This window comes from Desulfitibacter sp. BRH_c19, assembly GCA_001515945.1.
Classification (GTDB): domain Bacteria; phylum Bacillota; class DSM-16504; order Desulfitibacterales; family Desulfitibacteraceae; genus Desulfitibacter.
This window is the reverse complement of sequence record LOER01000016.1, coordinates 288,357-346,027: the sequence shown is the minus strand read 5'-3', so window position 1 is coordinate 346,027 and position 57,671 is coordinate 288,357. Positions and strand designations below refer to the sequence as shown.

At 35.2% G+C, this 57,671-nt stretch carries 61 protein-coding genes and 1 other annotated feature (2 of these 62 cut by a window edge); of the genes, 57 read left to right on the top strand and 4 right to left on the bottom strand.

Annotated features, from left to right (window positions below):
* The 22 genes from APF76_05420 to APF76_05315 all read left to right on the top strand — a co-directional run.
* Window positions 1-211: the final stretch of a sporulation sigma factor SigE gene (locus tag APF76_05420; protein ID KUO52474.1), read on the top strand. The gene continues 515 nt to the left of window position 1, outside the view; 211 of the gene's 726 nt are visible here — the last part of the coding sequence; the start codon falls outside the window, past its left edge; the stop codon is at window positions 209-211.
* 236 nt (window positions 212-447) lie between these two features.
* On the top strand, window positions 448-1,242 hold the full coding sequence (locus APF76_05415) for an RNA polymerase sigma-G factor (GenBank protein ID KUO52473.1): 795 nt from the start codon (window positions 448-450) through the stop codon (window positions 1,240-1,242).
* Window positions 1,243-1,282: 40 nt separating this feature from the next.
* Window positions 1,283-1,858, top strand: a complete 576-nt coding sequence (locus APF76_05410; GenBank protein KUO52472.1) for a hypothetical protein — start codon at window positions 1,283-1,285, stop codon at window positions 1,856-1,858.
* 161 nt (window positions 1,859-2,019) lie between these two features.
* Window positions 2,020-2,295 carry a hypothetical protein gene (locus tag APF76_05405; GenBank protein KUO52471.1) on the top strand — a complete coding sequence of 92 codons (276 nt, stop codon included), beginning with the start codon at window positions 2,020-2,022 and terminating at the stop codon, window positions 2,293-2,295.
* Between the two features lie 147 nt (window positions 2,296-2,442).
* Window positions 2,443-3,207 carry a hypothetical protein gene (locus tag APF76_05400; protein KUO52470.1) on the top strand — a complete coding sequence of 255 codons (765 nt, stop codon included), beginning with the start codon at window positions 2,443-2,445 and terminating at the stop codon, window positions 3,205-3,207.
* Between the two features lie 4 nt (window positions 3,208-3,211).
* Window positions 3,212-4,162 (top strand): hypothetical protein, encoded by a 951-nt coding sequence (locus APF76_05395; GenBank protein KUO52469.1) that lies wholly within the window; start codon window positions 3,212-3,214, stop codon window positions 4,160-4,162.
* A 70-nt stretch (window positions 4,163-4,232) separates the two neighbouring features.
* Window positions 4,233-4,919: an alanine racemase gene (locus APF76_05390; protein ID KUO52468.1), complete on the top strand. Its 687-nt coding sequence runs from the start codon at window positions 4,233-4,235 to the stop codon at window positions 4,917-4,919.
* 9 nt (window positions 4,920-4,928) lie between these two features.
* Entirely contained in the window at window positions 4,929-5,390 is a 462-nt protein-coding gene (locus APF76_05385) for a hypothetical protein (protein KUO52467.1), read from the top strand.
* Between the two features lie 14 nt (window positions 5,391-5,404).
* On the top strand, window positions 5,405-5,656 hold the full coding sequence (locus tag APF76_05380; GenBank protein ID KUO52466.1) for a hypothetical protein: 252 nt from the start codon (window positions 5,405-5,407) through the stop codon (window positions 5,654-5,656).
* 46 nt (window positions 5,657-5,702) lie between these two features.
* Window positions 5,703-6,434 carry a hypothetical protein gene (locus APF76_05375; GenBank protein KUO52465.1) on the top strand — a complete coding sequence of 244 codons (732 nt, stop codon included), beginning with the start codon at window positions 5,703-5,705 and terminating at the stop codon, window positions 6,432-6,434.
* Between the two features lie 13 nt (window positions 6,435-6,447).
* Complete coding sequence (locus APF76_05370) at window positions 6,448-6,957, top strand: hypothetical protein (protein KUO52464.1); 510 nt, start codon at window positions 6,448-6,450, stop codon at window positions 6,955-6,957.
* Window positions 6,958-7,289: 332 nt separating this feature from the next.
* Window positions 7,290-10,064 (top strand): isoleucine--tRNA ligase, encoded by a 2,775-nt coding sequence (gene ileS, locus APF76_05365; GenBank protein KUO52463.1) that lies wholly within the window; start codon window positions 7,290-7,292, stop codon window positions 10,062-10,064.
* Window positions 10,065-10,259: 195 nt separating this feature from the next.
* Window positions 10,260-10,538, top strand: coding sequence for a hypothetical protein (locus tag APF76_05360; GenBank protein KUO52462.1), 279 nt, complete (start codon window positions 10,260-10,262; stop codon window positions 10,536-10,538).
* 17 nt (window positions 10,539-10,555) lie between these two features.
* Window positions 10,556-11,923: a hypothetical protein gene (locus tag APF76_05355; GenBank protein ID KUO52461.1), complete on the top strand. Its 1,368-nt coding sequence runs from the start codon at window positions 10,556-10,558 to the stop codon at window positions 11,921-11,923.
* A gap of 102 nt (window positions 11,924-12,025) precedes the next feature.
* Complete coding sequence (locus tag APF76_05350) at window positions 12,026-12,313, top strand: hypothetical protein (GenBank protein KUO52460.1); 288 nt, start codon at window positions 12,026-12,028, stop codon at window positions 12,311-12,313.
* A gap of 244 nt (window positions 12,314-12,557) precedes the next feature.
* Window positions 12,558-13,232, top strand: coding sequence for a hypothetical protein (locus tag APF76_05345; GenBank protein KUO52459.1), 675 nt, complete (start codon window positions 12,558-12,560; stop codon window positions 13,230-13,232).
* 133 nt (window positions 13,233-13,365) lie between these two features.
* Entirely contained in the window at window positions 13,366-13,806 is a 441-nt protein-coding gene (locus APF76_05340) for a lipoprotein signal peptidase (protein ID KUO52554.1), read from the top strand.
* A 4-nt stretch (window positions 13,807-13,810) separates the two neighbouring features.
* Window positions 13,811-14,719, top strand: coding sequence for an RNA pseudouridine synthase (locus tag APF76_05335; GenBank protein ID KUO52458.1), 909 nt, complete (start codon window positions 13,811-13,813; stop codon window positions 14,717-14,719).
* A 20-nt stretch (window positions 14,720-14,739) separates the two neighbouring features.
* Window positions 14,740-15,627: a hypothetical protein gene (locus APF76_05330; GenBank protein ID KUO52457.1), complete on the top strand. Its 888-nt coding sequence runs from the start codon at window positions 14,740-14,742 to the stop codon at window positions 15,625-15,627.
* Window positions 15,627-16,451, top strand: a complete 825-nt coding sequence (locus APF76_05325) for an endonuclease IV (GenBank protein ID KUO52456.1) — start codon at window positions 15,627-15,629, stop codon at window positions 16,449-16,451. Before APF76_05330 ends, APF76_05325 begins: the two co-directional genes overlap by 1 nt.
* A gap of 7 nt (window positions 16,452-16,458) precedes the next feature.
* Window positions 16,459-17,607 (top strand): hypothetical protein, encoded by a 1,149-nt coding sequence (locus tag APF76_05320; GenBank protein ID KUO52455.1) that lies wholly within the window; start codon window positions 16,459-16,461, stop codon window positions 17,605-17,607.
* 156 nt (window positions 17,608-17,763) lie between these two features.
* Window positions 17,764-18,315: a transcriptional regulator gene (locus tag APF76_05315; GenBank protein KUO52454.1), complete on the top strand. Its 552-nt coding sequence runs from the start codon at window positions 17,764-17,766 to the stop codon at window positions 18,313-18,315.
* Between the two features lie 113 nt (window positions 18,316-18,428).
* Here the strand turns inward: APF76_05315 and APF76_05310 are convergent, their stop codons facing one another.
* Window positions 18,429-20,186 (bottom strand): hypothetical protein, encoded by a 1,758-nt coding sequence (locus APF76_05310; protein ID KUO52453.1) that lies wholly within the window; start codon window positions 20,184-20,186, stop codon window positions 18,429-18,431.
* 161 nt (window positions 20,187-20,347) lie between these two features.
* Between APF76_05310 and APF76_05305 the strand changes: the two genes are divergently transcribed.
* The 28 genes from APF76_05305 to ribH all read left to right on the top strand — a co-directional run bounded on the left by APF76_05305 (window position 20,348) and on the right by ribH (window position 49,637).
* Window positions 20,348-23,110, top strand: coding sequence for an ATPase (locus APF76_05305; protein KUO52452.1), 2,763 nt, complete (start codon window positions 20,348-20,350; stop codon window positions 23,108-23,110).
* Between the two features lie 138 nt (window positions 23,111-23,248).
* The gene (locus tag APF76_05300) at window positions 23,249-24,127 is read left to right on the top strand and encodes a hypothetical protein (GenBank protein ID KUO52451.1); all 879 of its coding nucleotides are present in this window, start codon (window positions 23,249-23,251) and stop codon (window positions 24,125-24,127) included.
* A 27-nt stretch (window positions 24,128-24,154) separates the two neighbouring features.
* Window positions 24,155-24,433, top strand: coding sequence for a hypothetical protein (locus tag APF76_05295; GenBank protein ID KUO52450.1), 279 nt, complete (start codon window positions 24,155-24,157; stop codon window positions 24,431-24,433).
* A gap of 2 nt (window positions 24,434-24,435) precedes the next feature.
* Window positions 24,436-25,029 (top strand): guanylate kinase, encoded by a 594-nt coding sequence (locus APF76_05290; protein ID KUO52449.1) that lies wholly within the window; start codon window positions 24,436-24,438, stop codon window positions 25,027-25,029.
* 15 nt (window positions 25,030-25,044) lie between these two features.
* Complete coding sequence (locus APF76_05285) at window positions 25,045-25,287, top strand: hypothetical protein (GenBank protein ID KUO52448.1); 243 nt, start codon at window positions 25,045-25,047, stop codon at window positions 25,285-25,287.
* The gene (locus APF76_05280; protein ID KUO52447.1) at window positions 25,271-26,500 is read left to right on the top strand and encodes a hypothetical protein; all 1,230 of its coding nucleotides are present in this window, start codon (window positions 25,271-25,273) and stop codon (window positions 26,498-26,500) included. The genes APF76_05285 and APF76_05280 overlap by 17 nt, the downstream gene beginning before the upstream one ends.
* Window positions 26,493-27,683: an S-adenosylmethionine synthetase gene (locus tag APF76_05275; protein KUO52446.1), complete on the top strand. Its 1,191-nt coding sequence runs from the start codon at window positions 26,493-26,495 to the stop codon at window positions 27,681-27,683. Before APF76_05280 ends, APF76_05275 begins: the two co-directional genes overlap by 8 nt.
* Before the next feature lie 322 nt (window positions 27,684-28,005).
* On the top strand, window positions 28,006-28,905 hold the full coding sequence (locus APF76_05270; GenBank protein KUO52445.1) for a nitrate reductase gamma subunit: 900 nt from the start codon (window positions 28,006-28,008) through the stop codon (window positions 28,903-28,905).
* A 20-nt stretch (window positions 28,906-28,925) separates the two neighbouring features.
* Window positions 28,926-30,542 (top strand): 4Fe-4S ferredoxin, encoded by a 1,617-nt coding sequence (locus tag APF76_05265; GenBank protein KUO52444.1) that lies wholly within the window; start codon window positions 28,926-28,928, stop codon window positions 30,540-30,542.
* Between the two features lie 128 nt (window positions 30,543-30,670).
* Window positions 30,671-31,219, top strand: coding sequence for a hypothetical protein (locus APF76_05260; GenBank protein KUO52443.1), 549 nt, complete (start codon window positions 30,671-30,673; stop codon window positions 31,217-31,219).
* Between the two features lie 108 nt (window positions 31,220-31,327).
* Complete coding sequence (locus APF76_05255; GenBank protein ID KUO52442.1) at window positions 31,328-32,041, top strand: hypothetical protein; 714 nt, start codon at window positions 31,328-31,330, stop codon at window positions 32,039-32,041.
* Between the two features lie 26 nt (window positions 32,042-32,067).
* Window positions 32,068-33,429 (top strand): hypothetical protein, encoded by a 1,362-nt coding sequence (locus tag APF76_05250; GenBank protein KUO52441.1) that lies wholly within the window; start codon window positions 32,068-32,070, stop codon window positions 33,427-33,429.
* Window positions 33,430-33,442: 13 nt separating this feature from the next.
* A complete protein-coding gene (locus tag APF76_05245) occupies window positions 33,443-35,950 on the top strand; it encodes a hypothetical protein (protein KUO52440.1) in 2,508 nt (835 codons plus the stop codon).
* 12 nt (window positions 35,951-35,962) lie between these two features.
* Window positions 35,963-36,418, top strand: a complete 456-nt coding sequence (locus tag APF76_05240; protein KUO52439.1) for a peptide deformylase — start codon at window positions 35,963-35,965, stop codon at window positions 36,416-36,418.
* Window positions 36,419-36,427: 9 nt separating this feature from the next.
* Window positions 36,428-37,363, top strand: a complete 936-nt coding sequence (locus APF76_05235; GenBank protein ID KUO52553.1) for a hypothetical protein — start codon at window positions 36,428-36,430, stop codon at window positions 37,361-37,363.
* Window positions 37,364-37,373: 10 nt separating this feature from the next.
* On the top strand, window positions 37,374-38,177 hold the full coding sequence (locus APF76_05230; GenBank protein KUO52438.1) for a hypothetical protein: 804 nt from the start codon (window positions 37,374-37,376) through the stop codon (window positions 38,175-38,177).
* Between the two features lie 129 nt (window positions 38,178-38,306).
* Window positions 38,307-38,990: a peptidase gene (locus APF76_05225; GenBank protein KUO52437.1), complete on the top strand. Its 684-nt coding sequence runs from the start codon at window positions 38,307-38,309 to the stop codon at window positions 38,988-38,990.
* 28 nt (window positions 38,991-39,018) lie between these two features.
* Window positions 39,019-40,374, top strand: coding sequence for a hypothetical protein (locus APF76_05220; protein ID KUO52436.1), 1,356 nt, complete (start codon window positions 39,019-39,021; stop codon window positions 40,372-40,374).
* Window positions 40,375-40,438: 64 nt separating this feature from the next.
* On the top strand, window positions 40,439-41,479 hold the full coding sequence (locus APF76_05215) for a hypothetical protein (GenBank protein KUO52435.1): 1,041 nt from the start codon (window positions 40,439-40,441) through the stop codon (window positions 41,477-41,479).
* 93 nt (window positions 41,480-41,572) lie between these two features.
* Window positions 41,573-42,286 carry a hypothetical protein gene (locus tag APF76_05210; GenBank protein ID KUO52434.1) on the top strand — a complete coding sequence of 238 codons (714 nt, stop codon included), beginning with the start codon at window positions 41,573-41,575 and terminating at the stop codon, window positions 42,284-42,286.
* 156 nt (window positions 42,287-42,442) lie between these two features.
* Window positions 42,443-44,254: a hypothetical protein gene (locus APF76_05205; GenBank protein ID KUO52433.1), complete on the top strand. Its 1,812-nt coding sequence runs from the start codon at window positions 42,443-42,445 to the stop codon at window positions 44,252-44,254.
* 25 nt (window positions 44,255-44,279) lie between these two features.
* Window positions 44,280-45,140, top strand: coding sequence for a hypothetical protein (locus APF76_05200; GenBank protein KUO52432.1), 861 nt, complete (start codon window positions 44,280-44,282; stop codon window positions 45,138-45,140).
* Window positions 45,140-45,802, top strand: a complete 663-nt coding sequence (locus APF76_05195; GenBank protein KUO52431.1) for a ribulose phosphate epimerase — start codon at window positions 45,140-45,142, stop codon at window positions 45,800-45,802. Before APF76_05200 ends, APF76_05195 begins: the two co-directional genes overlap by 1 nt.
* A gap of 36 nt (window positions 45,803-45,838) precedes the next feature.
* Window positions 45,839-45,959, top strand: a binding site (FMN riboswitch).
* Window positions 45,960-46,051: 92 nt separating this feature from the next.
* Window positions 46,052-47,125, top strand: a complete 1,074-nt coding sequence (locus tag APF76_05190; GenBank protein ID KUO52552.1) for a bifunctional diaminohydroxyphosphoribosylaminopyrimidine deaminase/5-amino-6-(5-phosphoribosylamino)uracil reductase — start codon at window positions 46,052-46,054, stop codon at window positions 47,123-47,125.
* Window positions 47,126-47,770: a riboflavin synthase subunit alpha gene (locus APF76_05185; GenBank protein KUO52430.1), complete on the top strand. Its 645-nt coding sequence runs from the start codon at window positions 47,126-47,128 to the stop codon at window positions 47,768-47,770.
* A gap of 12 nt (window positions 47,771-47,782) precedes the next feature.
* On the top strand, window positions 47,783-48,994 hold the full coding sequence (locus APF76_05180; protein ID KUO52429.1) for a 3,4-dihydroxy-2-butanone 4-phosphate synthase: 1,212 nt from the start codon (window positions 47,783-47,785) through the stop codon (window positions 48,992-48,994).
* Window positions 48,978-49,172, top strand: a complete 195-nt coding sequence (locus APF76_05175; GenBank protein ID KUO52428.1) for a hypothetical protein — start codon at window positions 48,978-48,980, stop codon at window positions 49,170-49,172. Before APF76_05180 ends, APF76_05175 begins: the two co-directional genes overlap by 17 nt.
* Window positions 49,173-49,637, top strand: a complete 465-nt coding sequence (gene ribH, locus APF76_05170; GenBank protein ID KUO52427.1) for a 6,7-dimethyl-8-ribityllumazine synthase — start codon at window positions 49,173-49,175, stop codon at window positions 49,635-49,637. It abuts the gene before it with no gap.
* A 90-nt stretch (window positions 49,638-49,727) separates the two neighbouring features.
* Here the strand turns inward: ribH and APF76_05165 are convergent, their stop codons facing one another.
* Window positions 49,728-49,916 carry a 50S ribosomal protein L28 gene (locus APF76_05165; protein ID KUO52426.1) on the bottom strand — a complete coding sequence of 63 codons (189 nt, stop codon included), beginning with the start codon at window positions 49,914-49,916 and terminating at the stop codon, window positions 49,728-49,730.
* A 350-nt stretch (window positions 49,917-50,266) separates the two neighbouring features.
* Here APF76_05165 and APF76_05160 point away from each other — a divergent pair, with 350 nt between their 5' ends.
* The 5 genes from APF76_05160 to APF76_05140 all read left to right on the top strand — a co-directional run bounded on the left by APF76_05160 (window position 50,267) and on the right by APF76_05140 (window position 54,934).
* Window positions 50,267-50,623 carry a hypothetical protein gene (locus APF76_05160; protein KUO52425.1) on the top strand — a complete coding sequence of 119 codons (357 nt, stop codon included), beginning with the start codon at window positions 50,267-50,269 and terminating at the stop codon, window positions 50,621-50,623.
* A 12-nt stretch (window positions 50,624-50,635) separates the two neighbouring features.
* The gene (locus APF76_05155) at window positions 50,636-52,246 is read left to right on the top strand and encodes a hypothetical protein (protein KUO52424.1); all 1,611 of its coding nucleotides are present in this window, start codon (window positions 50,636-50,638) and stop codon (window positions 52,244-52,246) included.
* A 6-nt stretch (window positions 52,247-52,252) separates the two neighbouring features.
* Window positions 52,253-54,298: a hypothetical protein gene (locus APF76_05150; GenBank protein ID KUO52423.1), complete on the top strand. Its 2,046-nt coding sequence runs from the start codon at window positions 52,253-52,255 to the stop codon at window positions 54,296-54,298.
* Between the two features lie 155 nt (window positions 54,299-54,453).
* Window positions 54,454-54,666, top strand: a complete 213-nt coding sequence (locus APF76_05145) for a spore protein (GenBank protein KUO52422.1) — start codon at window positions 54,454-54,456, stop codon at window positions 54,664-54,666.
* 46 nt (window positions 54,667-54,712) lie between these two features.
* Window positions 54,713-54,934: a spore protein gene (locus tag APF76_05140; protein ID KUO52421.1), complete on the top strand. Its 222-nt coding sequence runs from the start codon at window positions 54,713-54,715 to the stop codon at window positions 54,932-54,934.
* A gap of 96 nt (window positions 54,935-55,030) precedes the next feature.
* Here the strand turns inward: APF76_05140 and APF76_05135 are convergent, their stop codons facing one another.
* Complete coding sequence (locus APF76_05135; protein ID KUO52420.1) at window positions 55,031-56,011, bottom strand: hypothetical protein; 981 nt, start codon at window positions 56,009-56,011, stop codon at window positions 55,031-55,033.
* A 538-nt stretch (window positions 56,012-56,549) separates the two neighbouring features.
* On the opposite strand from APF76_05135, the gene APF76_05130 reads away from it, so the two are divergent.
* Window positions 56,550-57,083, top strand: a complete 534-nt coding sequence (locus tag APF76_05130) for a hypothetical protein (GenBank protein KUO52419.1) — start codon at window positions 56,550-56,552, stop codon at window positions 57,081-57,083.
* 45 nt (window positions 57,084-57,128) lie between these two features.
* Window positions 57,129-57,611: a hypothetical protein gene (locus APF76_05125; GenBank protein ID KUO52418.1), complete on the top strand. Its 483-nt coding sequence runs from the start codon at window positions 57,129-57,131 to the stop codon at window positions 57,609-57,611.
* On the opposite strand, the gene APF76_05120 is transcribed toward APF76_05125, so the two are convergent.
* Window positions 57,586-57,671 carry the final stretch of a hypothetical protein gene (locus APF76_05120; GenBank protein ID KUO52417.1) on the bottom strand. 1,129 nt of this gene lie beyond the right edge of the window, so 86 of the gene's 1,215 nt are visible here — the last part of the coding sequence; the start codon falls outside the window, past its right edge; the stop codon is at window positions 57,586-57,588. The two genes, APF76_05125 and APF76_05120, sit on opposite strands and share 26 nt — an antisense overlap.

Genomic DNA, 57,671 nt, shown 5'->3' with positions numbered 1-57,671 from the left:
AGAGGTTGATAGAAAACTACTCTATGCCGCTATGAAAAAACTAAACCCCAGGGAAAAAAAGATAATGGAATTTAGATTTGGATTGATGGATGGGACAGAAAAGACGCAAAAGGAAGTGGCAGACATTCTGGGTATATCTCAGTCATATATATCTAGACTCGAAAAAAGAATAATTAAACGTTTGCGAAAAGAGTTTCGGAAACTAGAATAAGAGTATTATTTTATATAATGTTGTCTCTATATTTCAAACAGTCACTTAGGTGGCTGTTTTTTTATTTTGCCCGTGTCAGTATAAAACTTAATACCCATGGCAATAATTTTAAAGGAAAGAAAGTACATTGTTCAAGAGGCATGAAGCAGGAGACAAGGGTATGAAGTAGGGTTTTTAAGGTGTTATTCTGACTTCTGACTTCTGAATTCCGACTTCTGAAAAGGGAGGTAAATATATTGATCGCAAATAAGGTTGAGATTTGTGGTGTAAATACTTCCAAATTACCTGTATTAAAAAACAAAGTAATGAGAGAACTATTTATAGAAATCCAAAACGGTAATGAAGAAGCTAGAGAAAAACTTGTTAATGGAAACCTACGATTAGTGCTAAGTGTTATCCAAAGGTTTACCAACAGAGGAGAATATGTAGACGATCTATTTCAGGTTGGATGCATTGGTCTAATGAAGGCAATAGACAATTTTGATTTAAGTCAAAATGTTAAGTTTTCTACATATGCAGTACCAATGATAATTGGGGAAATCAGGAGATATCTTCGTGACAATAATCCAATAAGGGTAAGCAGATCATTAAGAGACATTGCTTATAAAGCATTACAGGTAAGAGATTCCCTTGTAAGTAGGAATTCAAGGGAGCCTTCCATTAATGAAATTTCACAGGCTCTTGAAGTACCCAGAGAGCAGATTATATTTGCTTTAGACGCTATACAAGAACCCATCTCGTTATTTGAACCTATCTATCATGATGGTGGGGATCCCATATTTGTGATGGATCAAATAGGAGATGAAAAGAATAATGATAATAGTTGGTTGGAAAGAATTGCTGTTAAAGAAGCTCTTAATAAGCTTAATAACAGGGAGAAACATATTCTGACTCTTAGATTTTTTGATGGTAAGACTCAGATGGAAGTAGCTGATGAGGTTGGAATTTCTCAAGCACAGGTATCTAGGCTTGAAAAGGCAGCACTACATCATATGCGGAAATACGTGCAAGTGAATAACAAAGAAGTTTAGTGGGGTGTTTTATTTGAGGAGAATCATATATTTATTACTAATGGTTTTGATTGTGGGGGCAGCACTCAATATCTCATGGAATTTCCATGAGGATAAAAAACAAGCTAAAAAGTATTCAGAATTAATCAGGTTTCATGTTATTGCAAATAGTGATAGTGATGAAGATCAGGAATTAAAATTAAAGGTACGAAATATTCTTTTAGAAAAAATAGAACCTGAGCTTGGAAGGGCTACGACATTAGAAGAGGCTAAGGATTTCATAGCTAATAATTTAGACTATTTAGAGGAAATAGCAGAAAAAGAGATTGAAAAACGGGGGTATGATTATTCAACTTTAGCAGTAATGGGTAGTGCGGATTACCCAACAAGATCATATGGTGATCTTATTCTGCCTGCTGGTACATATCAATCTCTAAGAATAACAATTGGGGATGGCAAAGGCTCTAATTGGTGGTGCGTTTTATTTCCACCACTATGTTTTGTTGATATAACAAGCAGTATTGTGGAACCCAAGACATTGGCTGTATCAGAAGTTGATGAAGTAAATAAAAAAGCAAATAAAACATTTAAAATCAAATTTAAGCTTTTAGAGATAATAAAAGATAGACTTAAATAAGGGGAGATAGATGCCCTATTTTTTTTTGCTTACATACACATTTTCAGCTACTAGAAGCATATATATGTATAGAAACATATTTCACTTTGCCACTATTTCTACATTTAGAATACTGTTGGTTTAAAGTGGACAAATAGTCAGCTAGTATGGGGGTGTGAGTTTTGTTGAGAATTTCTGACCTGAGAATGCGAGAAGTAATCAATATAGTAGATGGTAGACGACTTGGAGAAATAAAGGACGTAGAACTTGATTTGGAGAGAGGAAGGATAAGGTCAATCATTTTACCTGGAACAGGTGGCTTTTTTAGATTTTTTGGTAGAAACGAAGATATAGTAGTACCATGGGACAGGATAAAAAAACTTGGAATTGATGTAATACTAGTAGAAGTGCACAATTTCACAGACCCAAGACATGAAGAAAATGGAGTAGTTGATTAGGTACGGCACTATAATTTTCGAATGAGAAATATAAGAAATTGACGTAAGCATCTGTGACATATATAATTTCATTATAAAGCCTAGGAGGTGTCACTTATTAATCATCTAATACAGAGAGGCGACCTTGCTTACTATACATTTGAACCTTTGAATAGATTTGATCAACTAGCACATGGGTTTTCTACTAGAAAAGGTGGGACAAGCCTTCATCCATATGATACATTAAACCTAGGGCTTCATGTAGGCGATGATAAAGATTATGTAATTGAAAATCGCAATAAATATATTAATTCTCTAGGTTTTTCGTTAGAAGAAGCAGTTGCTTTAGATCAAATCCATGGGAACAATGTGGTTTTAGTCAATGAGCTTGATAAAGGCAGGGGAATGACGTCCTATGAAGATTGTTTATCTTCAACCGACGGAATGATTACTAATAAGCCAGGGATTTTGTTGACTACATATTATGCGGACTGTGTACCAATCTATATCTATGACCCCCAAACCAATTCTATAGGTATGGCCCATGCTGGATGGAAAGGTACATTGTTGAAAATAGGGATAAATATAGTTAGTAGCCTGAAAAAAAGTTTTCGAGTTAATCCAAAAGATTGTGTTGCTGTTATAGGTCCATCTATTGGGCCTTGTTGTTATGAAGTAGATGAAAGAGTTCTCCTTCCAATCAAAAAAGCATATTCAGATTACAATTCCATTATAAGTAAAGAGAAATCCAAAAAGGGATTCTTAAATTTGTGGGAAGCAAATAGGTTATCCTTACTAGAAGCTGGAATAATAGATCAAAATATTCATATAAGCAAATTATGCACTCATTGCAGTAAAGACTACTTTTTCTCCCATAGAAGGGATAATGGTCGAACAGGTAGAATGGCTGCGGTGATGGGCCTTAGAAGGTGATTAATTGTCAAAAGTATTGCATATGCCTCATCAACCAAGGAAACCAAAGAAAAAAATGGGATGGATTTACTTGTTCATTTTGGGTCTTACAGTATGTATAATTACTAGTATTTCGGCAATCTCTAACAAAACTGTGAAGACAATAAATCCTGAGTTAGAGGCCATTACAACAGAGTTGTTAGCTGAAGCTGTTTTTATCCGTGATGAAAGAACTATCAAATCTCCTAACAAAGGTCAGATTTCATATGAAGATTTACAGGAAGGAGAAAGGGTTAGGGTGAGTCATCAGATAGCGACAATCACAGCACAAACATTGGAAGGAAAGCAAAACTACATACCAGTTACTACCAATAGTGCAGGAGTTTTAAGTTTTTATCCAGATGGTTTTGAAGAGGTATTAAGTGGAAAACCTATGGGTGAGCTCAATCTTCTAGAGGTTAAAAAAATAAATTCTGGGCAGTATAGTGATCAGGAAAAAGATAGGCAAATAGTGGAAGAAGGTACACCAATATTTAAGATTATTAATCCTTTTTCTGATGTAAACTTTATTCTATATTTTCCACAAAGCGAGATATTAGATATTGGAAGGGATCCTTTAGAATTAAAAGACGCACCATTAACGTTAAGTAATGGGGATAGTGAGTACAGGATTAATATATCAGACATCGGCTTTGCTGGAAAAGATGTATTTTGTTTTGGTGTTATATTGAATAACAAAGAAGATTTTTATAGTATCAGAAAGGCTGATTTTAGGCTAATTATAGATACTAAAGAGGGCTACTTAATTGATAAGGAAGCTATAGTAATTATAGATGAAGAACCGGGTATTTATATCCATAAAGGTGATTCATATAATTGGGTTCCTGTGGAAGTTTTAAAAACACTTCCTGACAAAAGCTTGATTATGTTCGATGATTATCTGTATCCAATAGTAATAAATCCGCAAGTGTTGTAAAATAAGCAGGAATTTAGCTATTGTTGACGAAATTTTTTAATAATCTTTCAATATTTGGGGAGAGATTCTTTTGAACAATTTACTAGAGAGATTAGAACATGTTAAGGAAATAATAAAAAAAAGTGCAGTTAAAGGGGGAAATTCACCAGAGCATATTAAATTAATAGTAGTTACAAAAACTGTTGATGCAGATATTATAAGACAGGTAATTGCTTGTGGAGCAGAGGATATCGGTGAAAATAGAGTTCAAAATCTGTTAGAAAAATATGAGTCTATTTCTGAAAAAGTAAACTGGCACTTTATTGGGCATCTACAATCCAATAAAGTAAAATACTTAATAAATAAGGTATCAATGATCCATTCTTTAGATAGAGAAAGCTTAGCAAATGAGTTAGAGAAACAGGGAAAATTCTTTAATTATACATTTAATTGCCTTGTGCAGGTAAATATTTCTGGGGAAAATAGTAAATTTGGAGTTTCGCCCAAAAATGTAGAGGGCCTCTTGTTGAAATTATCAAAATTGGAGCGGATTAATATTCAGGGTTTGATGACGATGGCACCTTTTGAGGCTAACCCTGATAATACTCGTTTTGTTTTTGAAGGATTAAGAGATCTTAAACATAAGCTTGAGGCACTTCATATACCTAGAATTGAATTGAAGTATCTTTCAATGGGAATGAGTAATGACTATGAAATTGCTTTAGAAGAAGGGGCAAATATGATTCGCATTGGTTCCGAAATATTTGGAAATATGTAGGGGGATAATATGAAAAAGTACTGGTATAAATTATTGAGTTGGATAGGTTTTGAAATAGAAGAGATACCCGAGGATAAACCAGTTAAATCTTCTACAGGTGACCCTATGGTAGACATGCTAGATAACAGTAAAAAAAATAACAATATTATAAGTATTCATCAAAACAAACCTGTTAAAATAGTCTATATTAGTCCAGTCGATTATGAGCAGGTTCAGGGTATAGCAGATCATTTAAGAAATTATAGACCTGTTATTGTAAATATGGAATCAATTGATAAAGAGCTTGCGAAAAGAATTGTAGACTTTTTGAGTGGTACTACATATGCTATTTCTGGATCCATGCAAAAGATAAACCCAAATATATTTATGATATTACCTCAAAACTTCAGTATGTTAAACTTAACTGATGAAGTTAAAGACGCATCCATAAAAAATGAATATCTAGCCTGGAACAAAACAATTGAAAGTTAGGAGTGTTTTATAATATGGTGGAATTTGTACTAATAGCTTTTCGTGTCTTATACTTTCTTGTTATTGCTAGGGTGATTCTATCATGGATTCCCATAGGAAACCCGAACAATACCCTTATGAATTTTATTTATGAAATTACCGAACCAGTATTAGCACCCATAAGAAGATTAATTCCCAGAGGATCATTGCCTATTGATTTTTCACCTATTATAGCTCTTTTGTTAATAAGAATGATTGAAGGTTTTGTAATTCAACTACTTAGATAGAAAACGTATTTTATCTCATATTAGAAATGATGAGCAAATAAGGGCAATGCATCATGTTTTAGATAAGGCCGAAGTTTGTTTGAAAAAAGGACAACTACAACCTACGAACTTTTTAGACCCTTATACGGTCAAAGTAGCTTTTGATATTTTAAAAGGAATTCAAGAGGTAGCATTTCTTTCATGGGGTGGTTATCAAGAAGCGGAAAGGAAGAAAATAGGTATTTATCCAGCAGATCTCCGCTTTGATAAAAAAGAGTTTTCTATTGCTCTTATTTCCTTTCAAGGAAACTTCAAATTTTTTGAAAATAATCATAGGCATGTTTTAGGGGCTTTACTGGCATCCGGAATTAAAAGGGACAAGTTTGGAGATATTTTTATTGGCGATAATCAAGTACAGGTTATAGTGGATAGTAAAACAACCAGTTATGTAGTAGCTAATGTTGTTTCAATTGGCCCCATTCCTGTAGTTGGGGAAGAAAAAAAGATTGAGGACTTATTATTACCAAAATCATTATTTAAGGAAATTAGAGCTACTGTTATTTCAATGCGGTTAGATGCAGTATTGAGTGCTGGTTTCTTTGTTGCACGGGGCAAATCTGCTGAGTTAATTAAGAAGGAGAAAGTTAAAGTGAACTGGCAGCATATTACTCGAATTGATTATCAGATTGAGGAAGGAGACATTTTGTCAGTACAAGGAAAAGGACGAATTAAAGTATTAGAAGTCCTAGGTACAACTAGAAAAGATAGAATAGCTTTAAAAATTGGTATTTATGTTTGATGGGGGGATGGAAATGGCGATTACACCTTTGGATATTCAAAATGCTGAGTTTAAAGTTGCTTTTAGAGGGTACGGACAGAGTGAAGTAGATAGTTTTTTGAATAAAGTTCTTATTGATTATGAAAAGATTTACAAGGAAAACCAGGTAATAAAGGAAGAGCTTAAAAAGATTGAAGATGATATTGGTAAATATAAGTCGATTGAGAATAATTTATCTGCTACTCTTGTAATTGCACAAAAGACAGCCAATGATTTAAAGGAAAATGCAACAAAAGAGGCAGGTTTAATTATTCAAGAAGCAGAACTCAAATCACAGAAAATTATTGAAGAAACTCAAAAAAAGGTTCACATTAAAGAAGAAGAGTTACAGGAACTAATTAACCAATTCAAGAGTTATAAACTAAAAATTTTGACCTTTCTAGAGACTCAATATAGGATGGTAAAAGGGGATTATTCCATACCACAAGATAATGATGAAGCTAAGGCTACAGATGTTCTGACAAATCAAGAGAAAGTTGACTAAAAATGAAGATATGGTATAATTTATTCCAAATATTAAATTATTGTCTATAAAAATAAATATAGTTACATGTAATGATCAGGAGAGTAGATAGTGATAGTTTTTCCAGCGATTCTGGGCAGGTGGGAGCCAGATAAGAACACTATTGAAGATCACCTGTGAACAACTCTTTTGAAATTAGTAAAAAGGGACGGTAGTCTTGCCGTTATTCAAAGAATAAGAAAGAGGGTATTCTAAAATACTTTCAATCCTAATAAGGTGGTACCGCGGGAATCTCTCGTCCTTAAAGATGAGGGGTTTTTCTTTATTAAATAAACAGAGGTGATTGGTGAAATATGGCTAAATATGATGAATCTTTAAATTTACCTAAAACAGATTTTCCTATGCGTGCTAATTTGCCAAAGAGGGAAGCTGAATTTTTACAGTTTTGGGACGAGCAAAAAATATATGAACAAGTTCAGAAAAAAAATCAAAATAAGCCCAAGTTCATATTACATGATGGACCTCCCTATGCAAACGGCAGCATACATTTAGGAACTACATTAAACAAAATTCTTAAAGACTTTATTGTTAAGTATTATTCAATGTCAGGGTATGATGCTCCATATGTGCCTGGCTGGGACACTCATGGTCTGCCAATTGAGCAACAAGCTATTAAGAATTTAGGACTTGACAGAAGTAAGATAGATGTAGTTGAGTTTCGTAATCATTGTAGAGATTACGCCTTAAAATATGTTGATGTTCAAAGAGAACAATTTAAAAGGCTAGGCGTACGAGGTGATTGGGATAACCCATATCTAACTCTAGCCCCTGAATATGAGGCAGCTCAAATAAAAGTCTTTGGTGAAATGGCAAAAAAAGGATACATCTATAAAGGCTTAAAACCAGTTTACTGGTGTACTGATTGTCAAACGGCCTTAGCTGAAGCAGAAGTAGAATATGGAGAAAAGAAATCTCCTTCTATCTTTGTAAACTTCCCTGTAAAGGATGGTAAAGGCATATTACCAGAGGATAATACCTATGTGATGATTTGGACGACCACACCTTGGACTCTAGCTGCCAATGTGGCGATAGCGTTGCATCCACAATTCAAGTATGTACTCGTTGAAACCGAGAAAGGTAAATTCCTCCTAGCTAGAGAACTGGTGAAAAGTGTTATGGAAAAGGTGGAACTGGAATATACAGTTCTTCAAGAGTTTGATGGTAATGATCTTGAATTGATTGTCTGCTCCAATCCTTTACTGGAAAGGGATTCATTAGTTATTTTAGGAGATCATGTTACCTTAGAACAAGGAACAGGGTGCGTACATACTGCCCCTGGCCATGGATTAGAGGATTACCAAGTAGGACAAAAATATGATTTGCCTATAATATCTCCTGTAAATGATAAAGGAGTATTTACTGATGAGGCTAGGCAGTTTTCAGGAATGTATTATGATAAGGCAAACAAAGAAGTGACTAAGGAACTTGAGGAGAAAGGTTACTTATTCTTTCTTGAATTCACTAAACATCAGTATCCTCATTGCTGGAGATGTAAACGTCCAGTTATATATAGAGCTACTGAACAATGGTTTGCATCAATTGATGGTTTTAGGGAAGCTGCACTAAACGCTATTAGAGAAGTTGAGTGGATTCCAGCTTGGGGTGAAGAAAGAATATATAATATGGTGGCTGATAGAAGTGACTGGTGTATCTCCAGACAGAGAACATGGGGCGTGCCAATTCCCATATTATTCTGCTTAGATTGCAACAAGGAAATTATTAATGACGAAACAATTTCTCATATAGAAAATCTTTTTAGAGAACATGGTTCTAATGTTTGGTTTGAAAGAACTCCAAAGGAGTTATTACCTGAAGGCTTTAAGTGCCCACATTGTGAATCTAAAGCATTTAAGAAAGAAACAGATATCATGGATGTATGGTTCGATTCAGGCTCAAGTCATGAAGCTGTGTGTGCAAATCACCCTGACCTAAGATGGCCTGCTGATATATACTTGGAAGGTAGTGATCAGCATAGAGGTTGGTTTAATTCTTCTCTTTCCACAGCGGTGGCAACTAGAGGGACAGCACCTTATAAGCAAGTCTTAACCCATGGATATGTAGTAGATGAAAAAGGAAGAAAAATGTCTAAATCCTTGGGTAATGGAGTTGACCCACTAAAAGTTATAGAACAAATGGGAGCAGATATTCTTAGGTTGTGGGTATCATCTGCGGATTATAGACGGGATGTTGCTGCCTCACCTGGTATTATGAAACAAATAACTGAGTCTTATAGAAAGATTAGAAATACATTCCGTTTCTTATTGAGTAATTTATATGATTATGATCCAGAACAGCATAAGGTTGATTATGATAACCTTTCAGAGGTTGATAAATGGGCATTACTTAAAACCCATAAGTTAATTGATAGAGTTACAAAGGCCTATAACAAGTATGAGTTCCATGTTGTTCATCATAGTGTTCACAATTTTTGTGTGGTCGACATGAGTTCTTTTTACCTAGATGTATGTAAAGATAGACTTTATACAATGCCAGCAGACCATATTTTAAGAAGGTCAAGCCAGACGGTTATTTATGAAGTCCTCACGTCACTTGTCAAGATTTTGATGCCAGTACTTGCATTTACAACTGAAGAAATATGGAGCTATCTGCCTAAACGGAAAGATGACCCAATAAGTGTGCAACTAGCCCAATATCCAGAAGTAAATGAGAGTTATATGGATGTAGACTTAGAAACCAAGTGGGAAAAAATATTGGACTTACGTGAAGAGGTTTCAAAAGCTTTGGAGTTGGCTAGGCAGAAAAAAATAATTGGCCATTCGCTTGATGCTAGTATTCAAATCTATACAGATAAAGATATGGTTCAAATTCTTAAGGGCATTACAGAACCGTTAGATCAAATATTTATTGTTTCTAGTGTAGAAGTTAAAAACATGACAGATGACATTCCTGAGGATGCATACAAATCCGATGAAGTAGAAGCTGTTATCGTTGTGGATAAAGCATTAGGAGAAAAATGTGAAAGATGTTGGAAATATAGTGAAGGATCACAAGAAGTTGAGGAGACTCTATTGTGTCCAAGATGTCTTGATGTGACGAAAACTATCTAGGCAACAGAATAACTCATCTGGACTAATGATATTCCATGATGGGTTATTTTATTTTATACAAAACAGATAAGTAATTTCTTGCAAAAGGGGTTACTATATATTATTATTACTTGATAATATGACTATCACGTTATTAAGAGTACACATAGTCATTAGTGTATTAAAAAAGAATCATAACTTCATGGAGGTATAGCAATGGAAAGCTCAAAAATTGTTATAACAGTTGTTGGAAAAGATAGAGTAGGTATTATAGCCGCAGTAACAGGGGTTTTGGCAGATACTCATGTAAATATTCTTGATATAAGCCAAACAATTATGCAGAACTTTTTTACAATGATTCTAGTGGCAGATACAAATAGTACTAAGATTGATTATAGTGATTTATTAATACGACTAGAAGATACGGGTAATGAACTTGGAGTTAAAATTACTGTACAAAGGGAAGATGTTTTTAATTATATGCACCGTATATAATAGATGGAGGAATGAAAATGCCTTTATATTTTAGCCGAGAAGAAATTTTGGAAACTATCCATATGGTAGAAAATGAACATCTTGACATAAGAACAGTTACAATGGGAATAAACCTTATGGATTGCCGGACAGATTTACCACGGAAAACCAGCCAAAACATTTATGAAAAGATCGTAGGACGAGCCAGAGATCTAGTAAGAGTCGGAGAAGAAATTGAAAAAGAATATGGAATACCTATTATTAATAAAAGGATCTCTGTAACTCCCATTTCACTTGTTATGAAGGGTGAAAACTTGCAGGACTATATCGAAGCTGCCCAAGCTATGGATAGGGCAGCAGGTGAGGTTGGAGTGAACTTTATAGGTGGCTTTTCTGCGTTGGTACATAAAGGTTTTACTACAGCTGACAGAATGTTAATCAATAGTATACCGGAGGCTTTAAGTGTAACTGAAAGGGTTTGTTCATCTGTAAATATTGGTTCTACCAAAGCTGGAATAAATATGGATGCTGTCAAATTAATGGGAGAAATAATCAAAAAAACAGCTGAATATACAGCAGATCAAGGTGGATTAGGATGTGCAAAATTGGTTGTTTTTTGCAATGTACCTGAAGATAATCCATTTATGGCAGGGGCATTTCATGGCATTGGGGAACCAGAGACAGTTATCAATGTTGGCGTAAGTGGACCTGGTGTTGTCTTGAATGCTGTTAGAAAATACCCAAACCATGATCTTGGTAGCATTGCAGAGGTTATTAAGAAAACGGCTTTTAAAGTTACACGAATGGGAGAATTAGTGGGTAGGACTGCTTCAACAAAATTGGGAGTGCCTTTTGGAATAGTTGATTTGTCTCTTGCACCAACACCAGCATTAGGAGATAGTGTTGCTGAAATAATAGAGAGTCTAGGTGTGGGACGATGTGGTGCTCCAGGAACAACAGCTGCTTTGGCCATGCTTAACGATGCTGTAAAAAAAGGTGGATCAATGGCATCATCCTATGTGGGAGGCTTAAGTGGTGCATTTATTCCCGTAAGTGAGGATGCAGGAATGATAAGAGCAGTAGAAGAAGGAGCTTTAACCATAGAAAAGCTTGAGGCAATGACATGTGTATGTTCTGTCGGATTAGACATGATTGCAGTTCCAGGGGATACTACTGCAGCTACTATTTCTGCCGTAATTGCTGATGAAGCTGCCATTGGAATGATTAATAACAAAACAACAGCTGTGAGAATAATTCCTGTACCTGGAAAGACTGTTGGAGAGAGGGTAGAGTTTGGTGGCTTATTGGGTACTGCTCCTGTGATGCCTATAAACAAATGGTCAAGTGATTGTTTTATAAGTAGAGGGGGTAGAATTCCTGCTCCTATTCAAGCTCTTACGAATTAGCCTAAATTAATATCTAATTAATTACAGGTATTTTTTAATGTTAAATGCATATTACTTTAATTAGTATTATACTGTTGCCAATATGTCATTGGGGGTAACAAATTGGAGAAAAATGAAAATAAATCTCTAGAAGAGAAATTATCTAACCTGGCATATATTCTAGAAAAAGCACAAATACGTGAATACGTCAGTCTCTTGGAGAATCCAAAAAAGCTTTTATATATGAACTTTTTAGCAGGTGTTGCTAGAGGGCTGGGTATGGCAGTTGGTTTTACTTTGCTTGGTGCCTTGGTAATATACTTTCTTCAAAAAATGGTTTTGTTAAACTTACCATTCATTGGTGATTTAATTGCTGATATTGTCCAGATGGTTAGGGAACAATCTTATTAGGAAGCTTATTAACTGACTAATTTTGGAGTAAGTCTTCACATTCAATAATTGGGAGTACAACGCCAACTAAGTCATTCATTAGTAGCTCTAGCTTTGCATTAGCATTTCTAAAGCTTCGCAAATAAATGCACTTTGCTAAGCTAAGAACTGCGTCAAATTTAGTGGGAGCAGAATCTCAATCTGAATTAAGATCTTACTTCAACTTCATAATGGAGGTGCGTTAACCCTGCTTAATCAATCTTTATTGCAAAAATATCGTGATAGGTTGCTAAAGATGAAGGAGGATATAACAAAAAGGATTCAAGTGCTTCAAGATACAGGTTTAGAGTCTTCTATGCGGGATTCTATTGGTGAGTTATCTCTTTATGATAACCATCCGGGAGATGTAGCTAGTGAACTTTTTGAAAGATCTAAAGACCTTAGCTTGGTGGATAATGCTAGAATACAGCTTGAAAAGGTTGAAGATGCTTTAAGTCAAATCAAACAGGGAACTTATGGATACTGCGATGAATGTGGTCATGTGATTGATAAAGAAAGACTTGAAGTTTTACCTGAAACAACAAAATGTGTTCATTGCAGAGAAAAGCTAGTAGAAACAGGTGACAACAACATAAGACCTATAGAAGAGAAGGTTATACCAGTATATATGAGAGAAAAGCAGGAAATGGACCCCGAGGATACTTGGCAGGATATGGCAAGGTGGAATGAACATGCATACGGGGCAGGTGCAGGATCCTATTACGGGGGTACTGACCTTGATGAGGATAGGGGAATAGTAGAAATGGTTGAAGGTATACCCTATTTCAAAGGAAAAGATGGGGTTTTTTATGAAGATGTGTATGGGCATGATGATGAGAGTAGCCCAATAGAAAAGGTAGTAGGCGAAACAGAAGGTGAAAAGTTTAAGGATAAAGAATAAAGCTGTGGTTTATCCATAGCTTTTTTTTAATTATAAGGTTACTTGATAGAAATGGTAACTAATGTTACAATTTTCACGACGATTAAAGATACTTGTTAGAAAGTATGAACTGGACTAGGAGTGATAATCTGTGATATTTGCTTTAACTGCATTTCTTATTGTTATAATAGATCAGCTTACAAAATATTTCATTATAATTACAATGTATCCTAATGAAACAGTACCTGTAATAGAAAACATTTTTCATATTACTTTCGTAAGAAACCCAGGAGCCGCCTTTGGTATATTACAAAATAGAATGGCCTTTTTTATTCTTGTGACTTCTTTAGTTATTTTGCTTCTTGTGGGGGTATACTGGAAACTAGCACAAAAAAATGTTATTTTAACTATTGCATTATCTTTACAACTAGGTGGTGCCGTTGGAAATCTTATAGATAGAATTAGATTTTCCTATGTGGTAGATTTTTTGGATTTTAGAATTTGGCCTGTGTTTAATGTAGCAGATATGGCAATTGTTATCGGAGTAATTTTATTAGCTTGGCAATTATTAACTTGGCAAGAACAGGTTGGGTGATTGAATGAAGAAGATCTTTATTCCAGAACAAGATAATTTTGATAAGAGGATAGATCTTTTTTTATCAAGTATGCTACCTGAAATGAGCAGGAGTCAAATACAGAAATTAATAAATGAAGGTTCTGTAAAGGTAAACAATGATAATACTAAGGCCAACTATAAACTGAAAGATATGGATGAAATTATTTTATCCTTGCCTGAACCTAAACCCTTAGACGTTGAACCAGAAAAAATTGATATAGAAATATTATATGAAGATAGTCATTTGGTGGTAGTAAATAAACCCCAAGGAATGGTGGTACATCCTGCCCCAGGAAATTATTCAGGTACATTAGTTAATGCACTTTTAGATCATTGTAAAGATTTATCAGGTATTAATGGTGTCTTGAGACCTGGTATTGTCCATAGAATTGATAAAGATACTTCTGGGGTACTAGTGGTTGCAAAAAGTGATAAGGCCCATCTGAATCTTGCTGCCCAAATAAAGGAGCATAGCGTGAATAGGGTTTACAAAGCATTAGTATATGGAAATATAAATAGGCCAGCGGGTATCATAAAGACAACTATTGGACGTCATCCAGTAGATAGAAAAAGAATGGCAGTTGGAGTAAAGAATGCCAAGGTAGCGGAAACTCATTTTAGGGTTCTAGAGAATTTTAAAGATTATACTTTCATTGAAGCAAAGTTAAGGACTGGTAGAACTCATCAAATAAGAGTACATATGAGCTATATTAAACATCCTGTTGTTGGTGACCCTAAGTATTCAAAGGCAAAAAATAATTTAGGTTTTAAAGGACAGGCTCTTCATGCTGAAACATTAGGTTTTTTGCATCCGGATCATAATAATTATATGGAGTTTAAGGCTCCATTGCCTGATTATTTCCAAAAGGCACTAAATATTTTACGTACTTAATTATTGAAGGGAGAATAAACATGCAGGACAAGCTGGTTAGAGCTACTGCGGCTGATGGTAATATTAGGATAGTTGCAGCAAACACTACTAAACTTGTAGAAAAAGCAAGACTTATACATGGTACTTATCCTACTGCAACAGCTGCCCTTGGAAGGATTTTAACTGGTGCTCTTTTAATAGGAGCGGGTCTGAAAAACCAGGAGACAGTTACTATCAAAATTGAAGGTGACGGACCATTGGGAGTCCTTTTGGCTGTGGCTGGTAACAAGGGTAAAGTAAAAGGGTATGTCAGTAATCCTCACGTATATATTGAACCTGAACAATCTGGAAAAATGGATGTGGGAAAAGCTGTAGGTCAAGGAATGCTTTATGTTATCAAAGACCTTAAATTAAAAGGAGTCTATACAGGTAGTTCTCCGCTAATTAGCGGAGAGATTGGCGATGACATATCACATTACTTTCATTCTTCCGAACAAATACCAACTGCTGTGGGCATGGGTGTACTGGTAGATAAAGACACTACTGTTAAAGGCGCTGGTGGTTATTTAATACAATTATTGCCTGACGCTCCAGAAGAGATTGTTGCCCATTTAGAAAAAAAAGTTATGGAGTTGGGTGCAGTAAGCAGTTTTGTTGAAAAGGGCAAGGAAAGCATGGATATCGTGGAATACTTATGTAATCCTTGGAATGTGGTAGTTCATGAGGAAAAAGAAGTAGATTTTGAATGCGGATGTAGTATCGATAAAATAGAAAAAATTGTGATCAGTTTAGGGGAAGCGGAAATAAAAGATATTATTAATACTGAAAAGAAGGCCGAACTTGTGTGTCACTTTTGCAATGAAACCTACGAGCTAGATGAAAAAGCACTTTTAGATATTTTGGCCAAAGCTAAAGGAGACGAGAGTTAATGTACATAGGAGCCCATGTATCCATTGCTAAGGGATTTGCAAAAGCGGTTCAAACTGCAGAAAGCATTGGCGCAAATACTTTACAGTTTTTTACACGAAACCCTAGAGGAGCAAAGGCAAAGAAATTTGATGATCAAGATCTGAAAAAGTATAAAGACTTACTAAAGAAACATAAATTTGGGCCAGTAATGGCCCATTCCCCATATACTATAAACTTAGCGTCGCCTGTAGAGGATTCCTGGAATTTTTCTATTGAGACAACTGCAGATGATTTATTAAGAATCGAAAGATTAGACGTACCATATCTTTGTATTCATCCGGGTAGACATGTTGGTAAAGGATTGCCTTTTGCAATAGGGAGAATTATTCAAGGTTTGAACCAGGTGTTTGAAAAGGTAAACAATAATACCATGATTCTTCTTGAAACAATGGCTGGTTCAGGTACTGAGATTGGAAGTACCTTTGAAGAGCTTCAGGATATAATAGAGCATTGTAAATACAAGGAAAGATTAGGTATATGCTTTGATACATGTCACGTTTATTCTGCAGGTTACGATATAAAAAATGAGTTACAAAGCGTTTTAGATCACTTTGATAAGCTCATTGGGATATCAAGGCTTAAGGCATTTCATCTAAATGATTCTTTAAAGCCAATTGGTAGTAAAGGAGATAGACATGCTTCTTTAGGAGAAGGGGAGCTAGGAATTGGTTTCTTTAAAGAACTTGTAAAGATAGATTATTTCAAGAACATACCTTTTATTCTTGAGACACCTGGAGGTATTGAAGTATATCCTAAAGAGATAGATATACTACGGCAGGAGTGAGTTATAGGTGGAAAAAATAGTTCATACATATAAATGTAATGATTATGAAGATACAAGGATAAAGGAATATATTAATAGGATAATCAATGACTCATTTCTAAATCAAGTTTTTAAAAGTAAAACAGTCTTTATAAAACCTAACTTACTTACCAGAAGAACTCCAGAACAGGCAGTAACAACTCATCCCATCTTGGTTAAAGAGGTTTGCAGTTACTTTATTACTAAGGGAGCCCGAGTTATTATTGGTGACAGTCCTGGGGGACCTAATTCAATATCAAGATTAAGGTCTGTTTATAAAGCTACAGGAATGGATTGGGCGGCAGAAGAATCCGGGGCTGAATTGAATTTTGATCTTACTCCATACAAGGTGAATATTAAACTAAAAAACATAGATAGAGAACTACAGCTCCTTAAAGCTGTTGTGGATAGTGATTATCTAATAAACATGCCAAAACTAAAAACACATGGGTTAACTGTAGTTACCGGTGGACCCAAAAACCTTTACGGATGCATCCCTGGACTAATCAAGGCAAAATATCATTTAGAACTTTCAGATATAGAAAACTTTTGTGATTTGATTATTAAAATCAATGAATTTTTGAGCCCCAGTATTACTATAATGGATGCTATTGTTGGTATGGAAGGAGAAGGCCCATCTAGTGGATCACCAAAATTTGCAGGTTATATAATTGCTAGTACAGAGAGTTATCAAGTTGACATTGCTGCAGCCCAAATTATTGGAATAAAACCTTCAGAAATACCACTCCTTAAGCTTGCCCATGAAAGAGGTATTATTTCTTTAACAGATGATATAGTTACTCATCTTGGTGATACTAATAAAGAGGTTGTACCTTTTGAGATACCTGTTGCAACTAAGTATGCCGATTTTTCTGATCGGTTTGCCAAAAGAGTTCCTAAAAGACTATTAGGTAGTATTTATAAATGGTTAAAACCTGTTGTAAAATTTTCAAATGAAAAGTGTACAGCATGTAAAATGTGTATTGAAAGCTGCCCTGCTGAAGCATTAGTGATGGAAAAGAAAATTCCAAAAGTTGATTTGAATGAATGTATTTATTGTTATTGCTGTCAGGAACTTTGCCCAAGTAGTGCAGTAACTGTTAAAAAGCCAGTCCTAGCAAAATGGTTGTTTAATTAGCAATACAATCTTGACGCTTAGTTATTAATTAAGTTATACTTCTTTTACCAGATAAGTCAGATACATAAATACAGAAGTCAGAAGTCAGAATAAGGGCTTAAATTTTGTTCTGAATTCTGTGTTCTGAGCTAATTAAATATTTAGGGGGTTTTATTAATGGATATCAACTTAAAAACTAAAACTGTCATAATGGATGCAGATAAAATTCGCAGAAGTTTAACAAGAGTTGCACACGAAATCATTGAAAAAAATAAGGGAACTGAAGATCTAGTTCTAATAGGAATTAGGAGCCGAGGAGTTCCCCTGGCATATCGTTTAAATGAGATTATAGAGCAGATTGAAGGCCATAAAGTGGTTACAGGTATAATTGATATTACATTATATAGGGATGATCTTAGTACTTTGGCAGAACAACCTGTATTAAATAAAACCGAGATTGCTTTTGATTTAAAAGGGAAAAATGTGGTATTAGTGGATGATGTATTATATACAGGAAGGACAGTTCGAGCAGCTCTTGATGCGATGGCTGATTTAGGTAGAGCGAAAACTGTTCAATTAGCAGTACTAATTGATAGGGGGCATAAAGAACTACCAATTAGAGCAGATTTCATTGGGAAAAATGTTCCAACATCAAAAACTGAGGTTATAGCTGTTCTGTTAAAGGAAACAGATGGTGTTGATGAAGTCGTTATTCAAGAAAGAGCATAAGGGAAGTATACTTTACTAATGAAGTGTACTTTATGATAAACATCAAAAGGATATAGCGTATATTAGCTATATCCTTTTTTGAATTTACAATGACGATATCTGTTATTTTTCTTTTAGGATACGAACAGTTTATCAATCAAATCTTTATCTGGAGTTACATAAACTGTTTTGTAGTTCTCATAAGTTACGAGACCAGGTTTTGCACCCTTGATTTTTTTCACATTCTTAATTTGAGTGTAGGCTACTGGTAAATTAGCTGAATACTTTCCTTTACTGTGATATGCAGCCAATAGAGCTGCCTTTTTTATTATATCATCAGTAATTCCCCCCCCCTCTAGCTTTAAAATTACGTGGGATCCAGGTATATCCTTAGCGTGAAACCAGAGGTCACCATCTTTTGCCACTTTAAAAGTAAGCCAATCATTTTGCTTATTGTTTTTACCTACAAGTATTTTATAGCCTTCAGTAGTAATAAATGTATTTGGTATAGGCTTAGCTTTATCTTTTTTATCAAGCTTGTTCTTCAATTTCAAATAACCACTTTCATTCAATTCTTGTTCTATCTGAGCAAAATCTCCGTGAGAGTTGGTTTCTGAAAGCCAAAAGTCTAAAGACTCTAGGTAGTCTAATTCCTCTCTTGAATGTTGGGCCTGTACTGCTGCCTTTTTTGCAGCATTTTTTGCTTTATTATACCTTTTGAAATATCTTTGAGAGTTTTCAGCGGGTGACAGTTCAGACCGCAACTTTATGGTAACAGGTGTATTATCATGGTAATAATCTGCAACCTGTATTTCATCCATACCCCTTTTTACTAGGTGCATATTAGCTGTAAGCAATTCACCAAAAATTTTATCTTGCTGGGAATTCTTACTTTCTTGAACCGTTAGTAATTGTATTCCTAGCTTTTTTTCACATCTTTTTATCTCTTTTGAGATACTGTTCTGTAAGTTGCTTTTCTTTGAAACAAAATGACTATTCTTTAACAACCAGTCATAGTATTCATCTACCGTTTCATTAATAGACTTTAAGTGCAATACCTGTTCATTATGATACTCAGGTACATTTATTGGTGAAAAACCTCTGTATTGCTCATTTTTATCAAGAAGTATTATAGGCATATAGCTATTGGTTTGAATAGTATCTTTTAGATATATTACTGACTGCCAGATTAGATTTAACTCATAATCACCACAGTATTCAAGAATTGTGCCCTTTAAATTAACTTTTGCAGCTAATTGGGTAGCTAGTATGGGGCTAAGTCCCATTATGGTATTTAGAAGTGCTTTTTCCATAGGAAGGGTCATTTCTTGTGCAAGCAATTTAGTAGAGAACTGTTCCTGGCTAATTTCTAAAATATTAAGCTTATCTTGATAGGGTGGTGAGATGTATTCAACTCCAGGTAAAACTTGACGGTATTGACTAGTGCCATAGGACACCTTCTTTATACTATCAATAATCTTATTTTCATGTTCATTAAGAAGAATAAGATTGCTATGCTTGCCCATAATCTCAATGATTAATGTTTTCTGTGCTATCTCACCTATTTCAGTATGATTTTCGATAGATATTTTTAATACCCTGTCAAAAGATAGTTGCTCAATTGATAAGATTTTTCCTCCTTCAAGATGTTTTCTCAGGACCATACAAAATAATGGAGGAGATTTTGGATTATCAAATGTTTTCTTAGTTATACATATCCTTGCGTAGACCGGATGAGCAGATACAAGTAGCTTAAAGCTTTCCCTGTATTTTCTTAAATGTAGTACTATTTCACCAGGATTTGGTTGGTAAATTTTATCAATACGTGCTTCTGAAATTTTTTGCTGTAATTCCTGATTTATTGCATTCATTGTAATACCGTCAAAAGCCATGGGTATCCTCCTTGAGCGGGTGACTATACTTGTTATTTTTTGAGCAATTGCTTTTCAATAAGTATAGCATTGGTATTATACTTAAGCAATTTGCGTTCATTTTTTTTGTAGGACATGAATAAAGATTTATATGTACATGTTCAAGAGGAAGATACAAGGAGATGAATATTGTGAGGAATGATAAATGGTATCAGCTTAGCAGTCAAGAGGTTCTAGAAGCATTACAAACAAATCAGGAACAGGGCTTAGAAAACATTATTGCTGAAAAAAGATTATCTATATATGGATCAAACACACTAGAAGAAAAGGAGCAAATTAATCCATGGAAATTGTTCTTCAGTCAATTTACTGATTTTATGGTTTTAGTTCTTTTAGGTGCTACAATGATTTCGGGTATACTAAAAGAATATGCAGATGCTATAACAATACTTTTAATAGTTTTCGTAAATGCTATCTTAGGTTTTTTTCAGGAATATAAAGCAGAAAAATCATTAGAAGCTCTAAAGAGTATGACTGCACCTGAAGCATCTGTTATCAGAAATAGTACCAGAAAAAAGATAAAAGCTGCAGAATTGGTTCCAGGTGATATAATTTTCCTTGAGTCTGGCGATAAAGTCCCTGGGGATGCTAGGGTTATAGAATTATCTAATCTAGAAGTAGAAGAAGCAGCCATTACTGGTGAATCCCACCCTGTTAAAAAGAAGGTTGATCCCCTCAATAAAAGTGAAATTGGGTTAGGCGATAGATATAATATGGTTCATATGGGAACGGTAATTACACGAGGCAGGGCAGTAGCAGTAGTGGTTGCTACTGGTATGAAAACAGAGATGGGGCAGATTGCTGGTCTTATACAGTCTGTTAAAACTGAAGAGACTCCATTGCAGAAAAGGCTTGATGGACTTGGTAAGTGGTTAGTAGCTCTTTGCCTTATTATTTGTGCCGTTGTATCTATTACTGGAATTGTTAGGGGAGAGCCTGTATATAAAATGTTTTTGGCAGGTGTAAGCCTTGCTGTTGCCGCAATACCAGAGGGATTGCCTGCAATAGTTACGGTTGCTTTGGCAATTGGGGTTCAAAGAATGATTAAAAGAAATGCTATTATTAGAAAATTGCCTGCTGTTGAGACATTAGGATGTGCCACTATCATCTGTTCAGACAAGACAGGGACATTAACACAAAACCAAATGACAGTAAGAGAAATTGTGACTACTAGTAAGTCTTTTACAGTAACTGGTGAAGGATATGATCCCAAAGGAGATATTCTAGAAAATAACCTTAAAGTAGATTTCCAAAAGAATAAAGAGCTGATAAAGCTTCTAAAAATAGGCGTTCTGTGCAATAATTCTCGATTAGAGAAGGATAATCTTCATATCGACGGATTAATGCGAAATAATAAAGAAAAGGGAAATTGGGGTATTAATGGTGACCCAACTGAAGGTTCATTAACTGTCTTAGGAGCTAAAGTAGGAATATGGAAAGAAACTATAGAAAGAAAAGAAAAAAAAATCTGTGAAATTCCTTTTGATTCCGAAAGAAAAAGAATGACAACTATATATGAAACATCAGATGGTGCTAAGAAATCCTATGTCAAGGGTGCACCTGAAATCGTATTGCAAAATTGCTCCCATATCCTAGTACAAGATAACATCGTCCCCCTAACTTCTACTTTACGCAAACACATTTTGGATCAAAATATAAGGTTAGCCAGCAAAGCATTACGTGTTCTTGGTTTAGCCTATAAAGAATTAGCTTATGGGGAAGATTTCAATGAAGATGTAGCCGAAGTTGACCTGATTTTCGTCGGACTTGCTGGTATGATTGACCCTCCAAGAACTAGCGCAATTAAGGCCATTGCTGCATGTAAACAGGCAGGGATAAAGCCTGTAATGATTACTGGAGATTATAAGGCTACTGCAGAAGCCGTTGCAAAAGAATTAAACATCTGTAGTAGTCCTGATAGTGTAATAGATGGCAGTCAGTTAGATAAATTAAATGATAACCAATTGGAAAAAAGGGTGGAAGGAATAAATGTATATGCCAGGGTCAGCCCCAAACATAAACTCAGAATAGTAAGAGCTTTAAAGAATAATGGTCATATTGTGGCTATGACAGGAGATGGAGTAAACGACGCACCAGCTGTTAAAGAAGCAGATATTGGAGTGGCTATGGGAATAACAGGAACAGATGTTACAAAAGAAGCCTCTGCAATGGTTTTAGCGGATGATAATTTCGCTACTATAGTAGCAGCAATAGAAGAAGGCCGTGGTATTTATGATAATATTCGTAAATTTATTAGATACCTCTTGTCCTGTAATGTAGGAGAAGTTATGGTTATGTTTTTGGCTGCTTTAATGGGGATGCCCTTGCCACTAATACCTATCCAAATATTATGGGTAAATCTAGTTACTGATGGCCTTCCAGCAATGGCATTAGGTGTTGATAATAATGCCAAGGATCTTATGTTTAGAAAACCAAGACATCCTAAAGAAAGTGTATTTAGTGGTGGATTAGGTAAAAAGATTCTTGTGAGAGGTTTTCAAATTGGGTTAGCGACATTATTTGTATTTTGGTTAGCGCTACAGCTTGGTGGTGGAGATTTGGTATTAGCTAGAACAATGGCATTTTCTACATTAGTTTTCTCACAGCTTTTTCATGTCTTTCATTGTAAATCTGAAAGATATTCTCCTTTTGAAGTTGGTGTATTATCTAATCCTGCATTAATTGTAGCGGTATGCTGTTCGATTGCAATGCAGTTGACTGTTATATATCTTCCATTTCTTCAACCAGTTTTCCAGACAACGAGTTTGAATTGGCTTCATTGGTCAGTTATATTATTAGTTGCTGGATGGAAGACTTATTTAACTGCTATTTATCATTATATAGCCAAACCAATTAGAAGGAAATTAGTATACCTTAATAACTAAAAAATTCAGAAGTAGTAGTTTTTTAAGGTTTTATTCTGGCTACTGAATCTGTATTTTCTGTATTTTATTAAAAAGATTTGGTATAGAGAATATTGAATGTTATAATAGTTTAAAGATGTTGTCCATGGAGGAATTATTGTGATAAAAAGTATGACAGGGTATGGTAGAGGGGAAACTACCGGAGAAGGTAGAAAATGGATAGTTGAAGCAAAATCAGTTAATCACAGGTTTTTGGATATATCTATAAAGCTACCCAGAGGTATAACCCTTCTTGAAGAAAGAATAAGGGGAGAAATAAAGAAAAAAATAGCTAGAGGCAGAATAGATGTTTATGTTAAGATACAAGATGAAGGAGAACAAAAAAGACAGGTGAAACTTGACAAAGAGCTCTCTAAAGCATATTATTCAGCTTTAGAGGAGATTTCTGATATTTTACCAGTTATGAAAGAGATTAAGACTATGGATATTGCAAATATGCCTGAAGTATTAGGAATTGAGGAACCTGAAGAGGATCTTGACTTATACTGGTCTCTTTTACAAAAGTCTTTAGTTAATGCCATTCAACAGATGGTTAACATGCGAGAAAAAGAAGGTCAGGAACTATATAAGGATTTGAGCCTAAAAGCTGATTTTATCCATGGGTCTTGTAAGCATTTAAAGGAGCAAGCTCCTTCCGTAGTGAATGAATATCAAGACAAGCTTTCAAAAAAATTGAAGGATGCACTTTCTGGTTGGGAAGTGGATGATAATAGATTATTAACTGAAGTAGCAATCATGTCTGACAGGATGAGTATCGATGAGGAGATAGTAAGACTCGAAAGTCATCTTAAACAGCTAAAAAAGGAACTTTTGTCTGGTGAGTCTGTAGGAAGAAAGTTAGACTTTTTAATCCAGGAATTGAATAGGGAAGCAAACACCATAGGATCAAAAAGCAGTAATTATGATATTAGCAGCTTAGTTGTAAATATTAAGACAGATATAGAAAAGATGCGCGAGCAGGTTCAAAATGTGGAGTAAAAACTTTCGAAAATGGAGGGGAAATCTGTGTCTATTAAATTAATTAATATTGGGTTTGGAAATATTGTATCTGCAAATAGGATAATTGCCATTGTAAGCCCGGAGTCAGCTCCCATTAAGAGAATTATTCAAGAATCAAGAGAAAAGGGAATGCTTGTGGATGCTACATATGGGAGAAGGACAAGAGCAGTAATTATTACAGATAGTGACCATGTTGTCTTATCAGCTGTACAGCCAGAAACAGTTGCACATCGATTAAATGTCAAAAATACAAATAATGCTGGGGATGAAGGAGTAGACGGCTAAAAGTGAGTATATCAGGTTTATTAATTGTTATTTCTGGTCCATCAGGTGCTGGCAAAGGGACATTATGTAATTTAATAAAGAAGGAATTTCCTAGTATTTATTATTCAACATCGGCCACCACGAGAAGTCCGAGACAAGGGGAGAGGCATGGGGTTGATTACTTGTTTATGCCTAAAGAAGAGTTTTTAAATTTGAAAGAAAATAATGGTCTTCTTGAATGGGCTGAGGTCTATGGGAATTTTTATGGAACCCCTAGGAGTCTGGTGGAAGAGAATATTGCAGCTGGAAAAGATGTTATATTAGAAATCGATATTCAAGGGGCATTACACATTAAAAAACAATATCCTGAAGGAGTCTTTATTTTTATTGTGCCTCCATCCATTGGAGAATTGAAAAGAAGAATTGAAAGTAGGGGACAGAACTCGCCTGAGGATATTTCAAGACGATTGAAAAGTGTTCATACTGAATTGGCTTACGTATCAGAATATGATTACGTAATTGTTAATGACAAAATAGAAACCGCTATCGCAAAACTAAAATCAATAATAAATGCAGAAAAGTGTAGACCACAAAGACGTAAAATTAATTTTGATTAAAGGAGATTTTGCTAAATGAATCAACCACCTTTAGATTTACTTTTACAAAAGGTTGACAATAAGTATTCTTTAGTAGTTAAAGCTTCCAAAAGAGCCCGTAGAATCACAGCAGGGGAGATTATGGATTTAAATGGTCTAGCTATAAAAGGAAAACCTGTGACCTTGGCACTATTTGAGCTGGCAAATAAAGATACTTACAAGACAGTAGAAGAAATTCTGATAGAAAACGGTGATAAATGGAATGAAGTTAAAGAATAAAAAATTATTGGTTGGAGTAACAGGAGGGATTGCTGCTTATAAGTCATGTGAGCTTGTAAGCCTATTAGTAAAGAATGGAGCTGACGTTCGGGTAATAATGACTGAAGCAGCTCAAAAATTTGTTTCTCCTGTAACCTTTTCTGCATTAACAAATAACCCCACATCTGTACATTTGTTTGGAAACAAAGAAAATATACCTCATATTGAATTGGTACAAAATGCCGACATGTTGGCAGTAGTTCCTGCAACGGCTAATATTATTGGTAAATTAGCCAATGGGATAGCAGATGATCTTTTATCATCCTTGCTTTTGGCAGCTAACTGTCCTGTTTTTATTGCTCCTGCAATGAATATAAATATGTACCAAAACATGGCTGTTCAAAGTAATATTAGTAAACTCAAAAATAGGGGTATTTTCATAATGGATCCTGATGAAGGACATTTAGCTTGCGGTACCATTGGCAAAGGAAGATTACCCGATCCTTCTAGAATATTTAAAGAGTTATGCAGCATTCTTGAACCCCAAAGGTTGTTTAGCGGTTTAAATGTTTTAGTTACTGCGGGTGGAACCAGAGAGCCCATTGATCCAGTCAGATACATAGGTAATAGAAGTTCCGGTAAGATGGGGTATGCTTTAGCAGAGGTTGCAAAAGATCTAGGAGCTAATGTTACTATTATTTCTACAGTTGAAAATAGGAAGTGTAAGTTGGACAGGCATATTAGTGTAGAAACAGCCCAGGAGATGTACCAACAAGTTCTACAGAATTATCAAGTACAAGACATTATTATCATGGCAGCAGCAGTAGCTGATTATATGCCAACCTTCATACACGACGACAAGATAAAAAAGACAGCAGATGAGTTGATTGTGAAGTTAACAAAAACCCCTGATATTTTATCAATCCTTGGATCACAAAAGAATGATAAGATTTTAGTTGGATTTGCGGCAGAAACAGAGGAATTAGAGAAGTCTGCAATGAACAAATTGGTGAGAAAGAATGTTGATTTAATAGTTGCCAATGATGTCTCTAATGCAGCCATAGGTTTCTCATCTGAAAATAATCAGGTATCGATTTTTGACAGGAATGGGATCATTGTTAAAAGTAAGCTTCTGCCTAAAACGGAAATCGCAAAACTCATTTTAAATACAATTGCTAAGTTAGATTTATTTAAGAAAACAATCATACGAAAAGGAGTGGATAACAATGATTAGAAAATTATTTACTTCGGAATCAGTAACTGAGGGCCATCCTGATAAAATAGCCGATCAGGTCTCTGACAGTATATTAGATGCAATACTATCAGAAGATGAAAATGCAAGGGTTGCCTGTGAAACTACTGTTACCACGGGCTTAGTTTTGGTATCCGGTGAGATAACAACAAGGTGCTACGTTGATATTCCCAAAATTGTTAGACAAACAATCAGAGAAATAGGTTATACACGTGCTAAATTTGGTTTTGATGCTGACACTTGTGCAGTTTTAACAGCAATTGATGAACAGTCACCAGACATAGCGTTAGGCGTAAACAAGGCTCTAGAAGCAAAAAAAGGAGAAATGTCAGAAGAAGAAATAGAGGCAACAGGAGCTGGAGATCAGGGAATGATGTTTGGATATGCTTGTGATGAAACTCCAGAACTTATGCCATTGCCTATAGCATTGGCACATAAGCTTACTAAAAGATTATCAGAGGTAAGAAAACAGAGAATTTTACCCTATCTTCGTCCAGATGGGAAATCGCAGGTTACAGTAGAGTATGAAGATGATAAGCCAGTTAGAGTAGATACAGTTGTCATTGTAAGTCAGCATAGACCTGATATAGAACAAGAAGTTATTCATAAGGATATTCTCAAATGCGTCATAAAAGAAGTTATTCCATCAGAATTATTAGATGATAAGACAAAATACTTTATCAATCCAACTGGTAGGTTTGTTGTTGGTGGACCTCAGGGTGATGCTGGTCTTACAGGAAGAAAAATAATTGTAGATACTTACGGCGGAATGTCTAGGCATGGAGGCGGAGCTTTTTCAGGCAAGGATTCCACAAAGGTTGACAGATCAGCTGCCTATGCAGCCCGTTATGTAGCTAAAAATATTGTAGCAGCAGGGTTGGCTAGTCGCTGTGAGCTTCAACTTGCATATGCCATTGGTGTTGCTCACCCAGTATCCATTATGGTAGAAACCTTTGGTACCGGGAAAATTCCAGATGCAAAGATTGTTGAATTAGTAAATAATAACTTTGATTTAAGACCAGCCGCTATAATCCGTGATTTGGATTTGAGGAAACCCATATTCCGAAACTTAGCAGCTTTTGGCCATATGGGTAGAGTAGATTTGGACGTAAATTGGGAAAGAACAGATAAGGCTGATATATTAAAAAAGGAAGCCGGAATATAAGAGAGAAGAAGATAAAGAGCTGTTTTAACGGCTCTTTATTATTTTATACTATCAGAAGTATAAGTTCAAACAAGGTAGATAGTATTCACAAAGACTAAGGCTTGCGCCTGCGTCTAAGGACTTGGCGCAAGCCAAGTTTTGTTTTAAGCCTACTATATGTTTTTCTTATAGTAGCATTGGATATTCAAATAATGCTTTTATAGGTTATCAAGCTTTCTTGTAGAAGTTATAGTGGATATATTTCCTTGTGAATTTTATAATATGAAGTGTGGTGCTAAAAGTAACATGTAAAGTTGACTTAAATTAAAGGAGGTCGTGTGTTTTGTTACTAGTAATATTTATTTACATTTCCTTATTTGCTTTTGTATTTATTTCTATTTCTAAAGCATTAAAGTTTTCTAAGATGCCTATGCATGGCAGATGGGAGTTGTACCCTGTACCAAAGGAAAAGGGTAGAGGAGAATACGGTGGGTCATATTATGAAGATGTAAAATGGTTTGAAAAACCACGTGAGATTTCCCACATGGGAGAACTGAAGGAAATGTTAAAAGAGATGCTGTTTATAAAGAATCTTTATGTTAATCAAAAACCATTATGGTGGCTTTCATATGCTTTGCATTTAGGTATTTACCTACTACTATTATGGACAGCAATGTTATTTGTAGGTGCAATAACAGAGTTATCAGGTAATGCAGTTACAAGTGTTGCACAAGGATGGGCTGGTTTTGTTTATTTTATGACATTAGTATCAGGTAATGCAGGTGCAGTTTTATTAGCTTTAGGATCGGGTGGGTTATTTTTAAGAAGACTTTTAATGGATTCCATGAAAAAATATACAACTCCCCAAGATTACTTTAATTTAGTTTTTATTTTTGTAGTAGTATTAACAGGAATTTTTGTTTCTGTTGCCGATCCGGGTTTTCAATATGGTAGAGATGTTTTTAAAGGACTTTTAACCTTTAGTGCCATTGAAGCTGGAGGTATGTTAACTCTCCACATTATATTGCTAGGACTCTTGTTGATATATATACCTCAAACTAAAATGAGTCATTATGTTGCAAAGTATTTTACTTTCCATAAAGTATTGTGGGAAAATGATCCCAATTTACCAGGTAGTGAAATTGAGAAGAAAGTTAAGGAAGCTTCAGCTTTTAAGCCTACTAAAGAAGGTTGGTCTGCTCCACACATACAACCGGGAAAGTCAGTAAGTAAAGAACAATAGCTAGGATAGGAGGGGATTAAATGATTAATGGAAAAGACTTGAAACCGCAGGATATGGGGAAACCTTCAAAACAGTTAACAAGGCTTGACAAGCTAATGGATTTACCTGCTCCCTATAATAAACCAGGAATGGAACCAGATTTTAAAGAACCCAAGGCTGAGTGGGCAGAAAAATATTGTACATCACTAGATGGGTACATTGGAATAGATACATTAACAAGACCTGAGACAAAGGAACAGGAAGACGAATTTGTTAAGAAATTTCTATCTGGTTTAGAAAAAATGTTATCTAATGAGACTAATAGGAACTTTATACAACCATTGTTATTATCCTTTGAGTATTGTGCTAAGTGTAATACATGTTCAGAGGCTTGCCATATTTTTCAGTCAACTGGAAGAAATGAGTTATACAGGCCAATATTTAGGTCCGAAGTTTTAAGAAAAATTGCCAAAAAGCATTTTAAAGGAGATAGCATTTTAAGTTCCTTTACAGGTGGAGATATTGATATTAACTGGGAGACTATAGCTAGACTTGGGGAGCTAGCTTATAGGTGTAATCTTTGTAGAAGATGTGCACAAGCTTGTCCTCTTGGGCTTGATAATGCATTATTAGCTCGAGAAATACGCAAAATCTTTAGCATGGAGATGGGGATAGCTCCAAAACCATTACATGAAAAAGGTAGCGTTTTGCAGTTGAAAACTGGTTCCTCAACTGGTATTACTAAACCAGCATTTTTAGATACTATAGAATTCATTGAAGATGATATTGAGGATATGATTGGTAGAAGAATAAAGATGCCTATTGATAAGAAGGGTGCAGATATTCTTTTGACCCATAATGCAGGAGAATTCATGGCCTGGCCTGAAAACCCTGCAGCCTTTGCAATTCTATTTGAAGAAGCAGGGCTAAATTGGACACTAAGTAGTGACTTAATAGGGTATGATAATGTTAACTACGGCATTTGGTATGACGATGCCCAATCTAAAAAAGTAGCTCTACAGCAATTTAAGGCTGCAAGAGATCTTGGTGTTAAAAGAATAGTACTTGCAGAGTGTGGTCATGCTCATAAAGCTGCAGCAATAAGTGCGGATAGAATGGTTACAGGTGAAGATTATGTTCCTAGAGAAAGTTTTCTGCCATTACTATGGGAATTGATAGAGAATAAAGTTCTTAAGGTAGATCCAAGCAAAAACAATTTTCCTGTGACAATGCATGACCCTTGTAACGTCGTTAGGATGATGGGTATTGTCAAACCCCAAAGAGACATAATTAATGCAGTATGTACACAATTTAGAGAGATGACACCACATGGTGTTAACAATTATTGCTGTGGAGGAGGAAGTGGTTTTGCTATAATGAAATCACAGAATTTCTCGGAATTTAGAGATAAAGTTAGTGCTAGAATGAAGTTTAAACAAATCCTTAATGCTTTTCAGGATACTATTGAGGATGCAAATATTCCAAAGTATGTTTGTGCACCATGTTCTAACTGTAAGGGTGCTATCAGGGATATTCTAAGCTACTATAAGGCCACAGATAAGTATAATGTGCAATATGGTGGATTAGTTGAACTGGTTGTGAATGCTCTTGTAAGTGTTGAAGAACCTTTCTTGGAGTTTTTAAGAGAAGAAGAATAAGATTAATATAAGGTCCATCCCTAGATGCAGGGATGGACCTTAATAATATAGAATAGTAAAGGGAAAAATAAGTTGTATATATCTTATGGAGGTGAGCTGCAGTTTTGATTAATAACTGGAGAGATTATATGTATCTTGTTGCAATTCCTTCAGGAGATTTATATGAGGAAGCTTTTCGGATACAAAGACTATTATCTAATAGCTGGGAAGTCTATCAAAATTTGCCACCTACCATTCATATAACAATTACTACTGTAAAGAGAATTCATCAAGAACAAATAGAGGTTTTTAGTAAGTGTGTTCAGCAGGTTTTAGATGGTTTTGATTCTATAAAAATTCAATCTAGTGGTTTTGATTGCTTTACTGAGCCGCATAAGAGTCTCATATTAAAAATTGAGGATAGTCAGAAATTGCAACAAGTACAATACCTGCTTAGGCAAGCTATAGATAAGAGTGGATTTTTAGTTGCCCCTTTAGTGGATAAGTGGATTTTTCACATAACTATTCTAAGTGAAATATTTGCTAAATCACCACTTGAGAATCATGAGTTTTTGAAGGTGTGTCAGAGAGTATCCTTGCGAGAGGCACCAATACGTGGTGTCATAGAGAGATTTGAACTTTGGAGACCTGTAATAGAAGAGAAAGAAAGAGTTGTGAGAAGGTTCTACTTAAAGTAGGTGTCCTTTTATTCTACCACCTCAACAAAAGGGGTGGTTTTTCTTTGCATAATAATAAAGGCTACGTAAAAAATAGTATTATTAGTAATTAGCTTAGGAGGGTAAAAAATGAAAGTGAAATATTATAATGGATTAATTCTATTTATAATAATAATAGTCTTAGTATTGGTGGGGGTGACAGCAGGGAATCCACTATCCCATGTTAGTGCTATTGCTCTGGGTGAGAGAGAATTAAACTGGGGTAGTAGAGGAGAAGATGTTGCAGAACTACAAAGAATGCTTGATGAAAAAGGTTTTGATGCAGGAAGAATTGATGGTATCTATGGGCCTAGGACAGCTTCTGCAGTCAGAAAATTTCAACTAAGTAGAGGCTTGACTGGTACAGGAATTGCTAATATAGCTACTATCGATCGTTTAGATAATCCAACTAAACGTGTTGCAGCAGCTGTTGAAAACGCCCCAGCATTATCTAGTGATGAAATGTTATTATTGGCAAGAACTATTCATAGTGAGGCAAGGGGTGAACCTTATGAAGGGCAGGTAGCTGTTGCTGCTGTTGTGGTAAATAGAGTTAAGCATCCATCCTTTCCAAATTCTATTCCTGATGTAATATTTCAACCTGGAGCATTTACTGCAGTAAGTGATGGTCAGATATGGCTAGAACCTAATGCTTCAGCATTTAGGGCTGCTACAGATGCGTTAAGTGGTTGGGATCCAAGTAATGGAGCAATTTATTACTGGAATCCAGCTGTGGCAACTTCAAGGTGGATTTGGAGCAGACCGATACATAGAAGGATTGGCAAACATGTTTTTGGTACATAGTCTGGTGTAAAGGAGTTGGGCAAATAGTGAAAAGTTGGTGGTATTCATTTACTGTGGGGTTATTAACAGTAGCTTTAATCTGGACAGGATACTGGGGATATACGCAAAATGAGCAGAAGAATAACCTTAGAATTTTACAGGAAACTCATTATCAGAGAGCCTTTTATGACCTGACAGGTAGTATGCAGATGGTTGAGAATGTACTCTCAAAGGTACTTGCATCAGGTACCCCCGAATATGAGAAATCACAATTAACTTTAGCGTGGCAACAAGCACATATGGCTCAAAAGGATTTAGCCCAGCTTCCATTAGGGAGAAATGTCTTGGTGCAGACGCAAATGTTTCTAAATCAACTGGGGGATTACTGCTTTACAATGGCCAATGGCTATAGACAAGAGATAATGGCTGAAAATGATAGAGAACAAATGCAGCTTCTTCATAAACAAGCTCTTGAAATAAGTCAACATCTTCAAAACCTACATATTGACATAAGTAGAGACAGATTTCCTTGGAGTAATATTGCTTTGTCAAAGCATAAGGATTGGTCTGACGCAACACGTACTCTTCCAGAGGAAACATTTTCAAATTTAGAGGACCAAATACAAACATTTCCCCAATTGATATATGATGGTCCATTCTCTGAACAGATTATTAATAGAAGCGTTGAGCTAACTGGAGATATAATTACGGAAGATGATGCTAAGAATATTGCTAGAAGTTTTCTTGGTGTTGAAGAGGGTAGGGTTAATTATAAAATAACAGAAAGTGATGAGGATGCTCCTATCCAGGTGTATTCTGTAAGAGTTATACCTACTTATGGAAATATTGGAGATCAAATTGTACTCGATATAACAAAAACAGGGGGTTATATTGCTTGGATGTTGGATAATAGGGGAGTAGGTGGAAGCGACCTTTCTCTTCAGGAGGCACAAGAGCAAGCCGAAAAATTTTTACTGGAAAAAGGGTATGATACCTTTAATGCAACTGGTGTAATCCAAAACTTTAATCAGGCTGTTGTTTCCTTTGGGGAAGTAAAAGAAGGCATCTTGGTATACCCCCATTTATTAAAGGTAAAAGTTGCATTAGATAGCGGAGAGGTTACTGGATTTGAAGCTATTAATTATTTACTAGCCAGGGAAGAGGAAAGAAATTGGCCAGAAGATGCATTATCTGAGACAGAAGCTCAAATAAAACTTCATCCTGATTTTCAAGTTCAAAGACAGCAGAAGGTGGTTATACCCCTACCAACGGGAAAGGAGGCATTCTGTTGGGAATTTAAAGGAAGTTTAGACCAAATGCCTTTTTTGGTGTATATAGATGCAAAAAGTGGTATGGAAGTTAATATTCTACGTTTTATTGAGTCAGAATATGGGTTATTGACAATGTAAGGAGCATCTTTTGATGCTCTTTTTCTCACCCTATGTGGACAAGTTTGGTATAATGAGTATAAGAAAAGGGTGGGATGCAAACGTGAAAGAATCATACGCAAATGTTATAATAAATAATAATCATAGATCATTAGATAAAACATTCCAATATCTAATTCCTGCACACCTAGCAAACAATGTGCTAGAGGGGAGTTTAGTTCTTGTCCCATTTGGTAATACATTAAAATATGGATATGTTGTTGAGTTGTCCCACAAGAAACAACATCCAAAGCTTAAAGAAATTAAAGATGTTCTAAGCCGATCCTTGAGTTTAAATGAGGAAGAAATTAGTCTAGCTAATTGGATGAGTGACTACTACTTAACAACTAGGATAAAAACACTAAAAATGTTTATTCCTGTGGGTGCGTTACCAAACATAATCAAGCAGTTTAAGTTGTTAGAAAAAGCATACATGGATGATTTAAATACTTCTGCTAAAAAATTATATGATATAGTGTATAAAGCCGGTGACAAATGGATCGATAATAATTTGTTCGAGAATGATCGTAAGTCTTATAAAAAAGCATATAAGGAACTATTAGATAAAGGTTATATTATAGAACAGCATATTGTACTGGAAACGCAAAGAAGAAACAACTGGAGAGATCAAAAGGCAATTCTAAATGTGGAGAAGTTGAGGTTAGAGAATCATTGTAGTTTAAGGAAAAGGGCACCAAAACAGTGGGCAATTGTAAAGGCCTTGCAGGAGGGTTTTGATTCATCCATTCAGTCCTTACTTGACATTACAAATGTGGATATAGGTGTTTTAAAAAGATTAATTGAGAAAGATATTATATCAATAGAGAGCTACAAGAATAAAGAAAATTATATGGATAACTCCATTTGTCTTAATAGTGACCAAAAAAAAGCCTATGAGATAGTTGCCAATGACATTGAAAACAAAAGCTACAATCCATATCTTCTCTATGGGATAACAGGAAGTGGAAAAACTGAAGTTTATATGGAAATTATGGAGCATTGTTTAAAAAAAGAACTACAAACCATATTGGTGCTACCAGAAATATTTCTGACACTACAAATAGTAAGTAGACTTCAATCTAGGTTCTCAGATCATATTGTAATCTTACATAGTAAATTAACTCCAAAAGAAAGGTACGAGGCATGGAAGTCTATAAAATTTGGTCAGAAAAAAATAATTGTTGGAGCTCGCTCAGTAGTATTTGCCCCTGTAAAAAAACTAGGAGCTATAATTATAGATGAAGAACATGATACTAGTTATAAACAAGACAATGATCCTAAATATAATGCTAGGGAGGTAGCTTTAAAAAGGGCCATGTGGCATAACTGTCCAGTTGTTTTAGGAAGTGCAACTCCATCCTTGGAAACCTTTCTAGGCACACAAACTGGAAAAATCAAATTGCTTTCTCTTCCAAAGAGGGTAAAAGATTATCAACTCCCAACCGTCCAAGTTATTGACATGAGGGATGAGCTAAGGCAAGGGAATTTAAGCATTTTTAGTAAAAGCCTACAAGAAGAGATCAGCAAAACTCTTGCTAATAAAAAACAAATTATCTTATATTTAAATAGGCGTGGTTTTGCATCTTTTGTACTATGTCGAGATTGCGGGTTTATTTTAAATTGTGTTAACTGTGAAGTTTCACTTACGTATCATCAAACAACACAAAAAATGCTATGTCATTATTGTGGCTTCAGTCAAAGTATTCCCCAGAAATGCCCAGAATGCAACTCTCTTCACTGGAAGCCTTTTGGTCTTGGGACTCAAAAAATAGAGCATGAGTTTAAAACTCTTTATCCACATGTTGATGTGATGAGAATCGATGGTGATATTTCTGATAAAAAGGAAGTTGTGCAGAATTATCTTGATGAATTTGCTAAAGGTAAGACAAATGTATTAATAGGCACACAAATGGTGGCAAAGGGGCTTGATTTTCCTAATGTTACTCTTGTAGGAGTTATTGCTGCAGATACTACACTCAATTTACCGGATTTTAGAAGTAGGGAAAAATCTTTCCAACTATTAACACAAGTCGCAGGTAGAGCAGGTAGGGGTAAATGGGAAGGAAAAGTGGTTATTCAAACATTTAATCCCCACGACATTAGTATAGTACATGCAAAAAATCAAGACTTTACTTCATTTTATAAGGATGAAATCACTTTTAGAAAAGAATATAATTACCCTCCATTTAGTCAAATTATAAGAATAGTTTTTACAGGCAGGACTGAGGATCTGGTTAATGAAGGAGCGAATTTTTTTTATAAATATTTTACCAGAAGCCTACAGCTTAAAAAAAATACTAATTTCCTGCAAATTCTTGGTCCAAATCCTTGTGGTTTGGTTAAAATTAAGGGAGAATATAGATATCAGCTCCTTGTTAAGTATGAAAAGGGAGTTAACCTAAGACCTATAGTTAAGGTTTGTCTTGATGAATTTTACCAGGCTAGCCCCTTCGCTAATAAAGTAAATGTTAGTTTAGACATTAGCCCTAATAATTTCGCATAGGAGGTTGTTTTATTGGCTATATATCAGATTGTAAAAGTGGGAGATAATATTCTTAGAGAAAAAGCTAAGCCAGTTCCGAAAATCAATTCAAGTATTATAAAACTATTGGATAACATGAAAGACACAATGGATGATGCCTTGGGAGTAGGTTTAGCAGCACCTCAGGTTGGTGTGTCGAAACGTGTGATAGTAATTGATATAGGAGAAGGTCTCATAGAATTTATTAATCCAGAAATAACCAGCTCAGAGGGGATTAAAAAAGAAGTAGAAGGTTGTTTAAGTGTTCCAGGAGTAAAAGGAGAGGTCTCTAGAGCTGAAAGAGTTATAGTTACTGGACTCAATAGAAATGGTGATCAGATCGAAATAAAGGCTGAGGGTCTTTTGGCAAGGGCACTTCAGCATGAAATTGATCATTTAGAAGGTGTTCTGTTCATTGATATTGCAAATAATATTGAAGAGATAGATTAGGTGATAAAAATGAAAGTAGTGTTTATGGGTACTCCAGACTTTGCTGTCCCCACACTAAAAAAAATATATAGTTCTGCTTTTAAAATACCCCTTGTTATTACTCAACCAGATAGAAAAAAGGGCAGGGGTAAAAAATTTCAAGAACCTTCTGTAAAAATAGCTGCGCGGGAGCTAGGCTTAACTGTCATGCAACCACATAACATTAGCGAGCAGTCAATAATTGAATTACTTAGGAATATAAATCCCGATGTAATTGTTGTAGCAGCATATGGACAGATTATTCCAAAAGAAATATTGGAGCTACCAAAATATGGTTGTTTAAATGTTCATGCAAGCCTTTTGCCAAAGTACCGAGGTGCAGCCCCAATACACTGGGCTATCATTAATGGAGAAGAAGAAACAGGTGTTACCATAATGCAAATGGATGAAGGTCTCGATACCGGGGATATCTTAGCACGGAAATCTATTAAAATAAATGTTGATGAAACATTAGGAGATATACATGATAAGCTCGCAAACCAAGGAGCAGAATTAATGATACGAGTATTAGATAAATTGCCAGAAGGTATAAACAATCTTCCCCAGGAAAAATCTTTAGCAGTTTATGCCCCGAAAATCGAAAGAAAGATAGAACAAATTAATTGGAAAAAATCTGCTTTTGATATTCATAATCTTATCCGTGGACTAAATCCATGGCCTGGTGCATATACAAAATTATCTAATGAGACTATAAAGGTATGGATGAGTGAAATTGTTAGTTTAAATGATGGTGAAGATAAACCAGGAACCATTTTAAAAATTGATTTAGTTAATGGTATAGAGGTACAAGCTGGCCAAGGAATAGTAAGGCTTCTTGAGTTACAATTACCAGGCAAAAAGAGGTTAAAGGTTAGTGAATTTCTAAAAGGAAAATCCATACAAGAAGGATCAACTTTTACTTATTGAGGTGTTTATAGTGAAATCAAGGAAAAGGGTGTTCATAGGGTTAATATGCTTTAGCTTATTACTGCTGTTTGGAGTATTGATTTTTAGTTGGCATCTATTTTTTAAGAGTACTGATATATATCAGCAAATTGTAGTATTTGCAATTATAGCTATTTTCTGTACCATCCTTATCTTTTTGGGATTTGGTATAGTTGGATTAATTATTGCTCTTTGGAAAGAACAAAACATGCCTCCGCTTTTGCAAAATATAATGCTATTAGCAGTAAATACCCTATTCCCTGTAGCGTTATATATTGGGCGAATTCTTGGTATAGACCAGCAAATCATAAAGAGCTCTTTTATTGAAGTTAATAATCAACTTGTAAAATCTAAAAGATTAACCATAGCACCGGAGAAAATCATGATATTGGCCCCACATTGCATTCAGAATAGTGATTGTCAACATAAAATCACAATTGATTCTACAACTTGCGTTCGTTGTGGAAAATGTCCTGTGGATGATTTACATACAATAGCTGAAAATTATGGAGTAAAATTGGTAGTCGCATCAGGAGGCACATTAGCAAGAAAATTTATCGAACAAAACAGACCAAAAGCTGTAATCGCAATTGCTTGTGAACGGGATCTAACTAGTGGTATAAAAGATAGCAAACCCTTACCTGTATTGGGAATATTAAATATAAGACCAGAGGGACCATGCTTTAATACAAACGTTAGTATGAATGCAGTAGAGGATGCCATAGAATTTTTCCTTTATAACACTACTAGGAGAAGAGTTCCTTTTGAATCTCAAAACCAAAAGCCATTGATCTAGGCTCTTAGATAAGTATTGGTAATTCATTTAAATGATAATTTTAAGTTATATTGACAAAGTGGTATAATATAAATAAGAAGTACATGTATGCTAGCACTATATATAATGACTCAAAAAGAGGTGATTTTAATGTTAATGAATCTTACACTATTACTTTTAATACCTGCTATTATTCTATCTCTTTATGCACAGTTTAAGGTGAAATCAACTTTTAATAAATACCTTAAGGTAGCTTCTGCTAAAGGGGCAAATGGTGCTATGGTAGCACAGAGAATTCTTGGAAATAATGGTATGCATGATGTAAAGGTGGAAATCAGTCCTGGCAAGCTATCTGATCACTATGACCCAAAATCTAAGAAAGTACGTTTGTCACCAGAGGTTTATTCTGGGACTTCACTTGCTTCACTAGGAGTTGCTGCACATGAGGTAGGTCATGCAATTCAGCATAATAATGGCTACTTCCCATTGGAATTAAGGTCAACCTTTGTTCCGGTGGCTCAGATAGGTTCAAGCCTATCATTTCCTATTATTATTTTAGGATTATTTATGGGTAATCCGACATTTTTAAATGCTGGAATATACCTTTTTGCGGCAGTAGTTTTATTTCAGGTAATAACTTTACCAGTTGAGTTTAATGCCAGTAGTAGAGCTATTGGCCAGCTTCAGGCCCATGGTTTTATTGCGCCACAGGAAGTAAAAGGAGTACGAAAGGTACTTCAAGCAGCAGCTCTCACATACGTTGCTGCAGCGATAGCCGCCATTTTGAACCTGGTTAGACTCTTAATTTTATCAAGGATTATGGGTGACGATTAAGTCGAGGAAAAAGGTAGGAGTAGAAAACATGGATAGAGTCAGAGATTCAGCCTTAAAAGCAGTTTATGAGGTTCTAGAAAAGGGTGCTTTTACAAATATTGCAGTAAATAATTTGCTCAAGGAGGCTAATTTTAGTCCCCTTGAGCGTCGTTTTATTACTGAAATAGTGTATGGAACAGTTAAAAATAAGAATTCCATTGAGTGGATAATGAAGATCTTTGTTAGTAAAAAGAAGATAGACCCCTGGATAAATTATATTCTGTTGACTGGTATTTATCAGTTGATATACTTAGATAAGGTTCCTGTATCTGCAGCATGTAATGAATCAGTAAACCTAGCAAAAAAGTATGGAAACCCCGGTAGTGTGAAGTTCGTTAATGGTGTACTTAGAAATATTGCAAGAAATCAAGATGAAATATCATTTCCAGATATTAATGAGGATCCAGTAATGCATATCTCTGTTGTTTATTCCCATCCCCAATGGCTTGTAAGGCGATGGGTAGAGGAATACGGAGTTAAAGATACCATTACTCTATGCAAGCACAATAACTCAAAATCTCCTAATACAATCAGGGTAAATACATTAAAGGTTGATATTGAGGATCTTAAGGAGAACCTCTTAAATAAGGATATTAGCGTAAAGAAAACTCTCTATGCTCCAGAGGGTCTAGAGATAGAGAAGTTTGAACAAATAGATAAAATTGAGTCTTTTATACAGGGATTATTCATTATGCAGGATGAGGCATCCATGTTAGTAGCCAGGTGTTTAAGCCCAGCAGTTGGGTCTACTGTTGTTGATGCATGTGCAGCTCCTGGTTCAAAAACTACTCATTTAGCTCAATTGACAGAAGACAAGAGCAATATTTTGGCATTTGATATCCACAGTCATAAGCTTAAGCTTATTGAACAAAACGCTAGAAGACTAGGTGTTATGTCTATACAGGTTCAAAAGCAAGAAGCTCAGAGGCTTGGCGATTTATATGAAAGACAAATTGATTACCTGCTACTTGATGTTCCTTGCTCGGGACTTGGTGTTTTACGAAGACGAGCTGATTTACGGTGGAAAAAAAATCAGCAGCAGATTAAAGAGCTAGCAAAGCTTCAGTCTGAAATAATAGAAGGAGCATCGCGCTGTTTAAAGCTAGGAGGAACATTGGTATATAGTACATGTACTATGGCCCATGAAGAAAATCATGATGTAGTTAACATGTTTTTAAAGAAAAACAAGAACTATCGTTTTGATAGCCTTCTTCCATATATACCTACCAGATTAGCTCTTGACCCAGACTTGTCTTATACTGCAGAAAAAGGTTTTATGCAAATTTTACCCCAAAGACATAATATGGATGGATTTTTTATTTCACGAATAATAAGGGAGTCTTAACCAAGGCTCCCTTTGCTGATACTTTCCTACTATTATGGTAAATACTAGTACTAGAGGTGTAAAGATGAAGGATATTTTAAATTATACAAAAGAAGAGCTGGCGGACATGCTTCAAGAAGCTGGTTTTCCTTCGTACAGAGGCAAACAAATTTATGAATGGTTGTATACTAAATTAATTGATAAACCTGATGAAATGAACAACCTACCCCTTGCTTTAAGGTTATGGCTTAAGAACAATTTCAACTGTAAATTTCCGGTTATTATTAAGGAACAAATTTCTAAGATAGATGGTACTACAAAGTTTTTATTGCAGCTTAAAGATAAAAAAACAGTTGAAACCGTTTTAATGTTTCATGGGGGAAAAAATTCGAGAAAAAGGAAGACTCTTTGTATATCTTCTCAAATAGGATGTCCAATAGGTTGTGTCTTTTGTGCCACAGGTAAAATGGGTCTAGACCGAAACCTAACTACAGGAGAGGTTATTGGGCAGATTCTTACGGTAATTCAGAGACATGGAGATATTGACAATATAGTTTATATGGGAATGGGAGAACCATTATTAAACTATGATAGTGTTATAAAATCTATTAGAATAATTATAGATGAACCAGGTTTAAATATTAGTGTCCGTAAAATAACTATTTCTACTTGTGGGTTAGTACCTGAAATAAAAAAACTAGCAGAAGAAGCAATACCTTTAACACTTGCGATTTCTCTACATGCTTCAAATAATGAATTGAGAAATGTATTGGTACCTATAAATAGAAAGTATCCAATAGAGGACCTATTAGACTCTGTCAAGTTTTTTATTGACAAAACTAACAGAAAGGTAACTTTCGAGTATATTTTAGCAAAAGATTTAAATGATAGCATCTACCACGCAAAGCAATTGGCTGAATTATTAAGGAGTTTACTTTGCAATATTAATATTATACCTGCTAATCCTGTGGAAGGAACAGAAATGAGAAAGCCTAATGCTAAAACTGTAAACAATTTTTGTCATATATTACAGTCCAAAGGGATAGAAACTGTAGTGCGTAGTGAAAAGGGGTCAGATATTGACGCGGCTTGTGGTCAGTTAATGGCTAAGACAAATCTGAAATGATCAAAAAGAGGATAATGGTTCAATTAAGCGAAGTTATATACTTATTCTTGGATTATACATTAGTTTAAGTTAACATTGGTGGTGTTAAAATTAATGGAAGCAGCAGGTTTATCAAAAAAAGGATTAAGACAGGAAAATCAGGATTCTTTTTTAATTGATCAACAAAACAGAATCTATATTGTCGCAGATGGAATGGGAGGACATAATGCTGGACAGCTTGCAAGTACCATTGCCATTAATAGTGCTGATAAAATCTTTAAGAAACATAATGAAATAAATACTGATAAAAGTCAACTCATTGTAAAGGCAATGAATGCAGCTAACAAAGATATTATTAACCATGCTAGTGTTAATCCTGAAACAGTAGGTATGGGAACTACTATGACTTTTATGCACTTAGATGATAAAGCAGTTGCTTATATTGGACACATTGGAGATAGTAGAGCATATTTAATTAATGCAAAGGGGATTGTTCAGTTAACAGATGATCATTCTTATGTTGGTGAATTGCTGCGAAATGGTGGCATTACAGAAGAAGACGCTCTTAATCACCCTCAGCGAAATCTCCTTATGAGAGCAATAGGGGTGGCTACAGAGGTTGAAATTGATATACTGACACACCAAATTCACGCTAATGATATAATTCTTTTATGTACTGATGGGCTATTTAATGTCTTAAGTAACAATGATATAAGGCATATAGTATTGCAAAACTCGGTTAAAGATGCTGTTGAGGTATTAATTAATACTGCTTTATTAAGCGGTGGAAGTGATAATGTTACAGTAGTTTTAGTTAAGTGCATTTAAATAGTATGTGTTTGTAAACAAAAGATTCGGGGAAAGTCCTGCCTTCCTGTTCAGGGGTAAGATTTTGAAGGTTTATTCTGACTTCTGAATTCTGACTTCTGGCTTCACAATAGCAGGTGTGTCCCCATACCTTAATGAAATTTGAGGTGACCTAATATGGTTGATAGAGTGTTAGGAAATCGCTATAAGTTATTAAATAAACTTGGCGGCGGCGGTATGGCAGAGGTGTATAAGGGTCTAGATACACTCTTGGATCGTCAGGTTACAATTAAAATATTACGTGAACAGTATGCTAGTGATGAAGAATTTGCAAAAAGATTTAGAAGAGAAGCTCAAGCTGTAGCGCGTCTCTCTCATCCTAATATTGTTAGCATATATGATGTTGGGATTGAACAAAACACCCAATATTTAGTAATGGAATATGTTGAAGGAGTAAATCTAAAGGAATATATCTCTGAACATGGACCTCTAAAGCAGGATAAATTAATAGATATAGGAATGCAGATTTGTGATGCATTAGACCATGCCCATAGCAATAAAATAATCCATAGAGATATCAAGCCGCATAATATCTTATTAACAAATTTTGGTAAAGTAAAAGTAACTGATTTTGGAATAGCAAGGGCAGTAACTGAAGCTACTGTTACTTATAATGGTGGTTTCATGGGTTCAGTCCATTATCTCTCACCTGAACAAGCTAAGGGAGATATAACTGATTATAAGTCTGATTTATATTCAGCTGGTGTTGTTCTGTATGAGATGGCAACAGGACATATACCTCATGAAGGGGAAAGTCCTATTACCGTTGCCTTAAAGCATATTCAAGATTCTCCTAAGAGACCTACTGAGATAAATCCTGATGTCAGCCGGCAATTAGAGTTTGTTATTTTAAAAGCCATGGAAAGGGACAAGGATAAAAGATTTTCTAGTGCAGGAGAAATGAAATCTTATTTAGAGAGATTAGATAGCAGTACTCCATTTATAGTTGGTGAACGAAATAATACCTCCCACTCTGGAAAAAACAAAAAAAAGTTAAAGCCTTTTGGATGGGTACTAATTGGTCTACTTATAGTAGGACTGTTAATTGGTGGCTTCTTTTTAGCCCAGGAGATTATACGAGTAGAAGAAGTAAGGGTGCCGGATGTGATAGGTAAGAGCTTAGAAGAAGCTGGCAGGACACTTGAACAAGAAGGACTTAGGGTAGAGATTGGAAGTGAGAGGTTTCACTCTAACATTCCCAAAAACCATGTTATAGACCAAAACCCGAGACCAGAAAACGCAGTAAGAAAAGGTAGATTTGTAAGGCTTGATATTAGTCTAGGACAAAGACAGGTAGAAGTGCCGAATGTTATAGGAGAAACCTTAAGGGCAGCTAGGATAAAGATTGAAAATCTAGACTTACTTGTAGATGAAGAAATTGAAGAAGTGTTTAGTGAAGAACACCCTGAAGGACGAGTTGTGGGACAGAATCCTCTAGCTGGTGTTATGCAGGACGTAGGATCAGAGATTTCATTGGTTGTAAGTAAGGGGGCAAAGCTTGAAAATATTAAGATGCCCGACCTTAGAGGGCTAGCCCTAGCAGAGGCAGAAAATATTTTAAGAGAGAAAAGACTTGATCTAGGAATAATGTCATATGAGGATAGTGATAAATATTTTACCGGTCAAGTTGTGAGCCAGGATATTTCTCCAGGTGCTACAATTCTTCAAAGAAGTACGGTTAACCTTGTTGTTAGCAGGGGTCCAGGACCAAAACCTCAATCAGCAACTGTTACGATGTCTGTTGTAGACGATGGACAAGAACATCTCATAAAAATTGTAGTAGAAGATCAAAAAGGTATACGAGAAGAATATTTAAAACGACATCAACCAGGTGATCATATTAGAACAGCGGTTCCGTTTTATGGAGAAGGTGTTGTAAAGATATATCAAGATAATGTCCTTATTCATGAAAGACCGGTACCGTCATAGGAGGAGATTTGTTCTGGAAGGAATTGTGTTAAGCAGATATAGTAGTTTTTACTATGTACAATACGATAATAAAATATGGGAATGTAGACTTCGTGGAAAGCACAGATTAAAGAAAATAGATGTAATTGCTGGGGATAAGGTTATTTTTACAAAAGTAAACGAAAATGAGGGTGTTATAGAACAAATACAACCAAGGGTTACCGAACTTTATAGACCAGCCATAGCAAATGTAAGTCAATTATTGATTGTGGTGTCTTTAAAAGCACCTCGACCTAACTGGGTGCTATTAGATAGGCTTTTAGTTTTAGGGGCTCATTCTAACTTGAGGTCACTTATTGCTTTTAATAAATTAGATTTAGCAGACGATGATACTGTTTCTCTTGCCAATGAATACAAAAAAATTGGATATACAGTTTTCTTTACAAGTGTAAAAACAGAAGACGGATTAGATGGCTTAGAATCACATTTAAATGATGAGATAACAGTTCTTGCAGGACTATCTGGGGTTGGAAAGTCAAGTTTGATTAATGTTTTAGACCCAGAGCTAGCCTTAAAAATTGGTGCAGTAAGTACTAAGGTGGAAATTGGTAAACATACCACTCGATATGTTCAGTTACTACCATTGAGCTGTGGAGGTTTGGTGGCAGATACCCCTGGGTTTAATAGATTACATCTGCCATTAGACTTAAAAAGAGAGGAACTCAGATTTTTGTTTCCTGAAATGGAAAGAATTCAAAGGGCTTGTAAATTTTCTTCTTGTCTCCATAAGGCAGAGCCTGGTTGTAAAATTAAAGAAAGTGTAGAAGAAGGGAACATTGCAAAGTGGCGATATGATAATTATTTAACATTTTTAGAGGAAATCATTACTCAAGAAAGGAGCTACTGATGAAAAACGTAATGGTAGCACCATCTATCTTATCTGCAGATTTTTCAATGTTGAAAAATCAAGTAGAACTAGTGGAAAAGGCTAATGCAGATTGGCTTCATTTAGATATAATGGATGGTCATTTTGTACCGAATATTACCTTTGGACCATCCTTGATTAGTAGTTTACGAAAGCATTCATCCTTATTTTTCGACAGTCATCTAATGATAGAACAACCAGATAAATACATTAAAGACTTTGCGGAAGTAGGGTCAGATCTAATTACAGTCCATGTTGAAACAACTAAGCATTTACATCGGCTAATACAAAGCATAAAGGACTATGGTATAAAAGCTGGAGTAGCCCTTAATCCAGCCACTCCTTTAGAAACAGTACAATATGTATTAGGGGAAGTAGACCTTATTCTAGTAATGTCTGTTAACCCTGGTTTTGGAGGACAAAAGTTTATTGAAAATTCACTTGAAAAAATAAGAACCCTCTCAGCATGGAAGAAAAAAGGTGGTTACGCTTTTAACATCCAAGTTGATGGTGGAATTTCTGATAAAAATGCTCAAGTAATATTAGAGGCTGGTGCTGATGTTTTGGTTGCTGGATCATATATTTTCAATTCCCAAAACATATCGGAAGCTGTACAGAGTCTAAAATCTAATTGTGCCAGATAATTCTTTATGTTATACTTGTTTGAGAGTTAGTAATAAGCACTCCTTCGGGGCAGGGTGAGATTCCCTACCGGCGGTATAGTCCGTGAACCAATTAAGTTTGGTTGATCCGGTGAAATTCCGGTACCGACAGTTATAGTCTGGATGGGAGAAGGGGCTTTATATGTGTTTTTGTTATATATAAAAGCCTATCCCTTGAGATAGGCTTTTAATTATCCCGCAATAGGGGGCGATTTATTGGATAAATTTTATATGGAAAGAGCTTTGAAACTAGCTGCCAAAGGAAAAGGTTTTGTATCACCTAATCCAATGGTAGGGGCAGTACTTGTAAATAATGACCAAATAGTAGGAGAGGGTTTCCATCAAAAAGCTGGAGGCCCGCATGCTGAGGTTCATTGCCTGCAATCAGCAGGGGAATTAGCTAGAAATGGCACTTTATATGTCAATTTAGAGCCTTGTTCACACCATGGCAGGACCCCTCCTTGTACTGAAGCCATTCTGCGTTCTGGGATATCCAAAGTAGTAATTGCAATGCACGATCCTAATCCTCTGGTTTCTGGAAGAGGAATAAAACAATTGCAAGGAAATGGTCTTGAAATTGTTACTGGTGTTTTGGAAGATGAAGCTAAAATCTTAAATGAAGTGTTTATAAAATATATTACAAGCAAAAAACCATTTGTTGCTATCAAAGTGGCGGGCAGCCTTGATGGCAAAATAGCAACTAAAGCAGGAGATTCAAAATGGATTACAGGACCGGTAGCTAGGGAATATGTACATCAATTAAGAAATGAGTATGATTCTATTTTGGTTGGTATTAATACTGTTTTAACTGATAATCCATCTTTAAACTGCAGGTTAGAATGTGCTAAAACGGATCCCATTAGGATTGTACTAGATTCAAGTTTAAAGATTCCGTTAGACTCAAAAATAATAGATTCATCCTCTTCAGCCCATTTGATTGTTTTCACATTAGCAGATGACCAAGAAAAAATAAGTTTTCTTGAAGAAAAAGGTGTAGAGGTTATTCGTCAAACAGGGGAAACTAAATTAAGTATAAATTTTGTGATGTCTAAATTAGCAGAAAAGGAAATTAGTAGTGTTTTAGTTGAAGGTGGATCTGAAACAATTTGGTCATTTTTCCAAGAAGGCTTTGTAGATAAGTATTATATGTTTATAGCTCCAAAGATTATTGGGGGAAGAGAAGCAGTATCCATAGTTGGTGGAGAAGGAATTGAAACAATGGATACTGTCATTAAAATGAAGTGGAAAGAATGTAGATTTCTTGGTAATGATTTGTTGGTAACTTGTTATAGGGAGTTGTTTTAGATGTTCACAGGTTTAATTGAAGATTTAGGAACTTTGCAGGATTTAGAAAAGGGTACTAAATCAGCAAAATTAACTATTATTACGAAAATAAATTTGAAAGACGTTTCAATTGGTGACAGTATAGCTGTAAATGGAGTATGCTTGACAGTTGTTAAAAAAGGAGTTGATAGATTTACTGTGGAGGTAATGTGGGAAACTCTTCAAAAAACAAATTTAAAAGATTCACTTCCAGGGTATCCTGTCAATCTTGAAAGGGCACTACGACTAAATGGGAGACTTGATGGACATCTTGTAACCGGCCACGTGGATGGTATTGGTACAATAGTTAGGAAAACTGTATTTGAGATAGCAGAGGTAATAGAAATTGAAACAGATAAGGCAATTCTAAAATATCTTATCAAAAAAGGTTCCATAAGCATAGATGGTATTAGCTTAACAATAGTAGATGTAAATGATAAGAGTTTTAGTGTCTCTTTAATACCCCATTCAAGGGAAAAGACCACCTTAGGCTTAAAAAAAATTGGTGATTCAGTCAACTTAGAAGTAGATATGTTAGCAAAATATATTGAAAGATTATTAAATAATAGCCACAATCAAAGTAATGGTGTTACTTATGAAAAATTGTTTGAAAATGGATTTATCTAGGAGGAAATTAAAATGGCATTTAAATTTAATACGATAGAAGAAGCAATTGAAGATATAAAAAGCGGTAAAATGGTGATTGTTGTTGATGATGAAGACAGGGAGAATGAAGGCGACCTTGTTATGGCTGCAGAATGTGTTACGCCTGAAGCAGTTAATTTCATGGCTTCAAATGGAAAAGGTCTAGTATGTATGCCCATTATTGGCCAAAGACTTGATGAGTTAGATGTTCAACCAATGGTACATCATAATACTGATGCTCATGAAACCGCATTTACCGTTTCTGTAGATGCCTGGGATACTACTACTGGTATTTCAGCATATGAAAGAGCACTAACCATTAAGAAATTACTTGCGGATAACACGCAACCAAAGGATTTACGCAAACCTGGACATATCTTTCCATTAAGATATAGGGAAGGGGGAGTCTTAAGGCGGGCAGGGCATACTGAGGCATCTGTAGACTTAGCTAGACTTGCTGGACTATATCCAGCAGCTATAATTTGTGAAATAATGAGTGACGATGGAACAATGGCAAGGGTTCCCCAGTTAATAGAATTTGCTAAGAAGTATGATTTAAAAATAGTTACAATTGCTAATTTAATTAATTATAGAAGAATGACTGAGAAATTAATCAAGAAGGAAGTTACCACTAAACTGCCAACTAAATACGGTGAATATGTGGTTTCAGTATACGAAGATGTCTTTGCAAAGGGCTCTCACCTAGCACTAGTAAAAGGTGATGTAAAAGGTGATGAACCTATATTAGTTAGGGTTCATTCTGAATGTCTGACAGGTGATGTTTTTGGGTCAAGCAGGTGTGACTGTGGTGATCAGCTTGCTACAGCAATGAAAATGATCGAAAAGGAAGGGAAAGGTGTACTTTTATATATGAGACAAGAGGGCCGTGGTATAGGCTTAACCAATAAGTTAAGGGCATATAAATTGCAAGATGAAGGTAAGGATACAGTAGAAGCAAATGAGCTTTTAGGTTTTCCCGCAGATTTAAGGGACTATGGGATTGGAGCCCAAATATTAGCCGATGTTGGGATAAAGAAGATTAGGCTTCTTACAAACAATCCTAGGAAGATTGCCGGTTTGGAGGGTTATGGATTGCAGGTGGTTGAAAGAGTCCCGCTGGAAATCACACCTTGCCCATCAAATTTAAAGTATCTTACAACCAAAAAGCAGAAGCTAGGTCATTTATTACATGATATATCAAAGTGAACTCGTTCAGCCAAAGCTGAACTTCGGGGAATCAGATGGAGACTCTACTCCACCTGATTTAGCCAAATTGGGAACATTCTTGGTTCTACTCACAGGTGTCACCTTTCCTTATTTAGAAGTAGGGGGTCTTAACCCACATAGAATATTTTGGATAAATATTACAGGAGGTTTTAATTAAATGGGAAAAATGTTTGAAGGAAAATTATTGGCTGAAGAACTAAAGTTTGGAATAGTAATTTCTCGTTTTAATGAATTTATTACAAATAAACTTTTATCAGGAGCTATGGATTGCCTCATAAGACATGGTGCTAAAAATGACAATATTGATGTTGCCTGGGTTCCAGGAGCCTTTGAAATACCTCTAGTTGCTCAAAAAATGGCTGAAAAAGACTATGATGGTGTTATCTGCCTAGGCGCTGTTATCAGAGGGGCAACGCCACATTTCAATTATGTGTCTAGTGAAGTAACCAAGGGGGTTGCAGTAGTTGGTCTTAATGCTAGTAAACCTGTTATTTATGGAGTGATCACAGCTGATACAATAGAACAGGCTATTGAGAGGGCAGGTACTAAGGCGGGTAACAAGGGCTGGGAAGCTGCTCTTAGTGCAATAGAAATGGCTAATCTAATCAAAAACATAGGTTAACATACAATTATCCGAACTTGAGTTATACTAAAAAAAGGTTGAGAGATTTTTCTCTCAACCTACTTTTATTTACGAAAATACCATAATTGGCTAGATAGCTCTTTGAATCTTACCGGAACGCATGCAACGAGTACATACATCAATTCTTTTTGTAGTGCCTTTAACAACGACTTTTACCTTTTGAATGTTGGGTTTCCACTGTTTTTTTGTTTTAATGTTAGAGTGGCTAACCTTATGACCGGTGGAAACACCTTTTCCACAAACTGAACACTTGGCCATGTTGAACACCTCCTTAAACTGGTTTACCTTATTGTATAGTACTTCCATAAAATACAGATTAGTTAATAAAAAACAACCTTCCAGCATTTTATCAAAAAATGCTATAGTTTACAAGTTTTTATGCAGTTTTAAAATTAAAATATATTTAATTAAGAAGGGTATTGGTATTTATTGTGGAAATATTGTAAAATAAAAATCATATGTATATTTTATTAAAAGTACTTTCTAAGGCAATTTACTTAATAACAAAGTAAACTAATGATAGAAATAAGTATATATTTATTTCTACCATTAGTATTGGATAGTAAATGTGTAGTTACTAAAGAGTATTAACTTTAAGGGGGTTAATTATGAGTCTTCAGTTAAATACCGACAAAGGTAAAATAGAGATCTCTACAGATGTGATCTCTAGTATTGCCAGTAGAGCAGCCCTTGAATGTTATGGATTAGCTGGCATTCCATCAATAAAAATTAGTGAAGGAATATCAGATTTAATCAAAAGAGAATCTCGTAAGGGCATTAGGGTTGAAGTAGTTGATGGAAATCGACTGATTTTAGAAGTAAACATTATTGTAATGTATGGTACCAAAATATCTGAAGTGGCACATAATGTAATGGAAAAAGTTCATTATACAGTTGAGGATTTTACTGGAGCCAAAGTAGAAAAGGTTAACATTAAAGTGCATGGAGTAAAGGTATTGGAATAGGGGGTAAAAATATTGCAACATATCTATTTAATTGATGGAGAAATGCTAAAAGATGGTATGAAGGCTGGGTTTGCCAATTTAATTAAATATAAAGAGCATATAAACTATTTAAATGTGTTTCCTGTTCCAGATGGTGATACAGGTACTAATATGTTTTTAACAGTTTCTAGTGCTGTAAAGGAAATGGAATCTGTAGATAGTGATGAAGTTGGACCTTTGGTGCAAGCTATGGCTAAAGGTGCACTAATGGGTGCAAGGGGCAACTCTGGTGTCATTTTGTCCCAATTATTTCGAGGATTTGCTGGACAATTAAAAAACAATAAAGTGATTGATTATAAAGATTTCACCAATGCATCGGAAAAAGCGGTAAAGATGGCTTATAAGGCGGTACTAAAGCCAGTAGAAGGAACTATTCTAACAGTAGCTAAAGCTGTTGCACAAGGAATCAAGGATGCTAGTTATTCTACTAAGGAAATACCCACATTATTGAACAAGGGTATTACAGCAGGTGAAAAGGCACTAGAAAAAACACCGGAAATGTTACCGGTACTTGCCAAGGCTGGTGTTGTAGATGCTGGAGGTAAGGGGCTACTTGTAATTCTTCAAGGTATTGCAAATTACCTTGATGGTAAGGATATAGAAGATATTAAACTGGAGATAATTAATGAACCTGCAACTAATCTTGCAGTAGAAGATATTGGAGATTATATTTATTGTACAGAATGTGTTATAAAAGGTCAGAAACTAGATGAGAAAGAAGTTCTTGAAGAAATTAAATCATTAGGTGATAGTACTATCGTAGTAGGTGATAATAATCTGCTTAAAGTCCATATACATTCCAACAATCCTGGAAAAATCCTAGAGATTGGCTTAAAATATGGATCATTACATGATTTAAAAATAGAAAATATGATGGATCAGAGTAGACAGCTTACTAACCATGGAAATATTGATGACGAAACTAAGGAAATAGGTGTGGTTGCTGTGGTAGCTGGAGAAGGCTTAAAAAAGATTCTCGAAAGTATGGGTGCTGATATAGTTATTGAAGGTGGCCAAACTATGAATCCTAGTACTGAAGATTTACTTAGTGCAATAAATGGTATTAATGCTAGTAATATTCTAATATTACCAAATAACAGCAACATCATAATGGCAGCCCAGCAAGCAGCAGAATTAACAGAAAAAGCGGTAATGGTTGTTCCTACAAAAAATTTTCCTCAAGGAATGTCTGCTATGCTTGGTTATGATAGCGGTGAGGATCTAGAAACAAATTATAATAATATGATGGAACATTTTAAGAACATTTTGACAGGCGAAATAACATATGCCATTCGCAACACAGTTTTTGGAGATATTGAAATTACTCAAGGAGATATACTGGCAATACTAGAAGGAAATATTATCCATACAGGAAAAGGTATTAGAGATGTAACCATGCAATTACTTACTACTATGGTTGAAAATGAAGAAGCAGAGTTAATTACTGTGTTTTATGGAAAGGATCTAGATGAAGAAGAAGCTAAAACCCTTCAGCAGGAATTTAATAAAAAATATCCTAATGTTGAATTTGAACTGTACCAAGGAGGGCAACCGCTATATCATTATATTATTTCTGCGGAGTAGATTATTATGTATAATTTATCTAAAATTTCAATCGATACCCTCAAAGGTGTAGGTAAAGTTAAAAAAAGAATTTTAAACAATATGGGAATAAGTTCTGTGGCAGATTTACTTTTTCATTTTCCTAGAAAATATGAAGATAGGACTAATTTAAAGAAATTTCATGAATTATTACCAGGATCAGTAGAGACTACCAAAGGCTATGTTGTTAAAAGTGAGGTCTCTAGGCCAAGGCCGAGATTTAATATATTAAAGGTAGTTATTTTTGATGGTGCATCCTATTTGACAGTTAATTGGTTTAATCAGGGAGACTATTTAAAAGATAAAATCAAGGTAGAAAATGAAATAATAGTTACAGGTAAAGTTAGAAGTAATTTTGGCAAACTAGAAATGTCGGTTTATGACTATGAACTAGTTGATGGTAATGAAAATTTAAATTCTGGCGGAATTATACCTTTTTATCCATCCTCAGAAGGATTAAACCAGAGATTTATTAGAGGTCTTATCAGATATTGTTTGGATAATTATCTAAATGATTTACCTGAAATCCTGCCGGATGAGCTAATTGAAAATATAAATATATCTCCAATCCAGTGGTGTATATATAAGATGCATTTTCCGGATAAAGTAAAAGAACAAGAAATAGCAAGAAAATACTTGGCATATAGAGAATTTGCTTTTTATCAATTTGGAGTATTAACCAGGAGAAAAAGCCCCACAAAAAAGGGGAAGGTTATTAGAGATTTATATTCAATACACAATTATCTTGAAGAGCTACCCTTTAAGCTAACAGGAGCTCAAAGGAGAGTATGGGAAGATATTAAGAATGACTTGAAAAGCTCTAAACCCATGGCAAGACTATTACAAGGTGATGTTGGTAGTGGGAAAACGGTTATTGCTGCACTATCTCTTATTGGATGTTGCAGTAGTGGTTATCAAGGAGCCTTAATGGCCCCCACAGAGGTTTTAGCAAGACAGCATTACTTGGACCTTCACGAATCCATGGAAAAATTGAATATAAGCGTTGCCTTGCTAACAGGAAGTATATCTCAAACAGAAAAGAAAAAAGTCCTTGAAGAAATATCATCTGGGAAAAAGGATCTTATTATTGGAACTCACGCTATTTTTCAAGAAAACGTTAAGTACAATAACCTTGGATTGGTAGTTATTGATGAACAACATAGATTTGGAGTTAACCAACGACTGAAGCTACAGGAAAAAGGAGAAGCTCCAAATGTATTAGTTATGACTGCAACTCCAATTCCAAGAACTCTTGCTTTAACATTATACGGGGATTTGGATGTTTCAATTATAGATGAAAAACCGTTAGGAAGAGGTATGATAATTACAAAATATGTTTCTGAGCAGAATAGGAAAAAACTATATGAATTTGTAAAAAAACAAATACAGTTGGGAAGGCAGGTATTTGTTATCTGCCCACTTATTGAAGAAAGCGAAAAGCTTGATATTGAAAATGCTGTTAGAATGGAAAAGGTATTCAAGGAAGTATTTGCATCCTACTCAGTAAGGTTGGTTCACAGTAGAATTCCTCATCATGATAAGGAAGAAATAATGGGTGAATTTAGAGAAGGAACTTTAGATATTTTGATAAGTACTACAGTTGTGGAAGTGGGTATTAATGTTCCAAATGCAAATGTAATGATTATAGAAAGTGTGGAAAGGTTTGGGCTATCTCAGCTACACCAATTAAGGGGACGAATAAGCAGAAGTAAAAATGAGTCCTACTGTTTCTTGCTAGGTAAAATAACCGGTCAAGATGCCAAATATCGTACTAAAGTGATGTGTGAAACTAATGATGGTTTTAAGATTGCGGAAATGGATTTAAAGCTTAGAGGACCCGGTGAGATATTTGGTACACGACAGCATGGAATACCAGAATTTAAAGTAGCAGATATTGTATCGGATGGAAGAATTTTAGAGGCTTCCACCAAGCATGTTAAAAAATTTATTGATAATAATCCAGAATTAGCTCAAGAATTATCTACTAAAAATACAAGATTTATGAATATCGACTTCACTAAAATATATGGATAAGAGCCTTTCCTTTCTAGATAAGGGAAGGTTTTTTTCTTTATTAGCATGTAAAAGGATATAACAATCGAGGCAAATACTTACAGTTCATGTCCAGTATAAATCCAATTTAGAGAGTTATACTAAAAATACTAAAGGATAAGGAGGTGACAATAAAATTGCCTAACAACAATAACAATAAACTTTTGGTACCTCAAGCTAGAGCAGCTATGGAACAGTTCAAATTTGAAACTGCTCAAGAACTAGGAATTCAAATCCCACAAGGTGGATATATGGGAGACCTTCCTTCAAGAGTTAATGGTTCTATTGGTGGATTAATGGTTAAAAAGATGATTCAGTCTTATCAGCAGCAGCATGCTGGTCAGCAGTAGTTTAAAGTAATAAAACAATCAAGTTTCTTCTTAGGAGGTGACATTAATGCCAAAAGGTGGAGGTTCTAGATCAAATAAGCTATTGGTACCTCAAGCCAGAGCAGCAATGGAACAATTCAAGTTTGAAACTGCACAAGAACTAGGAATTCAGATCCCACAAGGTGGATATATGGGAGACCTTCCTTCAAGAGTTAACGGTTCTATTGGAGGCTTAATGGTTAAGAAAATGATTCAACAATATGAACAACAAAATTCTCAAAGATCTTAATTGAGCTTGTTATATATGGAGCAGGTTAATTAACCTGCTCCATTAAGTTTAGTTCATCCATTAATTGGGGACATTCATCAACTTCCTCTTTCATTATCAGTGATAATAAATATTTCCTTCTTCAGGACCAATAGCTAGATGTAATGCCTGATTTAATCCAGATGCAATGATTTTGGCTGTTGTTTCAATTAGCTCATCTATTTCTTTTGGAGTTACGGTTAAATTACCATGGAAAGGCTCAAGGACTGATTGAATTGCATCTTGGATAATAGTGTCATTCAGAAGGGTTTTTTGGATAGGCTGATTATTTTCTAAATAATATAAACTACTTGATACAACAACGGCAGCGTGTACTACTGTTGGGATGCCAATAGCAATAACAGGTACACCTAAGGAATCCTTTGTAATTGCCATTCTTTGGTTGCCAATACCAGAACCTGGATTGATTCCCGTATCAGCAATTTGTATTGTAGATGTAATACGATTTAAATTCATAGCAGCTAGCGCATCTACTGCTATTACAAGAGCGGGCTGTACCTTTTCCACAACACCCTTTACAATTTCAGCAGTTTCTATACCGGTAATGCCAAGAACACCTGGAGATAATGCAGAAACTGGTCTTAGTCCACCTTGGACATTCTGAGGTGTGTATTTATGAAGATGTCTAGTGACAAGAACCTTACTTGCTACCTTGGGACCTAGCGCGTCAGGGGTGGCATCCCAGTTTCCAAGGCCAATAATCAAGACAGGGTCATTTTCGCCAATTCCAATATTTTTCAATAAGCCTTCCAATTCTCTTCCGAAAACATCTGCAATCTCCTGGTGTACCTCAGGATTATTTTCTCTGAGTCCATTAGAGTCTATGGTAAGATAATTTCCAGGCTGTTTTCCCATTTGCTTTGCACCGTTTTCGTCAAGTATTTGGATTTTTGTGATGGTACCATTGGCAAATTTATCTACTTTTTCTATTACTCCTTGTATCTCCGCATTAGCATCTCCCCTTAATAAACTATGTGCTTCAACGGCTAAATCTAAATTAATACCAAGATTTTTAATTAGATCTAAAGTTAATGTCAAAATGTTACCTCCTATTAGTTTATAAAAATATAATTCCCCCAAGTTGAGGATTATATTACCTTTATGATATACTTTACTTGAAAGGGAGGTAAAAAATATGCTAGTAAAGTGCATTCTTTGTGGTCAAAAACAGGAAATCAGTAAAATACATAAGGATTACCAAAGACTTGCTAGTAATCCCAATGGCCCGTATACTTGTTTTAAATGTAACAACAATGTTAAAATTAGTGCAAGCAAAGAGATAAAAACAAATAAAAAGTTACTATAACTATTTATAAGGAGTAGTATATTATTATATAAGAATGAGGGTCTCCTAGAGACCCTCATTCTTTGGGAGAGGAGAAACCGGAGGAAGAGCTTATGGGGGAGGGTTATTTACTAATAACCACTAAGCTCTTCAGTAAAATGCTTTACCAGTAAATATTATGAACTGTTACGATGTAAAATATACATACAGAGACCAATTAAAAACCAATTATTATCCTATTGTAAAAATTACCATGAAATTGCTAAAAATATGTTATAATGGGGTGTATATGTGAGAATAATTTCAGGAACTGCAAAGGGGAGGCGTATCTTTGCTCCCAAAGGTATAAAAATCAGACCTACATCAGATAGAGTCAAGGAAGCAATATTTAATACAATAGCTCCTCTGGTTAATAAAAGTGATTTTCTAGATTTGTTTGCCGGTACTGGAAACATTGGGATAGAGGCATTAAGTAGAGGTGCAAATAAATGTACTTTTGTTGATCAATCTCCCCAGGCTATTAAGTTTATAAAAACAAATTTAGCTAATCTCGCCTTTGAAGATAGAAGTATGATAATTAAAGGTGAGGCTAGAAAAGTGGCTGATAGGTTAGGGGATAATTACGATATTATTTTCTTAGATCCGCCCTATGGATGTGATTTAGTAATACCCGTTCTGAAAAATTTAAATCTATTGCTAAAAGAAGCAGGAATTGTGGTTGTTGAAACAGAACATAAAATAGAACTGCCGTCACATTGTGACAACTTTCGATTAGTTAAAGTATCTAAATATGGTGACACCCAAGTTGGTTATTATGGATTTTAACTGACTGAATTAAGATCTTACCTCAATGTAAGGGAGGACGTTAATGTGGATATTTTCATGTTAATTGATGAATTAGAACAAGAAATAGAAACAGGTAAGAAAGTTCCCCTCTCCAGTAAATTTGTAATGGAAAAAGAACGAATTTTGGACTACATAGATAAAATCAGGAGCGAATTGCCCGAGGAAATGCGACAAGCAAGATGGGTTGTAAGAGAAAGAGAAAGAGTAATCAATGAAGCAAAAATGGAAGCACAAGAGGTTCTAGATAATACCAAAAATAAAATAACAAGGTTAGCACAAGAATCAGAAGTGGTCAGGGAAGCAAAAATTCAGAGTGAAGAGATAATAGCCGAAGCACACAAAGTAGCTTATGAGATTAAAAGTGGAGCCAATCAGTATGCTGATAATCTCCTGGCTTCAATAGAAATAAAACTTCAACAAACTTTAGCCACAATTGAAGAAGGAAGAAGCGAACTAAAAGAAAGACTTCCCAAAAAGGATATTAACGATATAGAAAATGCAGGTTAAGTCTAATCTTTTTAATTAATGAGTATAATAGAGATATGATAAGTAGGGTAATTAATACAA

What these genes read in the sequence shown, in the direction of transcription:
- APF76_05185 (KUO52430.1), top strand. Translation starts at nt 47,126, where the DNA reads ATGTTCACAGGTTTAATTGAAGATTTAGGAACTTTGCAGGATTTAGAA.
- ribH (KUO52427.1), top strand. Translation starts at nt 49,173, where the DNA reads ATGGGAAAAATGTTTGAAGGAAAATTATTGGCTGAAGAACTAAAGTTT.
- APF76_05150 (KUO52423.1), top strand. Translation starts at nt 52,253, where the DNA reads ATGTATAATTTATCTAAAATTTCAATCGATACCCTCAAAGGTGTAGGT.
- APF76_05245 (KUO52440.1), top strand. Translation starts at nt 33,443, where the DNA reads ATGCTCTTTTTCTCACCCTATGTGGACAAGTTTGGTATAATGAGTATA.
- APF76_05190 (KUO52552.1), top strand. Translation starts at nt 46,052, where the DNA reads ATGGAAAGAGCTTTGAAACTAGCTGCCAAAGGAAAAGGTTTTGTATCA.
- APF76_05360 (KUO52462.1), top strand. Translation starts at nt 10,260, where the DNA reads ATGGAAAGCTCAAAAATTGTTATAACAGTTGTTGGAAAAGATAGAGTA.
- APF76_05225 (KUO52437.1), top strand. Translation starts at nt 38,307, where the DNA reads ATGTTAATGAATCTTACACTATTACTTTTAATACCTGCTATTATTCTA.
- APF76_05215 (KUO52435.1), top strand. Translation starts at nt 40,439, where the DNA reads ATGAAGGATATTTTAAATTATACAAAAGAAGAGCTGGCGGACATGCTT.
- APF76_05375 (KUO52465.1), top strand. Translation starts at nt 5,703, where the DNA reads ATGCATCATGTTTTAGATAAGGCCGAAGTTTGTTTGAAAAAAGGACAA.
- APF76_05315 (KUO52454.1), top strand. Translation starts at nt 17,764, where the DNA reads ATGGATATCAACTTAAAAACTAAAACTGTCATAATGGATGCAGATAAA.
- APF76_05335 (KUO52458.1), top strand. Translation starts at nt 13,811, where the DNA reads ATGAAGAAGATCTTTATTCCAGAACAAGATAATTTTGATAAGAGGATA.
- APF76_05370 (KUO52464.1), top strand. Translation starts at nt 6,448, where the DNA reads ATGGCGATTACACCTTTGGATATTCAAAATGCTGAGTTTAAAGTTGCT.
- APF76_05205 (KUO52433.1), top strand. Translation starts at nt 42,443, where the DNA reads ATGGTTGATAGAGTGTTAGGAAATCGCTATAAGTTATTAAATAAACTT.
- APF76_05280 (KUO52447.1), top strand. Translation starts at nt 25,271, where the DNA reads ATGAAGTTAAAGAATAAAAAATTATTGGTTGGAGTAACAGGAGGGATT.
- APF76_05175 (KUO52428.1), top strand. Translation starts at nt 48,978, where the DNA reads ATGATATATCAAAGTGAACTCGTTCAGCCAAAGCTGAACTTCGGGGAA.
- APF76_05180 (KUO52429.1), top strand. Translation starts at nt 47,783, where the DNA reads ATGGCATTTAAATTTAATACGATAGAAGAAGCAATTGAAGATATAAAA.
- ileS (KUO52463.1), top strand. Translation starts at nt 7,290, where the DNA reads ATGGCTAAATATGATGAATCTTTAAATTTACCTAAAACAGATTTTCCT.
- APF76_05195 (KUO52431.1), top strand. Translation starts at nt 45,140, where the DNA reads ATGAAAAACGTAATGGTAGCACCATCTATCTTATCTGCAGATTTTTCA.
- APF76_05210 (KUO52434.1), top strand. Translation starts at nt 41,573, where the DNA reads ATGGAAGCAGCAGGTTTATCAAAAAAAGGATTAAGACAGGAAAATCAG.
- APF76_05220 (KUO52436.1), top strand. Translation starts at nt 39,019, where the DNA reads ATGGATAGAGTCAGAGATTCAGCCTTAAAAGCAGTTTATGAGGTTCTA.
- APF76_05355 (KUO52461.1), top strand. Translation starts at nt 10,556, where the DNA reads ATGCCTTTATATTTTAGCCGAGAAGAAATTTTGGAAACTATCCATATG.
- APF76_05385 (KUO52467.1), top strand. Translation starts at nt 4,929, where the DNA reads ATGAAAAAGTACTGGTATAAATTATTGAGTTGGATAGGTTTTGAAATA.
- APF76_05275 (KUO52446.1), top strand. Translation starts at nt 26,493, where the DNA reads ATGATTAGAAAATTATTTACTTCGGAATCAGTAACTGAGGGCCATCCT.
- APF76_05160 (KUO52425.1), top strand. Translation starts at nt 50,267, where the DNA reads ATGAGTCTTCAGTTAAATACCGACAAAGGTAAAATAGAGATCTCTACA.
- APF76_05380 (KUO52466.1), top strand. Translation starts at nt 5,405, where the DNA reads ATGGTGGAATTTGTACTAATAGCTTTTCGTGTCTTATACTTTCTTGTT.
- APF76_05260 (KUO52443.1), top strand. Translation starts at nt 30,671, where the DNA reads ATGTATCTTGTTGCAATTCCTTCAGGAGATTTATATGAGGAAGCTTTT.
- APF76_05165 (KUO52426.1), bottom strand. Translation starts at nt 49,916, where the DNA reads ATGGCCAAGTGTTCAGTTTGTGGAAAAGGTGTTTCCACCGGTCATAAG.
- APF76_05285 (KUO52448.1), top strand. Translation starts at nt 25,045, where the DNA reads ATGAATCAACCACCTTTAGATTTACTTTTACAAAAGGTTGACAATAAG.
- APF76_05140 (KUO52421.1), top strand. Translation starts at nt 54,713, where the DNA reads ATGCCAAAAGGTGGAGGTTCTAGATCAAATAAGCTATTGGTACCTCAA.
- APF76_05310 (KUO52453.1), bottom strand. Translation starts at nt 20,186, where the DNA reads ATGGCTTTTGACGGTATTACAATGAATGCAATAAATCAGGAATTACAG.
- APF76_05330 (KUO52457.1), top strand. Translation starts at nt 14,740, where the DNA reads ATGCAGGACAAGCTGGTTAGAGCTACTGCGGCTGATGGTAATATTAGG.
- APF76_05410 (KUO52472.1), top strand. Translation starts at nt 1,283, where the DNA reads ATGGTTTTGATTGTGGGGGCAGCACTCAATATCTCATGGAATTTCCAT.
- APF76_05255 (KUO52442.1), top strand. Translation starts at nt 31,328, where the DNA reads ATGAAAGTGAAATATTATAATGGATTAATTCTATTTATAATAATAATA.
- APF76_05235 (KUO52553.1), top strand. Translation starts at nt 36,428, where the DNA reads ATGAAAGTAGTGTTTATGGGTACTCCAGACTTTGCTGTCCCCACACTA.
- APF76_05325 (KUO52456.1), top strand. Translation starts at nt 15,627, where the DNA reads ATGTACATAGGAGCCCATGTATCCATTGCTAAGGGATTTGCAAAAGCG.
- APF76_05305 (KUO52452.1), top strand. Translation starts at nt 20,348, where the DNA reads ATGAATATTGTGAGGAATGATAAATGGTATCAGCTTAGCAGTCAAGAG.
- APF76_05265 (KUO52444.1), top strand. Translation starts at nt 28,926, where the DNA reads ATGATTAATGGAAAAGACTTGAAACCGCAGGATATGGGGAAACCTTCA.